Source organism: Hydrogenophaga sp. H7 (genome assembly GCF_002025745.1).
Lineage (GTDB): Bacteria > Pseudomonadota > Gammaproteobacteria > Burkholderiales > Burkholderiaceae_C > Hydrogenophaga > Hydrogenophaga pseudoflava.
In genome coordinates this window covers 726,452-783,317 of sequence record NZ_MCIC01000001.1, presented here as the reverse complement: position 1 = coordinate 783,317, position 56,866 = coordinate 726,452, and the positions used below count along the sequence as shown (strand labels likewise).

General features: G+C 67.7%; 51 protein-coding genes and 1 riboswitch (2 of these 52 cut by a window edge). Of the genes, 9 read left to right on the top strand and 42 right to left on the bottom strand.

The genetic code is table 11. The features are described 5' to 3' along the window. The 18 genes from BC358_RS03780 to BC358_RS03695 all read right to left on the bottom strand — a co-directional run. A protein-coding gene (locus BC358_RS03780) for a glutathione S-transferase family protein (protein ID WP_079364709.1) crosses the window boundary here: on the bottom strand, window positions 1-420 show its 5' portion. The gene continues 516 nt to the left of window position 1, outside the view; 420 of the gene's 936 nt are visible here — the first part of the coding sequence; its start codon is at window positions 418-420; the stop codon falls past the left edge of the window. Window positions 421-445: 25 nt separating this feature from the next. Then, complete coding sequence (locus BC358_RS03775; RefSeq protein WP_079364708.1) at window positions 446-2,098, bottom strand: isovaleryl-CoA dehydrogenase; 1,653 nt, start codon at window positions 2,096-2,098, stop codon at window positions 446-448. Window positions 2,099-2,209: 111 nt separating this feature from the next. Continuing rightward, window positions 2,210-3,226 (bottom strand): NADP-dependent oxidoreductase, encoded by a 1,017-nt coding sequence (locus BC358_RS03770; protein WP_079364707.1) that lies wholly within the window; start codon window positions 3,224-3,226, stop codon window positions 2,210-2,212. Window positions 3,227-3,245: 19 nt separating this feature from the next. Further along, window positions 3,246-4,043: an SDR family NAD(P)-dependent oxidoreductase gene (locus BC358_RS03765; protein ID WP_066156501.1), complete on the bottom strand. Its 798-nt coding sequence runs from the start codon at window positions 4,041-4,043 to the stop codon at window positions 3,246-3,248. Further along, on the bottom strand, window positions 4,043-4,468 hold the full coding sequence (locus tag BC358_RS03760) for a PaaI family thioesterase (RefSeq protein ID WP_079364706.1): 426 nt from the start codon (window positions 4,466-4,468) through the stop codon (window positions 4,043-4,045). Before BC358_RS03760 ends, BC358_RS03765 begins: the two co-directional genes overlap by 1 nt. After that, a complete protein-coding gene (locus tag BC358_RS03755; RefSeq protein WP_079364705.1) occupies window positions 4,469-5,260 on the bottom strand; it encodes an SDR family oxidoreductase in 792 nt (263 codons plus the stop codon). 25 nt (window positions 5,261-5,285) lie between these two features. Further along, on the bottom strand, window positions 5,286-7,109 hold the full coding sequence (locus BC358_RS03750; protein ID WP_079364704.1) for an acyl-CoA dehydrogenase: 1,824 nt from the start codon (window positions 7,107-7,109) through the stop codon (window positions 5,286-5,288). Between the two features lie 25 nt (window positions 7,110-7,134). Beyond that, complete coding sequence (locus tag BC358_RS03745; RefSeq protein WP_079364703.1) at window positions 7,135-8,100, bottom strand: tripartite tricarboxylate transporter substrate binding protein; 966 nt, start codon at window positions 8,098-8,100, stop codon at window positions 7,135-7,137. A gap of 31 nt (window positions 8,101-8,131) precedes the next feature. After that, window positions 8,132-8,455, bottom strand: a complete 324-nt coding sequence (locus tag BC358_RS03740; protein ID WP_079364702.1) for a hypothetical protein — start codon at window positions 8,453-8,455, stop codon at window positions 8,132-8,134. Continuing rightward, window positions 8,452-9,807: an acyclic terpene utilization AtuA family protein gene (locus tag BC358_RS03735; RefSeq protein WP_079364701.1), complete on the bottom strand. Its 1,356-nt coding sequence runs from the start codon at window positions 9,805-9,807 to the stop codon at window positions 8,452-8,454. Before BC358_RS03735 ends, BC358_RS03740 begins: the two co-directional genes overlap by 4 nt. A 35-nt stretch (window positions 9,808-9,842) precedes the next feature. Continuing rightward, window positions 9,843-11,018 (bottom strand): acetyl-CoA C-acyltransferase, encoded by a 1,176-nt coding sequence (locus tag BC358_RS03730; protein WP_079364700.1) that lies wholly within the window; start codon window positions 11,016-11,018, stop codon window positions 9,843-9,845. 33 nt (window positions 11,019-11,051) lie between these two features. Next, window positions 11,052-13,160, bottom strand: a complete 2,109-nt coding sequence (locus tag BC358_RS03725) for a 3-hydroxyacyl-CoA dehydrogenase NAD-binding domain-containing protein (RefSeq protein ID WP_079364699.1) — start codon at window positions 13,158-13,160, stop codon at window positions 11,052-11,054. Window positions 13,161-13,263: 103 nt separating this feature from the next. Next, a complete protein-coding gene (locus tag BC358_RS03720; RefSeq protein WP_079364698.1) occupies window positions 13,264-13,959 on the bottom strand; it encodes an ABC transporter ATP-binding protein in 696 nt (231 codons plus the stop codon). 12 nt (window positions 13,960-13,971) lie between these two features. Continuing rightward, window positions 13,972-14,766 (bottom strand): ABC transporter ATP-binding protein, encoded by a 795-nt coding sequence (locus tag BC358_RS03715; RefSeq protein ID WP_066156655.1) that lies wholly within the window; start codon window positions 14,764-14,766, stop codon window positions 13,972-13,974. Between the two features lie 41 nt (window positions 14,767-14,807). Further along, window positions 14,808-16,100 (bottom strand): branched-chain amino acid ABC transporter permease, encoded by a 1,293-nt coding sequence (locus BC358_RS03710; RefSeq protein WP_079364697.1) that lies wholly within the window; start codon window positions 16,098-16,100, stop codon window positions 14,808-14,810. A gap of 6 nt (window positions 16,101-16,106) precedes the next feature. Further along, entirely contained in the window at window positions 16,107-17,129 is a 1,023-nt protein-coding gene (locus tag BC358_RS03705) for a branched-chain amino acid ABC transporter permease (protein ID WP_079364696.1), read from the bottom strand. A 210-nt stretch (window positions 17,130-17,339) separates the two neighbouring features. Continuing rightward, window positions 17,340-18,572, bottom strand: coding sequence for a branched-chain amino acid ABC transporter substrate-binding protein (locus tag BC358_RS03700; RefSeq protein WP_066156464.1), 1,233 nt, complete (start codon window positions 18,570-18,572; stop codon window positions 17,340-17,342). Window positions 18,573-18,710: 138 nt separating this feature from the next. Beyond that, on the bottom strand, window positions 18,711-20,354 hold the full coding sequence (locus BC358_RS03695; RefSeq protein ID WP_066156462.1) for a 3-(methylthio)propionyl-CoA ligase: 1,644 nt from the start codon (window positions 20,352-20,354) through the stop codon (window positions 18,711-18,713). Window positions 20,355-20,564: 210 nt separating this feature from the next. Here BC358_RS03695 and BC358_RS03690 point away from each other — a divergent pair, with 210 nt between their 5' ends. The 4 genes from BC358_RS03690 to BC358_RS03675 all read left to right on the top strand — a co-directional run bounded on the left by BC358_RS03690 (window position 20,565) and on the right by BC358_RS03675 (window position 23,779). Beyond that, complete coding sequence (locus tag BC358_RS03690) at window positions 20,565-22,163, top strand: MFS transporter (RefSeq protein ID WP_066156459.1); 1,599 nt, start codon at window positions 20,565-20,567, stop codon at window positions 22,161-22,163. Window positions 22,164-22,233: 70 nt separating this feature from the next. Then, on the top strand, window positions 22,234-22,653 hold the full coding sequence (msrB, locus tag BC358_RS03685; RefSeq protein ID WP_079364695.1) for a peptide-methionine (R)-S-oxide reductase MsrB: 420 nt from the start codon (window positions 22,234-22,236) through the stop codon (window positions 22,651-22,653). Next, window positions 22,650-23,570, top strand: coding sequence for a cysteine synthase A (cysK, locus tag BC358_RS03680; protein WP_079364694.1), 921 nt, complete (start codon window positions 22,650-22,652; stop codon window positions 23,568-23,570). The genes msrB and cysK overlap by 4 nt, the downstream gene beginning before the upstream one ends. After that, on the top strand, window positions 23,567-23,779 hold the full coding sequence (locus BC358_RS03675; protein ID WP_066156450.1) for a SlyX family protein: 213 nt from the start codon (window positions 23,567-23,569) through the stop codon (window positions 23,777-23,779). Before cysK ends, BC358_RS03675 begins: the two co-directional genes overlap by 4 nt. Before the next feature lie 155 nt (window positions 23,780-23,934). Here the strand turns inward: BC358_RS03675 and BC358_RS03670 are convergent, their stop codons facing one another. The 4 genes from BC358_RS03670 to BC358_RS03655 all read right to left on the bottom strand — a co-directional run bounded on the left by BC358_RS03670 (window position 23,935) and on the right by BC358_RS03655 (window position 27,196). Next, window positions 23,935-24,684: an ABC transporter ATP-binding protein gene (locus tag BC358_RS03670; protein ID WP_066156447.1), complete on the bottom strand. Its 750-nt coding sequence runs from the start codon at window positions 24,682-24,684 to the stop codon at window positions 23,935-23,937. A 3-nt stretch (window positions 24,685-24,687) separates the two neighbouring features. After that, window positions 24,688-25,491 (bottom strand): ABC transporter permease, encoded by an 804-nt coding sequence (locus BC358_RS03665; protein ID WP_079364693.1) that lies wholly within the window; start codon window positions 25,489-25,491, stop codon window positions 24,688-24,690. Window positions 25,492-25,584: 93 nt separating this feature from the next. Next, complete coding sequence (locus BC358_RS03660; RefSeq protein ID WP_079364692.1) at window positions 25,585-26,163, bottom strand: TMEM165/GDT1 family protein; 579 nt, start codon at window positions 26,161-26,163, stop codon at window positions 25,585-25,587. 13 nt (window positions 26,164-26,176) lie between these two features. Then, a riboswitch (yybP-ykoY riboswitch) is annotated at window positions 26,177-26,349 on the bottom strand. A gap of 25 nt (window positions 26,350-26,374) precedes the next feature. Then, window positions 26,375-27,196, bottom strand: a complete 822-nt coding sequence (locus tag BC358_RS03655; RefSeq protein WP_079364691.1) for a hypothetical protein — start codon at window positions 27,194-27,196, stop codon at window positions 26,375-26,377. Between the two features lie 67 nt (window positions 27,197-27,263). Between BC358_RS03655 and BC358_RS03650 the strand changes: the two genes are divergently transcribed. Further along, entirely contained in the window at window positions 27,264-29,564 is a 2,301-nt protein-coding gene (locus BC358_RS03650) for an ATP-dependent DNA helicase (RefSeq protein WP_079364690.1), read from the top strand. Between the two features lie 28 nt (window positions 29,565-29,592). On the opposite strand, the gene BC358_RS03645 is transcribed toward BC358_RS03650, so the two are convergent. Continuing rightward, entirely contained in the window at window positions 29,593-30,012 is a 420-nt protein-coding gene (locus BC358_RS03645) for an Lrp/AsnC family transcriptional regulator (RefSeq protein WP_066156652.1), read from the bottom strand. A 128-nt stretch (window positions 30,013-30,140) separates the two neighbouring features. Between BC358_RS03645 and BC358_RS03640 the strand changes: the two genes are divergently transcribed. Next, window positions 30,141-31,220 (top strand): ornithine cyclodeaminase, encoded by a 1,080-nt coding sequence (locus BC358_RS03640; protein WP_079364689.1) that lies wholly within the window; start codon window positions 30,141-30,143, stop codon window positions 31,218-31,220. Between the two features lie 10 nt (window positions 31,221-31,230). Here the strand turns inward: BC358_RS03640 and BC358_RS03635 are convergent, their stop codons facing one another. Genes BC358_RS03635 through BC358_RS03620 form a run of 4 tightly spaced genes read right to left on the bottom strand, consistent with a single transcriptional unit; the run spans window position 31,231 to window position 36,229 of the window. Further along, complete coding sequence (locus tag BC358_RS03635; RefSeq protein WP_079364688.1) at window positions 31,231-33,588, bottom strand: nitric oxide reductase activation protein NorD; 2,358 nt, start codon at window positions 33,586-33,588, stop codon at window positions 31,231-31,233. A 16-nt stretch (window positions 33,589-33,604) separates the two neighbouring features. After that, window positions 33,605-34,408, bottom strand: coding sequence for a CbbQ/NirQ/NorQ/GpvN family protein (locus BC358_RS03630; RefSeq protein ID WP_066156425.1), 804 nt, complete (start codon window positions 34,406-34,408; stop codon window positions 33,605-33,607). A gap of 13 nt (window positions 34,409-34,421) precedes the next feature. Further along, a complete protein-coding gene (locus BC358_RS03625) occupies window positions 34,422-34,769 on the bottom strand; it encodes a ribulose bisphosphate carboxylase small subunit (protein WP_347232073.1) in 348 nt (115 codons plus the stop codon). 38 nt (window positions 34,770-34,807) lie between these two features. Next, the gene (locus BC358_RS03620; RefSeq protein WP_079364687.1) at window positions 34,808-36,229 is read right to left on the bottom strand and encodes a form I ribulose bisphosphate carboxylase large subunit; all 1,422 of its coding nucleotides are present in this window, start codon (window positions 36,227-36,229) and stop codon (window positions 34,808-34,810) included. Between the two features lie 116 nt (window positions 36,230-36,345). Between BC358_RS03620 and BC358_RS03615 the strand changes: the two genes are divergently transcribed. Then, window positions 36,346-37,239, top strand: a complete 894-nt coding sequence (locus tag BC358_RS03615; RefSeq protein WP_079364686.1) for a LysR family transcriptional regulator — start codon at window positions 36,346-36,348, stop codon at window positions 37,237-37,239. Here the strand turns inward: BC358_RS03615 and BC358_RS03610 are convergent. Beyond that, entirely contained in the window at window positions 37,226-38,524 is a 1,299-nt protein-coding gene (locus tag BC358_RS03610; protein ID WP_079364685.1) for a hemolysin family protein, read from the bottom strand. The genes BC358_RS03615 and BC358_RS03610 overlap by 14 nt on opposite strands. Before the next feature lie 9 nt (window positions 38,525-38,533). On the opposite strand from BC358_RS03610, the gene BC358_RS03605 reads away from it, so the two are divergent. Next, window positions 38,534-39,364 carry a symmetrical bis(5'-nucleosyl)-tetraphosphatase gene (locus tag BC358_RS03605; RefSeq protein WP_079364684.1) on the top strand — a complete coding sequence of 277 codons (831 nt, stop codon included), beginning with the start codon at window positions 38,534-38,536 and terminating at the stop codon, window positions 39,362-39,364. An 11-nt stretch (window positions 39,365-39,375) separates the two neighbouring features. On the opposite strand, the gene BC358_RS03600 is transcribed toward BC358_RS03605, so the two are convergent. From BC358_RS03600 to BC358_RS03535, 14 genes are all read right to left on the bottom strand, one after another. Continuing rightward, window positions 39,376-40,842, bottom strand: a complete 1,467-nt coding sequence (locus BC358_RS03600; protein ID WP_079364683.1) for a DEAD/DEAH box helicase — start codon at window positions 40,840-40,842, stop codon at window positions 39,376-39,378. A 68-nt stretch (window positions 40,843-40,910) separates the two neighbouring features. Continuing rightward, on the bottom strand, window positions 40,911-41,810 hold the full coding sequence (locus tag BC358_RS03595) for a neutral zinc metallopeptidase (RefSeq protein ID WP_079364682.1): 900 nt from the start codon (window positions 41,808-41,810) through the stop codon (window positions 40,911-40,913). Window positions 41,811-41,922: 112 nt separating this feature from the next. Continuing rightward, entirely contained in the window at window positions 41,923-43,026 is a 1,104-nt protein-coding gene (locus tag BC358_RS03590) for a fatty acid desaturase (protein ID WP_079364681.1), read from the bottom strand. A gap of 170 nt (window positions 43,027-43,196) precedes the next feature. Next, window positions 43,197-43,766, bottom strand: coding sequence for a dCTP deaminase (gene dcd / locus BC358_RS03585; protein ID WP_066156404.1), 570 nt, complete (start codon window positions 43,764-43,766; stop codon window positions 43,197-43,199). A gap of 37 nt (window positions 43,767-43,803) precedes the next feature. Next, a complete protein-coding gene (guaD, locus tag BC358_RS03580) occupies window positions 43,804-45,078 on the bottom strand; it encodes a guanine deaminase (RefSeq protein ID WP_079364680.1) in 1,275 nt (424 codons plus the stop codon). A gap of 74 nt (window positions 45,079-45,152) precedes the next feature. Then, window positions 45,153-46,226 (bottom strand): BMP family ABC transporter substrate-binding protein, encoded by a 1,074-nt coding sequence (locus BC358_RS03575; protein WP_079364679.1) that lies wholly within the window; start codon window positions 46,224-46,226, stop codon window positions 45,153-45,155. A gap of 73 nt (window positions 46,227-46,299) precedes the next feature. Continuing rightward, window positions 46,300-47,844: a glycosyltransferase family 39 protein gene (locus tag BC358_RS03570; RefSeq protein ID WP_143434146.1), complete on the bottom strand. Its 1,545-nt coding sequence runs from the start codon at window positions 47,842-47,844 to the stop codon at window positions 46,300-46,302. 71 nt (window positions 47,845-47,915) lie between these two features. Beyond that, window positions 47,916-48,923 (bottom strand): adenosine deaminase, encoded by a 1,008-nt coding sequence (locus BC358_RS03565; RefSeq protein WP_079364677.1) that lies wholly within the window; start codon window positions 48,921-48,923, stop codon window positions 47,916-47,918. A 14-nt stretch (window positions 48,924-48,937) separates the two neighbouring features. Further along, the gene (locus BC358_RS03560) at window positions 48,938-50,005 is read right to left on the bottom strand and encodes an aromatic ring-hydroxylating dioxygenase subunit alpha (RefSeq protein ID WP_079364676.1); all 1,068 of its coding nucleotides are present in this window, start codon (window positions 50,003-50,005) and stop codon (window positions 48,938-48,940) included. 69 nt (window positions 50,006-50,074) lie between these two features. Next, window positions 50,075-51,229 (bottom strand): BMP family ABC transporter substrate-binding protein, encoded by a 1,155-nt coding sequence (locus BC358_RS03555; RefSeq protein ID WP_066156384.1) that lies wholly within the window; start codon window positions 51,227-51,229, stop codon window positions 50,075-50,077. Window positions 51,230-51,295: 66 nt separating this feature from the next. After that, window positions 51,296-52,216: an ABC transporter permease gene (locus BC358_RS03550; RefSeq protein ID WP_066156381.1), complete on the bottom strand. Its 921-nt coding sequence runs from the start codon at window positions 52,214-52,216 to the stop codon at window positions 51,296-51,298. Between the two features lie 12 nt (window positions 52,217-52,228). After that, window positions 52,229-53,284: an ABC transporter permease gene (locus tag BC358_RS03545; RefSeq protein ID WP_079364675.1), complete on the bottom strand. Its 1,056-nt coding sequence runs from the start codon at window positions 53,282-53,284 to the stop codon at window positions 52,229-52,231. Further along, on the bottom strand, window positions 53,271-54,851 hold the full coding sequence (locus BC358_RS03540; protein WP_079364773.1) for an ABC transporter ATP-binding protein: 1,581 nt from the start codon (window positions 54,849-54,851) through the stop codon (window positions 53,271-53,273). The genes BC358_RS03545 and BC358_RS03540 overlap by 14 nt, the downstream gene beginning before the upstream one ends. Continuing rightward, window positions 54,848-55,801 (bottom strand): LysR family transcriptional regulator, encoded by a 954-nt coding sequence (locus tag BC358_RS03535; RefSeq protein WP_079364674.1) that lies wholly within the window; start codon window positions 55,799-55,801, stop codon window positions 54,848-54,850. Before BC358_RS03535 ends, BC358_RS03540 begins: the two co-directional genes overlap by 4 nt. Window positions 55,802-55,896: 95 nt before the next feature. Here BC358_RS03535 and xdhA point away from each other — a divergent pair, with 95 nt between their 5' ends. Continuing rightward, window positions 55,897-56,866: the 5' portion of a xanthine dehydrogenase small subunit gene (gene xdhA / locus BC358_RS03530; RefSeq protein WP_143434145.1), read on the top strand. Its footprint extends 533 nt past the window's final position; only the first 970 of its 1,503 coding nucleotides appear in the window; the start codon lies at window positions 55,897-55,899; its stop codon lies beyond the right edge, outside the window.

The window sequence follows — 56,866 nt, the reverse complement described above, 5'->3', positions numbered from 1 at the left end:
CGCGCTCATCGCACCGCGGTCGGCCGCAAAGGCCTGTGCGGCTTCGGGCGGCTGGTTGGCGAACATCGCGGCCGCGCCCTTGGGGCTGAGCGTGTAGCCCATGGCTGGCCAGAACAGGTCCGTGTCGGCCCACTGCGCGACGATGCGCGCCAGACCCTTGAGGTGCTCGGGGAACAGAGAAGGCCCGGGTTGCAGATGTTCGAGCACCGTGGCGATCAACGACGTGTCGCACCAGATGTCGGCGCCGATCTGCAGCAGCGGCGTGCGGCGGTAGCCGCCGGTCAGCGCCACCACGTCGGGCTTGGGCATGACGCTGGGGATGTACACGCTCTGCCAGGCCAGGCCCTTGAAGCCGAGCATGAGCCGCGCCTTCTCGGCGAAGGGCGACATCGGGTAGTGGTGGAGGATGGGCGTGGTCATGCGGGGCTCCGTCGGTGATGGGGTTTCAGCGCGGCTGCGCGCGGGCGATGATGGTGGCGAAGTCCGTGCCGGCGCCCAGCGAGCCGAAGCTGTGGCCCCAGTGCCCGTCCAGGCGCGAGTCGCAGAAGGCGGCGAACACCGCGGGCGGCGCGGTCTGTGCGAGCAGCGCGGCCTGCACGGCCAGGGCCACGTCCTGCGCGAGCCGGCGGGCTTCGATCTCGGTGGCCATCAGCTCCACGCGCGTGGGCAGGCTGGCGGCGAGCTGGTCGAGTGCGGGGTGCATGCCTTTGGCGGGGGCGAGTTCGTGCGCCAGTGCGGCAGCCGCGTCGGCCTTGCGCAGGGCGCGCAGCAGATCCAGCGCCATGATGTTGCCGGCGCCTTCCCAGATCGAGTTCACCGGCATCTCGCGGTAGATGCGGGCCATGACGCCTTCGCCGCCCTCTTCCACATAACCGTTGCCGCCCAGGCATTCCATGGCTTCCTGCGCAAAGTAGCTGCCGCGCTTGCAGATCCAGAACTTGGCCACGGGGGTGAGCAGGCGCTGCATGACGCGCTCGTGCTCGTCGCTGGCGGCGCGGTCGAAGCTGCGCGCCAGTCGCAGGGCCAGCGCGGTCGCGGCTTCGGACTCCAGCGCCAGGTCGGCCAGCACGTTCTGCATCAGCGGCTGATCGATCAGCGCCTTGCCGAAGGCCTGGCGCTGCGAAGTGTGGTTGAGCGCGAGGGACAGGGCCTGGCGCATCAGCGCGCTGGTGCCGAGCGCGCAATCGAGCCGCGTCATGGTGCCCATGGCCAGGATCTGCGGCACACCCCTGCCCTCCTCGCCCACCAGCCAGGCGGTGGCGCCCGCGAACTCCACCTCGGCACTCGCGTTGGCCTTGTTGCCCAGCTTGTCCTTCAGGCGCTGGATGAACAGCTGGTTCAGCGTTCCGTCCGGCAGCACGCGCGGCAGGAACAGGCAGGACAGGCCGCTGGGCGTCTGCGCCAGGATCAGAAAGGCGTCGCACATCGGCGCCGAGAAGAACCACTTGTGGCCCGTCACCTTGAAGCGCAGGCCCCAGTGGTCCGAGCCATCGGGCACGGCCTGCGTGGTGTTGGCCCGCACATCGGAGCCGCCCTGCTTCTCGGTCATGCCCATGCCCATGGTCACGCCGGGCTTGTCCTTCCAGAGCCTGAGCGCCGGGTCGTAGGCGCGGCTGGTGAGCTGCGGCGACCAGTCGGCGTAGATGGCCGGGTTGCCCTGCAGCGCGGGCGTGACCGCATAGGTCATGGAGATCGGGCACAGGACGGACGGCTCCAGCTCGGTGAAGAGCATGAAGGCTGCCGCCCGGTTCACGTGTGCGGTGCCCGAGGCCTGCTCGGCGTCGGAGAACGGTGTGCCGTGCAGGCCCGAGGCCGTGGCCGCCGTCATCAGCGCGTGGTAGCTCGGGTGGAACTCCACCTGGTCGATGCGGTGGCCGAAGCGGCTGTGGCTCTTGAGCTGCGGCGTGAACACATTGGCCAGCCGCGCGTGCTGCTGCATCTCGGCGCTGCCCACCTGCTGGCCCAGGGCGCTCAGGTGGGTGGTGACCAGCGCCGGCGCGTTGAACTTCAGCGCGTCCTGCATCGGCCGGTTGCCGTCGAACAGGTTGACGTCGACCAGCGGCTCGGGCTGGTTGAAGACTTCGTGGGTCGTGTTCATGAAGACACCTCCAACAAGAGCGATGACTTCGGTCGAGGCCACCGCGGAACCGGCTTTGCCGGGCCGCCAGTGGCGCCCCCTGGGGGGTGACGCCGCAGGCGGCGCGGGGGGTTACACAAGTTTCACGAGTTGCTTGCCGAAGTTCTTGCCCTTGAGCAGGCCCATGAACGCCTCGGGCGCGTTCTCCAGGCCCTGCGCGATCGTCTCGCGCGGGCGCAGCTTGCCCTGCGCCACCAGCGTGCCCAGTTCGGTCAGCGCCTCGGGCCAGACCTCCATGTGCTCGCTGACGATGAAGCCTTCGACCTTCAGGCGGTTGATCAGGATCAGCGCCGGGTTGGCCAGGGGCAGGGGCTGGCCGTCGTAGCCCGCGATCATTCCGCAGACGGCGATGCGGCCGAAGGCGTTCATGCGCAGCAGCACGGCGTCGAGGACCATGCCGCCGACGTTCTCGAAGTAGCCGTCGATGCCGTTGGGGCACTCCTGCTTGAGCGCCTTGGCCAGGCTGTACATGTCCTTGTGCGCACGATAGTCGATGCAGGCGTCGAAGCCCAGTTCGTTCACGGCGTAGGCGCACTTCTCCGGCCCGCCCGCGATGCCGACCACGCGGCAGCCGCGCGCCTTGGCCAGCGCACCGAAGGCGCTGCCCACCGCGCCGGTGGCGGCGCTTATGACCATGGTCTCGCCGGCCTTGGGGTTGATGATCTTCACCAGGCCGTACCAGGCCGTCACGCCCGGCATGCCGACCGCGCCGAGGTAGTAGGACAGCGGCACATGCGTGGTGTCGACCTTGCGCAGCGCGCCGGGCTGCAGCGCGTCGACCACGCTGTACTCCTGCCAGCCGCCCATGCCGACCACGCGGTCGCCGGTGAGGAACTTCGGATGGCGCGACTCGACCACCTCGCCGACCGTGCCGCCGATCATCACTTCGCCCAGAGGCTGCGAGGCGGCGTAGCTCTTGCTGTCGTTCATGCGCCCGCGCATGTAGGGGTCCAGGCTCAGGAAATGGTGGCGCACCAGCACCTGCCCGTCCTTGAGCGGCGGGGTTTCGGTGGTGACCAGCTTGAAGTTGTTGACGGTGGCTTCGCCCTCGGGGCGGTTGTCCAGCAGGATCTGTCGGTTGGTGGCCATGGAAGTCTCCTTGGAATGTTCAGGGGGCGGGGCGGCGCAGCGTGGGCAGGCCGACACCGGCGGCGTCGAAGCCGCCGTCGACCGCCAGCACCTGGCCATTGACGTAGCTGGCCTGCGGGCTGCACAGGAAGCCGACCGCGTTGGCGATCTCTTCCAGGCTGCCGTAGCGGGCCAGCGGGATGGTGTCGTGGTAGTCGGCGCGGATGGCGGGCGTGTGCACCTTCTTCGCCATTTCGGTTTCCACCGGGCCGGGCGCGATGGCGTTGACGCGGATGCCGGCGTTGCCGTACTCCACCGCCTGCTGGCGCGTGAGGTGGATCAGCGCGGCCTTGGAGGTGCCGTAGGCCACGCGCAGCGTGCTGGCGCGCAGGCCCGAGATGGACGCGATGTTGACCACCGCGCCACCACCGTTCTTCAGCATCAGCGGCGCACAGGCCTGCACGCAGAGGAAGGGGCCGTCGAGGTTGGTCGCCATCACCCAGCGCCATTCGTCGAAGCTGGTCTCGCCAATCGGCTTGAAGGTGGCGACGCCCGCGTTGTTCACCAGGGCGTCGAGCCGGCCGAAGGTCTGTTCGATGCGCTGCACCGCGGCCGCCACCTGCGCCGGGTCGGACACGTCGCCGTGGATCACCAGCAGGTCGCTGGCGCGGGCGCCGAGTTCGGTACGCAGGGTGGCTTCCGTTGCCGTCAGCGTCGGCGCGTCGTTGTCGATCACCGCGACGCGGTAACCCTGGTGGAAGAACCAGCGCGCGATGGCCAGGCCGATGCCGCGGGCGGCACCGGTGACGAAGGCGACGGGTGTGGCGGAATTGCTCATCAGTCGGTCTTGAGGGGGTTCAGTTCGTTGGTGGACTTGCCCACCGGCAGGCGCGGCACGAACTTGAAGGTGCCGGTGGCGTGGGCGCAGAGCTTGCCCGCTGCGTCCACGATGCGCCCCTCGGTGAAGGCCATGGTCGGGGTGCGGTGCAGCAGCGTGCCGTGCGCGGTCAGCGCGCCTTTGGCGGGGCGCATGAAGCTGGTCTTCATCTCCACCGTCACGCAGCCCATGGCCGGCTCCACCGAACGGGCGGCGTGCGCCATCACCACGTCCAGCAGCGTCATGCTGGCGCCGCCGTGCACCACGTTGAACGAGTTCTGGTGTTCGGGCTTGGGGTCGAAGCAGATCGTGGCCTCGCCGCCCTCGAACTTCTGCAGTTCGAAGCCGAGCAGTTCGACGAAGGGGATGTGGACCGAGAACTTCACTCAGCCTCCCGTGATGACCGAGACGCCGCCGTCGACCGCCAGCCACTGGCCGGTGATGTGCTTGCCAGCGTCGGAGGCATACAGCACGGTCAGGCCCTTGAGGTCTTCGTCGTCGCCCAGGCGGCCCAGCGGCGCGTGCGCGGCCAGCTGCTCCTCGCCCATGGCCTTGAGCGTGCCCTGCGTCATCTTGCTGGGGAAGAAGCCCGGGCAGATGGCGTTGACGCGGATGCCGTGCGGACCCCACTCGGCGGCCAGCGCGCGGGTGAAGTTGATGACCGCGCCCTTGGAGGTGTTGTAGGCGATGGTGTTCATGCCACGCGGATTGCCGCCCAGGCCGGCGATGGACGCGGTGTTGATGATGCTGCCGCGCTTGCGCGGGATCATGCTGCCCTTGGCAATCAGCTGGCTCAGCAGGAAGTAGCTGCGCACGTTGAGGTTCATCACCTTGTCCCAGGCTTCCAGCGGGTGGTCTTCGGCCGGTGCGCCCCAGGCCGCGCCGGCGTTGTTGACCAGGATGTCCACGTCGCCCACGCGCTGCAGGGTTTCGCTGGTCAGGCGGCGGATGTCTTCCTCGTGCTGGCAGTCGGCGGCGATCCAGCGCGCGTCGATGCCGGCGGCCTGCAGTTCGGCCGTGGCCTCTTCGAGATCGGTCGCCTTGCGCGAGCTGATCACCACGCGCGCGCCGGCTTCGCCCAGGGCGTGGGCCATCTGCAGGCCCAGGCCGCGCGAGCCGCCGGTAATGAGCGCGGTCTGGCCCTTGAGGTCGAACAGCTGGGTGATGGTGCGGGTCATGAATGTCTCCTTGGAATGGGAAGGTTCAGAAAGCGTCTTCGGCCAGATCGGCGCAGGTCAGGTCGCGCGTGCGCACCACCTGCAGCCAGGCGCCGATCTTGGGCAGTTCGTAGTGGAAGAAGAAGCGCGCCGCGGCCAGGCGGCCGGTGCGGGCGCTGCTGTCGGGGGCGGCGTGCGCGGCCAGGGCGACGTCGAGCCAGATCCAGGCCAGCACCGTGTGGCCGAAGGCCTGCAGATACGGCACGGCGTTGGCCAGGGCTTCGGTCGGGTTGGCGGTGGCCCAGGCGGCCTTGGTGGTGGCGCCCACGTCCTGCAAGGCCTGGCCCAGCGCGTTGGCGTGCGCAGCCAGTTCGGGCACCTGGATCGCGCGTTCGATGGTGGCGTTGATCCGCCCGGCCAGCAGCGCCAGCCCCTTGCCGTTTTCCATCAGCACCTTGCGGCCCAGCAGGTCCATGCCCTGGATGCCGTGCGTGCCCTCGTGGATCATGTTCAGCCGGTTGTCGCGCCAGTACTGTTCCACCGGAAAGTCGCGCGTGTAGCCGTAGCCGCCGTGCACCTGGATGGCCAGCGAGTTCGCCTCCAGGCACCACTCGCTGGGCCAGCTCTTGGCGATCGGCGTCAGCACCTCCAGCAGCAGTCGCGCATCATCGGCCGCCTCGGGCGCGCCGGTGTGCTGTTCGTCCACCAGACGGGCGCAATAGAGTTCCAGCGCGAGCGCGCCTTCGGCGTAGCTCTTCTGCGCCAGCAGCATGCGCTTGACATCGGCGTGCTCGATGATGCGCACCTGGGGGGCGGCGGCGTCTTTTCCGCCCGATGTCACCGGCCGTCCCTGTGGTCGGTTCTTCGCGTAGTCCAGGCTCGCGTGGTAGCCCGCCATGCCCAGCATGGTGGCCGCCATGCCCACACCGATGCGGGCCTCGTTCATCATGTGGAACATGCACTGCAGGCCCTTGCCGGGCTGGCCGACGAGGTAGCCCACGGCGCCGGATTCACCCCGCACCGGGTACCTGCCTTCGCCGAAGTTCAGCAGCGTGTTGGTGGTGCCGCGCCAACCGCACTTGTGGTTGAGCCCGGCCAGCGCCACGTCGTTGCGCTCGCCGGTCAGGTTGCCGTCGGCGTCCACCAGCTTCTTGGGCACGATGAACAGCGAGATGCCGCGGGTGCCCGGCACCAGCTTGCCTTCGGCATCGGGGATCTTGGCCAGCACCAGGTGGATGATGTTCTCGGTCAGCTCGTGTTCACCGGCCGAGATCCACATCTTGTTGCCCTTGAGGCGGTAGCGCGGGCCGAGCGGATCGCTCTCAAAACCAGCCCCATCGGACACGGCGCGCGTCGCCACATCGCTCAGCGACGAACCAGCCTGCGGCTCGGACAGGCACATGGTGCCCGACCAGCGGCCCGAGAACTCGTTGAGCGCGAACACCCGCTTCTGCGCCTCGCTGCCGTGGGCCATCAGCAGGTTGGCATTGCCCACGGTGAGCAGGCCGCTGCCGATGGAGACCGAGGCCATCGCGAAGAAGGCGTTGGCCGCGGCTTCCACCGTGTAGGGCAGCTGCATGCCGCCGATGTCGTAGTCCTGCGCCGCGCTCAGCATGCCGCTCTCGGCGTAGGCCTTCTGCGCATCGTGCGTGGCCTGCGGCAGGATGACCTTCTCGCCGTCGAAGTGCGGCTCCTGCGTGTCCACCAGCCGGTTGAAGGGCGCGTACTTCTCGCGCGCAATGCGCTCGCAGGTGTCGAGCACCGCGTCGAAGGTCTCGCGGCTGTGGTCGGCAAAGCGCTCGCGCTGGTTCAGGCGCTCGACCGACAGCCAGTCGTTGAGCAGAAAGTCGATGGTGGGGCGCAGGCTCATGGTCGGAGAGAACGGTAGGGTTGGCTTATTGCGGTTCGATCTTGGCGTCCTTGATGGCCTTGGCCCACTTGGCGGTTTCGGTCGCGCCGCGTTTGGCCAGGTCCTCGGGCGTGCCGGGTTCGACCGCAAAGCCGATGCCGGCGAACTTCTCCTGCACCTCCTTGCTGCTGGCCGCGGCGTTCGCTGCCTTGTTGAGCTTGGCGATCACATCGGCCGGCGTGCCGGCGGGCACATACATGGCGAAGTAGGCGATCAGCTCGTAGTCCTTGAGGCCCAGGGCCTCGTTGACCGTGGGCAGCTCGGGCACGGCCGGCGAGCGCTTGGTGGAGGTGACGGCCAGGCCACGCACCTTGCCGGCCTTGACCTGCGGCAGCATCACCGCGAAGTCGGCGCTGAACATCTGCACCACGCCGCCAATCAGGTCGGTCATCGCGGCGGGGCCGCTCTTGTAGGGCACGTTGGTCAGCTCGATGCCCGCCATGCCGGCCAGCATCTCGGTGGAGACGAGTTGCGAGGTGCTGGCGCTGGCGAAGTTGATGCTCTTGGGCTTGGCCTTGGCCATGTCGACCAGTTCCTTGAGCGTCTTGGCCGGCACGTCCGGGTTCACCGCAATGATCAGCGGCACCGAGCCCATGTAGGCCACGGGCGCGAAGGCCTTGTCCTGGTCGTAGGGCAGCTGCTTCATCAGGCTCTTGAGCGCCGCGTTGGTGCTGTTGGTGCCGATGAGGATGGTGTAGCCGTCGGGCGCGGCCTTGGCCACCGCGTCGGCGCCCAGCATGCCGTTCACGCCGGGCTTGTTGTCGATCACGATAGGCTGGCCCAGGGCCTCCTGCATCTTCTGCGCGAAGGCGCGGCCGATCTGGTCGGTGGCGCTGCCGGCGGCAAACGGCACCACGGCCTTGATGGGTTTGTCCGGGTAGGTCTGCGCGAGGGCGGCGGTGCAGGCCAGTGTGGCCGCGGCGGCGGCGATGACTCGGGTCAGGGTTCGCATCGTCTTGTCTCCTTGTGGTGTGAATCGGAACTCAGTCGTCCAGCGGCAGATCCAGGATCGCCGCGCTCAGGGTCTTGCCGTGGGCGTCCAGCGCCAGCGAACGGGTGACGCCCCCGGCGAGGGCATCATGCATCACGAAGTGCACGGCGTGCAGCTGTGGCAGCACGAAGCGCTGCACCTCGCCGCCCACCACGCCCGCGAAAAACGCCTGCACGCGTTCCGCCGTCAGCAGGCGTTCGAGCAACGGAAAGTCTGCCGGGTCCAGCGCGATCACGCTGAGCGTGGCGCGGTTGCCCTTGTCGCCGGAGCGGGCCAGGGCGATGTCCCTCAGGATGCGGCGAGGGGGGTTGCTCATGCGGCCCACTCCAGCACCTCCACCCGGGTCTGCACCGCCTCGCGCGGGATCAGCGTGGAAGCCACCGCCACCACCTCGCGCACCGACTGTGTGACACCGCCACCGGCCGCCGGCCCGTTGAGGTAGAGCGCCTCCACCTCCTGGCCCACGCGCTCGGCCTGGGCGCGCGTGGCGCAGCGCACCGCCAGCCGCACCCGCACTTCATACGGCTCTCGGTCGGCACCCAGCCCAGCGCCGTGCATGGCGTTGACGCCGATCAGTTCGGCGCGGTGTTCGCACCCGGCGAGCGAGGGCAGCAGCCCCGTGTCGGCCAGGCGGTGGCGCAGGATGTCCAGCGCCAGCTCGCCGCGCGCGCGGGCGCCCGGCCCGGCATAGGAGATCTGGCCTTCGCCGATGAAGCCGTCGCTGTAGCCCAGGCTGACCTTCAGCTGGTCGGGCCTCGCTCGACCGCTGGCGCCGTCGACCCGCACGCGGTCCCCGCCCAGGTCGGTCAACCGCACCTGTGAGAAGTCGCCCGTCACATCGGCCTGCAGGTAGGCCGCCGGGTCTTCCACCTCGTACAGCAGCTGGGCGGTGCAGCTGAGCCGGTCCACCCGGCCACCGGTGTCCGGCAGCTTGGTGATGACCACACCGCCGTCGGCATCCACCTCGGCGAGCGGAAAGCCCACGCGGTGCAGCTCGGGCACATCCACCCGGCCTGGGTCGGCCAGGTATCCGCCGCTGACCTGGGCCGCGCATTCGAGCAGGTGGCCCACAGCCAGGCCTTTGCCGAGCAGCGGCCAGTCGTCGGCCGCCCAGCCGAAGTGCTGCATCAGCGGCGCGAGAAACAGCGAGGGGTCGGCCACACGGCCGGTGACGACCAAGTCAGCCTTCGCTGCCAGCGCCGGCAGCAGCGCGTCGGCGCCCAGGTAGGCATTGGCCGAGATCAGCCGCCCGTCCAGCGAGCGCACCGTGTCGGCGCTGTCGAGCAGCGGCGCATCGTTCTTCCGGACCCAGTCGAGCACGTCGTCGCCCAGCACCACGGCCACGCGCAGCTTCGACAGCTTCAGTTCGCGCGCCACCGCCAGCGCGGCGTGTCCGGCGGCCAGCGGGTTCGCCGCGCCCATGTTGGTGATGATGGTGGTGCCCTGCTGCAGGCAGGCCGGCAGCACCGCGCGCAGGCGTGCGGCCAGCAGCGGGTCGTAACCCTGCGCGGGGTCGGCACGGCGGCGCAGCTGCGCCAGCGCGATGGTGCGTTCGGCCAGACACTCGAACACCAGGGCATCGAGCCGCCCGCGTTCGGCGAGGTCGAGGGCCGGATCGATCCGGTCCCCGGCGTAGCCTGCGCCTGCGCCGATCCGGTAGGGCCTCATCTGCTGAGTCTCCTGATCGGACCGGCGGCGGGCGTTTACAGGACTTCGAAGATGCCGGCCGCGCCCATGCCGCCGCCGATGCACATGGTCACGCAGACGCGCTTGGCGCCGCGGCGCTTGCCTTCGATCAGCGCGTGGCCGGTCAGGCGCTGGCCCGACACGCCGTAGGGGTGGCCGACGGCGATGGCGCCGCCGTTGACGTTCAGGCGGTCGGCCGGGATGCCCAGCTTGTCGCGGCAGTAAATCACCTGCACCGCGAAGGCCTCGTTCAGTTCCCAGAGGTCGATGTCGCTGACCTTCAGGCCCAGGCGCGAAAGCACCTTGGGGATGGCGAACACCGGGCCGATGCCCATTTCGTCGGGCTCGCAACCAGCCACCGCGAGGCCCAGGAAACGGCCCAGCGGCTTCAGGCCTTTCTTCTCGGCCAGGGTTTCGTCCATCACCACGCAGGCGCCCGCGCCGTCGCTGAACTGGCTGGCGTTGCCCGCCGACACGAGGCCACCCGGCAGCGCCGAGCGCAGGCCGTGGATGCTGTCGAAGGTGGTGCCGGGGCGGATGCCCTCGTCGTTCTCGACCGTGACCTGCTTGGTCATCAGGCCCATGACCTTGTCGGCCACGCCGGCGGTCACGGTGATGGGCGCGATCTCGGCCTTGAACAACCCAGCCTCCAGCGCAGCCGCGGCCTTCTGCTGGCTGGCGGCGCCGTACTCGTCCATGGCGTCGCGGCCGATGCCGTAGCGCTTGGCCACCTGTTCGGCGGTCTGCAGCATGTTCCAGTAGATCTCGGGCTTCTGCTTCTCCAGCGCCAGGTCCTTGAGCATGTGCTGGTTCATTTCCTGCTGCACGCAGGAAATGCTTTCCACACCGCCGGCCACATACACCGAGCCTTCGCCCGCGATGATGCGCTGGGCGGCCAGGGCGATGGTCTGCAGGCCCGAGGAGCAGAAGCGGTTGACGGTCATGCCCGAGACGGTGATGGGCAGGCCGGCCTTCAGCGCGATCTGGCGCGCGATGTTGGCGCCGGTCGCGCCTTCGGGGTTGGCGCAGCCCATGATCACGTCTTCGACTTCGGCGGCGTCGATGCCGGCGCGCGCAACAGCGTGCTGCACCGCGTGGCCACCGAGCGTGGCACCGTGGGTCATGTTGAAGGCGCCCTTCCAGCTCTTGGTCAGGGGCGTGCGGGCGGTGGAAACGATGACGGCGTTGGTCATGATGGGTTCCTCAATTCAATGGTCGTGCGGTCATCAGAACGGTTTGCCTTCGGCCGCCAGCTTGGCGAGCAGGGGTGCGGGCGTCCAGAACTTCGCGTCGTCCAGCGGGTTCTTGGCGAAGCGCTTCATGGCCTGGACCACGTTGAACAGGCCCACCTCGTTGGCGTAGTTCAGCGGGCCGCCGCGGTGCACCGGGAAGCCATAGCCGAAGATGTAGACCACGTCGATGTCGCTGGCCTTGTTGGCGATGCCTTCTTCCAGGATGTGCGCGGCTTCGTTCACCAGCGAGAACACCAGGCGCTGCACGATCTCTTCGTCAGAGATCTTGCGCGGCGTGATGCCCAGCGCCTTGCGGTGCTCTTCGATCATCTGCACCACCTCGGCGTTCGGGATGGCGTCGCGCTTGCCTTCGACGTAGTCGTACCAGCCCTTGCCCACCTTCTGGCCGAAGCGGCCCTTCTCGCACAGCAGGTCGGCGGTCTTGCTGTACTTCATGTCCGGCTTTTCCAGGTAGCGGCGCTTGCGGATCGCCCAGCCGATGTCGTTGCCGGCCAGATCGCCCATGCGGAACGGACCCATGGCGAAGCCGAACTTCTCGATCGCCTTGTCCACCTGCTCGGGGGTGCAGCCTTCGTCCAGCAGGAAGCCGCCCTGGCGCCCGTACTGCTCGATCATGCGGTTGCCGATGAAGCCGTCGCAGACGCCGGACACCACGGCGGTCTTCTTGATCTTCTTGGAGATGGCCATCACGGTGGCCAGCACGTCCTTGGCGGTCGCGTCACCGCGCACCACTTCCAGCAGCTTCATCACGTTGGCCGGGCTGAAGAAGTGCATGCCCACCACGTCCTGCGGGCGCTTGGTGAAGTTGGCGATCTTGTTGACGTCCAGCGTCGAGGTGTTGGAGGCCAGGATGGCACCGGGCTTCATCACACGGTCGAGTTCCTTGAACACGGCTTCCTTGACACCGATCTCCTCGAACACGGCCTCGATCACCAGGTCGGCCGAACCGATCTCGTCGTAGCTCAGCGTGGTGCTCAGCAGGCTCATGCGCTGCTCGTACTTGTCCTGCTTGAGCTTGCCCTTCTTGACCTGGGCTTCGTAGTTTTTGCGGATGGTGGCGATGCCGCGGTCCAGCGCGTCCTGCTTCATCTCCAGGATCTTCACCTGGATGCCGGCGTTGAGGAAGTTCATGGAGATGCCGCCACCCATGGTGCCGGCGCCGATGACGGCCACCGACTGGATCTCGCGCTTGGGCGTGTCTTCCGGCACGTCGGGGATCTTGCTGGCGGCGCGCTCGGCGGTGAACAGGTGGCGCAGCGACTTGCACTCGGGCGTCCACATCAGGTTGATGAAGATCTCGCGCTCGAACACCATGCCGTCGTTGAACTTCTTCTTGGTCGCGGCCTCCACCGCGTCCACGCACTTGGCAGGCGCGGGGAAGTTCTTGGCCATGCCCTTGACCATGTTGCGCGCGAACTGGAAGTAGGCGTCGCCGTCCTTGTGCTTGCAGGGCAGGTTGCGCACCAGCGGGAAGGCGGAGCCGTCGGCGTGTTTGGCGGCCATTTCGCGGGCGAAAGCCAGTGCTTCTTCGGCCAGCGACTCGGGCGAAGCGGCCAGCTTGTCGAACAGCTTCTGGCCGGGCAGCTGGGCCAGCATCTCGCTCTTGACGGGCTCGCCGCTGACGATCATGTTCAGCGCGGCTTCCACGCCCAGCACGCGCGGCAGGCGCTGCGTGCCACCCGCGCCGGGGATCAGGCCCAGCTTCACTTCGGGCAGGGCCACGTTGCAGCCGGGGGCGGCGATGCGGTAGTGCGCGCCGAGCGCGAGTTCCAGGCCGCCGCCCATGCACACGCTGTGCACCGCCGCAACCACCGGCTTGGTGGTGTTTTCCACGCGCAGGATGACGGAGAGCAGGTTGGGTTCCTGGATCGCCTTGGGCGAGCCGAACTCGCGGATGTCGGCACCGCCCGAGAAAGCCTTGCCGGCACCGGTCAGCACGATGGCCTTGACCGCTGCGTCGTTCTCGGCCTTCTCCAGCCCTTCGACGATGGCCTGGCGGGTGGACAGGCCCAGGCCGTTGACCGGCGGGTTGTTCAGCGTGATGACGGCGACGTCGCCGTGGACCTGGTACTCAGCGGTCATGGGGTCTCCTCTGGGGTGAAACGGGAAAACAGTTCAAAAACGAACGGTCGTGCGATTTTAGGAAAATTGTGCAGCGCGACAAGCGCCACTTGTCGCTTGCGGGTCAGACCTCAAGCCATTCCTTGCGGGTGTAGGGATCGGCACGGAGCGAATCCGGCGTGCCCTCGAACACGATGCTGCCGTGGCCCATCACCAGCGCCCGGTCCGAGATCGCCATCGCGATGGTCAGCTTCTGTTCGATCAGCAGCACCGAGATGCCGCGCGCCTTGAGCTTCTGCAGGTACTCACCCACCAGTTCCACGATCTTGGGCGCCAGGCCCTCGGTGGGCTCGTCGATGATGATCAGGTCGGGGTCGCCCATCAGCGTGCGGCACAGGGTCAGCATCTGCTGCTCGCCGCCAGAGAGCACGCCGGCCTCGGTGTGCTGCCGCTCCTTCAGGCGCGGGAACATGGCGTACATGTCGTCGAAGCCCCAGCGCGAGCCCTTGCCGCTGCCCTTCTGGCCCAGCAGCAGGTTCTGGTGCACCGTGAGCTTGGGGAAGATGTCTCGGTTCTCGGGCACGTAGCCGATGCCGCGGTGCGCGATCTCGAAGGGCTTGTGGCCGCGGATGGCCTGGCCTTTCCAGTCGATCGTGCCTTCGCAGTCGACCAGGCCCATGATGGCCTTGGCGGTGGTGGAACGGCCCGAGCCGTTGCGGCCCAGCAGCGCGACGATCTCGCCCTGCCCCACTTCAAAGCCCACGCCGTGCAGCACATGGCTCTTGCCGTAGTAGGCGTGGAGGTTCTGGATCTTCAGCATGGCATCCCTCCTTCAGTGACCGGCCGAGGCGGCCTGCTCGTCGGCCAGCACCGAGCCCAGGTAGGCCTCCTGCACCCTGGGGTTGGCGCGCACCGCCTCGGGCGTGTCGAAGGCAATCACCTCGCCATAGACCACCACCGCGATCTTGTCGGCAAGGCCGAACACCACGCCCATGTCGTGCTCCACCGTCAGCAGGGTCTTGCCCACCGTCACCTCGCGGATCAGCTCGATGAAGCGGCTGGTCTCGCTCTTGCTCATGCCGGCCGTGGGTTCGTCCAGCAGGATCACGTTGGCGCCGCCGGCGATGGTGATGCCGATTTCCAGCGCGCGCTGCTCGGCGTAGGTCAGGTTCATCGCCAGGGTGTCGCGCTTCCTGTCCAGCCGGATCATCTTCATCAGCTCTTCGGCCCGGTCGTTGGCGTCGGTCAGGTCGGCCAGGAAGCGAAACAGCGTGTAGCGGTAGCCCAGGCTCCAGAGCACGCTGCAGCGCAGGTTCTCGAACACGCTGAGCTTGGGGAAGATGTTGGTGATCTGGAAACTGCGTGAGAGGCCCAGGCGGTTGATCTCGAAGGGCTTCTTGCCGTCGATGCGGGTGCCGTTTAGGACCACCTCGCCGCTGCTGGGCGCGAAGCGGCCCGAGATCAGGTTGAACAGCGTGGACTTGCCCGCGCCGTTGGGGCCGATGATGGCCACGCGCTCGCCGGCGCGCACGGCCAGGTTGGCGCCGCGGATGATCTCGGTCTTGCCGAAGCTCTTGCGCAGATCGCGCAGCTCCAGCGCATAGCCACCCGAATGCACATGGCTCATGGCCTGCTCGTGCGGCCGCACGGGGGTGTTGGTCGCGGTGCTCATTCCGTCTCCCGGCGCTTGATCTCTTTTTCGATGTCGGTCTGGATGGCCGACCACTGCACGGCGAACTGGCGCCGGGCGATCTCGAACACGCCCAGGCAGGTCAGCGTGACGAACACCGCACCGAACCAGGTCGTGCCGGCGCGCGTGTCCAGCTCCACGCCAAGGTACTTCACCGTGTCGCCCAGGGCCGCGTTCAGCTGCAGGTGGTAGATCATCTCGACCATCGAGCCGGCCCCCAGCAGCACCAGCACCGCCGCCACGCCCAGCACCACATAGGACACCCAGATCTCGCGCAGCCGGCCAAAGGACGCCACGCGCAGGTTCATCATGATCAGGCTGGCGATGCCGCCCGGCGCGTACATCACCATGAACAGGAAGATCAGGCCCAGGTAGAGCAGCCAGGCCTTGGTCAGCTCGGACAGCAGCACCGCCGCCAGCACCATCAGCACGCCACCGATGATGGGGCCGAAGAAGAAGGTGGCGCCGCCCAGGAAGGTGAACAGCAGGTAGCCGCCGGAGCGCGCCGCGCCCACCACCTCGGCCGTGACGATCTCGAAGTTGATGGCGCCCAGGCCGCCTGCGATGCCGGCGAAGAAGCCCGCGATCATGAAGGCCAGGTAGCGCACCTTCTGCGTGTTGTAGCCGATGAACTCGACCCGTTCCGGGTTGTCGCGCACGGCGTTCAGGATACGGCCCAGCGGCGTGCGCGTGAACGCGAACATGAGCGCCACACAGACGAAGGTGTAGACCGCGATCAGGTAGTACACCTGCACCGGCGGGCCGAACGTGATGCCCATGAAGGGTTCACCCACCACACGGTTGCCCGAGACCCCGGCCTCGCCGCCGAAGAAGTCGGAAAACATCAGCGACATCGCGAACACCAGTTCGGCCATGCCCAGCGTGATCATGGCGAACGGCGTGCCGGCCTTCTTGGTCGTCACGTAGCCGAACAGGACGGCAAAGAACAGGCCGGCGAAACCGCCCACCACCGGGATCAGGCTGACCGGGATCGGCCACTGCCCGTCCGACACCACGTTGAGCGCATGGATCGCGACATAGCTGCCCAGGCCGGTGTAGACGGCATGGCCGAAGCTGAGCATGCCGCCCTGCCCGAGCAGGATGTTGTAGGACAGGCAGGCGATGATGGCGATGCCCATCTGCGTGAGCATGGTGACCGACAGGTTGCTGGTGAACAGCATCGGTGCCACGGCCAGCACGATGGCGAACAGCGACCAGACGATCCAGCGGCCGACGTTCCAGGGTTTGAATTCGTAGTGCGTCTTGCTCATGGTCGTTCAACCCTCCCGGGTGCCCAGAAGACCCTTGGGCCGGAAGATCAGGATCAGCACCAGGAACAGGTAGGGCAGGATCGGCGCCACCTGCGACAGCGTGAGCTTGAGCACCGCGTTGTTCAACGCTGCGTCGGACAGCTGCATGCCCAGCTGCTGCGCCACGCTCACGAAGGAATGGTCCATGCCCACCGCGAAAGTCTGGATGACGCCGATCAGCAGCGAAGCCAGGAACGCGCCCGACAGCGAGCCCATGCCGCCCACCACCACCACCACGAAGATCACCGAGCCCACCGAGGCAGCCATGGCCGGCTCGGTCACGAAGGTGCTGCCACCGATCACGCCCGCGAGACCGGCCAGCCCCGTTCCGGCGCCGAACACCAGCATGAACACCCGCGGCACGTTGTGGCCCAGGGATTCGACCATTTCGGGGTGCGTCAGCGCCGCCTGGATCACCAGGCCGATGCGTGTGCGCGTGAGCAGCAGCCACAGCGACACCAGCATCAGCACCGCGATGCCCATCATGAGCGCCCGTGTGGCCGGGAACGGCGTGCAGATCACGCCCTCTGCGCTGCAGACCGCCTGACCGGCGGCGCCGAGCATCATGCCCAGACTGTCATCGGCGTGGTGCACCAGCGTGAACGCCGGCCCACGCAGCACATCGGGCGGCACGAACTCGACCGCCGTGCGGCCCCAGACCAGCTGCACCAGCTCCAGGACGATGTAGGACAGGCCGAAGGTGACCAGCAGTTCGGGCACATGACCGAACTTGTGCACCTTGCGCAGCGACAAGCGCTCGAACAGCGCCCCCAGCAGGCCCACCGCCAGCGGCGCGACCACCAGCGCCGGCCAGAAGCCGATCAGCCCCGAGAACGTGTAGCCGATGTAGGCACCGACCATGTAGAAGCTGGCGTGCGCAAAGTTGAGCACGCCCATCATGCTGAAGATGAGCGTCAGCCCCGAGCTCAACATGAACAGCAGCAAGCCGTAGCTCACGCCGTTGAGCATGGAGATGATGAAGAACTCCATGAAACAGGCCTTTCGAGGGCGAAGCGGTTGGGAGAGGGGAAACGGAAGCGGACCGAGTATGGCCGCTCAGGCCACCGGTTTCACGCCGTCCACACGACACTCGACGGCGGAGCGAGGTGCCTGCTTCCAGAACGCGGCGGAGCCGGCTCCGCCGGGCCGCTCGCGTTGCCCCCTGGAGGGGGTGACGCGAAGCGGCGCGGGGGTGTCAGCTCAACCCGGCCGCTTCATCTGGCAGCTGGTCGGCGTGCTGGACACGTAGGACGGGAACTCCTTGACCGGGGCCAGCGTCATGCCCGTGTTTTCCGGGCTGTAGGGGTACTTTTTGTCGGCTTTCTGCCAGACCGTCAGGTACAGCGGCTGCTGCAGCTGGTGGTCAACCTTGCGCATCTCGACTTCACCGTTGTAGTTGGCGACCTTCAGGCCTTCCATCACGGGCGCGACCTTCACCGGATCGGTGGACTTGGCCTTGGCGATCGCCTGACTCAGCACGTTCAGCGCGCTCGGGATCGCGCCAGTGAACATGTCGTCGTTGTACTTGGCCTTGAAGTCGGCCATCCACTGGCCCATCTGCCCGCCCATGTTGTAGTGCGAGTAGGCCACTTGGAACACCCGGCCCTCGCCACCCTGGCCGAGCGCCGTGGGCGTGCCGGTCACACCGGTGTAGTAGGTGTAGAACTTGCCGGTGTAGCCGCCTTCGTTGGCCGCCTTGACCAGCAGTGCGAGATCGGAACCCCAGTTGCCCGTGATCACCGTGTCCGCGCCCGAGGCCTTGATCTTGGCGATGTAGGGCGCGAAATCGCGCACTTGGGCCAGCGGGTGAAGGTCCTCGCCGACGACCTTCACATCCGGGCGCTTGCGTGCCAGGTTTTCCTTGGCGAACTTGGCGACCTGCTGGCCGTGCGAGTAGTTCTGGTTGAGCAGGTAGACATTCTTGACGTCCTTCTGGTCCTTCATGAAGGTCGTCATGGCCTCCATCTTCATGGAGGTGTCGGCGTCGAAACGGAAATGCCAGTAGCTGCACTTGCTGTTGGTGAAGTCCGGATCGACCGCGGCGTAGTTGAGGAGGATCACCTCTTTGCCGGGGTTGCGCTCGTTGTGCTTGTTGATCGCATCGATCAGCGCGCCGGCCACCGAGGAACCGTTGCCCTGGGTGATGTAGCGCACGCCCTGGTCCAGCGCGGCCTTGAGAGCGTTCAGGCTCTCGGCCGGGCTGAGCTTGTTGTCGAAGGCCACAATCTCGTACTTCACGCCGGCCGGGTTGTTGGCGCTGAACTTCTCAGCAAAGAACTGCCAGCTGCGCATCTGGTTCAGGCCCAGCGGGCCCATCAGGCCCGTCTGAGGATCGATCAGCGCGATCTTGACCGTCTCGCCCTTCTGGGCGTGGGCGGCTCCGAGTGCCAGAAGGAGGACGGCGGCGGCGACGGTCTGCTGTGCGAACTTCACGTGAGGTCTCCTTGAGATGGTGAAAACCGCAGCGTAGCGCCGTACCTCTGCACGCCGCTCAGGGAATGCCCTATGCGCTATCGCACAGGCGACTCTGCTTGCACTTCCGTAGCGCAGCAGGTCGCCTGCGCGACGTTTTCAGAGGCCCGGCAACTTGTAACCGGCGAGCTGCTGGCGCAGCGTCATCTTCTGCATCTTGCCGGTCGCACCCAGCGGGATCGCGTCGACAAAGACCACGTCGTCGGGCACCTGCCACTTGGCGATCTTGCCTTCGTAGAAGGCCAGCAGCTCGTCGCGCGTGACCTCGGTGCCGGGCTTCTTCACCACCACCACGATGGGCCGCTCGTCCCACTTGGGGTGCTTCATGCCGATGCATGCGGCCATGGCCACGGCGGGGTGCGCCATGGCGATGTTCTCGACGTCGATGGAGCTGATCCACTCTCCGCCGGACTTGATCACGTCTTTGCTGCGGTCGGTGATCTGCATGAAACCGTCGGCATCGATGGTGGCCACGTCGCCGGTGGGGAACCAGCCCCGGCCGGCCGCGTCGTACTGCAGCGGGTCGCCGCCCTCGCCCTTGAAGTAGCTGGCGATGATCCAGGGGCCGCGCACCAGCAGGTCGCCGTAGGCCTTGCCGTCCCAGGGCTGCTCTTCGCCCAGCTCGTTGACGATCTTCATGTCCACGCCGAAGACGCTGCGGCCCTGCTTGAGGCGCACCTTCATCTTCTCGTCGGCCGGCAGCGCGACCTGCGCGTTCTTGAGCGTGCAGACCGTGCCCAGCGGGCTCATCTCGGTCATGCCCCAGGCGTGCAGCACCTCGACACCGTACTGGTCGTTGAAGGCCGCGATCATGGCCGGCGGGCAGGCCGATCCACCGATGACGGTGCGCTTGAGCGTGCTGAACTTGACGCCGTTCTGCTGCATGTGGCCCAGCAGCATCTGCCACACCGTGGGCACGCCCGCAGCCATGGTGACCTGCTCGCCTTCGATCAGTTCGTAGACCGACTTGCCGTCCAGCGCGGGGCCGGGGAAGACCAGCTTGCAGCCCACGGCCGCGGCCGAATACGGCAGGCCCCAGGCGTTGACGTGGAACATGGGCACCACGGGCAGGATGGCATCGCGCGCCGAGCAGCCCAGCGCATCGGGCAGCGCAGCGCCGTAGGCGTGCAGCAGCGTGGAGCGGTGCGAGTACACGGCGCCCTTGGGGTTGCCGGTGGTGCCGCTGGTGTAGCACATGCTCGATGCGCAGTTCTCGTCGAACTCGGGCCAGGTGTAGGTGTCGGCTGCCCCGCCGATCCAGGCCTCGTAGCTGAGCAGGCCGGGGATACCGGTGTCGGCCGGCAGCTTGTCGGCGTCGCACAGTGCAATCCAGTGCTTGACGCCCGGGCACTTGGCGTGCACGGCCTGCACCAGGGGCATGAAGCTCATGTCGAAGCACAGGGCGCGGTCATCGGCGTGGTTGACGATCCAGACCAGCTGCTCGGGGTGCAGGCGCGGGTTGAGCGTGTGCAGCACACGGCCCGAGCCGCTGACGCCAAAGTACAGCTCCAGATGGCGGTAGCCGTTCCAGGCCAGGGTGCCCACGCGGTCACCGAACGACAGGTGCAAGCTGTCCAGCGCGTTGGCCACGCGGCGGGCTCGGGCAGCGACCTGGCCCCAGGTGGTGCGGTGGATGTCGCCCTCGACCCGCCGCGAGACGATTTCGGTGCTGTGGTGGTGGCGGTCCGCATGGACGATGAGGTTGGAAATCAGCAGCGGTTGGCTTTGCATCTGGCCCAGCATGGGGTATCTCCTGTGTGTGCCGCCCAAAAAAGAACGGTCGTTCGTTTTGAAACCCCACATCATGCCCGAAACCGGGCGGGCTTCCCAGCATGGACGGGCGGTCTGTGCGTCTTCCGCGGGACTCCGCGAGGGCGCTTCTGCGTACTTCCACGTAGGCCTGGCGCCGCGTCCTGTGACAGAGTCGAAGCCTGCCACTCTTTCCTCCTGCGCATGCCCGACTCCCCTCCCGACACCTCGCCGGTGGCACCGCTGAAGCATCTGGACTTCCGCATGCTGTGGTTCGCCTGGCTGTTTGCCAACGTCTGCATGTGGATGAACGATGTGGCGGCGGCCTGGATGATGACGTCCCTGACCGAAAAGCCCATCTGGGTGGCCCTGGTCCAGACCGCGTCGACCCTGCCGGTCTTCCTGCTGGGTCTGCCCAGCGGCGCACTGGCCGACGGACTGGACCGCAAGCGTTACTTCCTCGTCACACAGCTCTGGGTCGCGACCGTCGCTTCGGTGCTGAGCGTGCTCGTGTTCCTGGACATGGTCACGCCCGTGGTGCTGCTGGCCCTGACCTTCGCCAACGGCGTCGGTCTGGCCATGCGCTGGCCGGTGTTCGCCGCCATCGTTCCCGAACTTGTACCGCGCCAGCAGCTGCCGGCGGCCCTGGCCCTGAACGGGGTGTCGATGAACGCGTCCCGCATCCTCGGACCGCTGCTGGCCGGCGCCCTGATCGCCAGCGCCGGCAGCGCCTGGGTTTTCCTGCTGAACGCCGTGCTGTCCCTCGGGGCCGCGGTGATCATCAGCCGCTGGCAGCGCGAGCATGTGCCCAACCCGCTTGGCCGCGAGCGCCTCCTGTCCGCCATGCGGGTGGGCCTGCAGCATGTGCTGCAGTCTGAAACACTCAAGGGCGCGCTGCTGCGCATCGCCATCTTCTTCTTCCATTCCACCGCGCTGATGGCCCTTCTGCCCCTGCTGGCCAGGGGCATGGACGGCGGTGGCGCGGGCATGTTCACCCTGCTGCTGGCCTCCATGGGCGCCGGCGCCATCGCCTCCACCGCGTTTCTGCCGCGGCTGCGCAAGCGCTACAGCCGCGACGGCCTGGTCTTCCGCGGCGCCGCGCTGCAGGCCGCCTCGATGGCGGTGATGGCGGTGGTCACCTCGCCCTGGCTCGCGGTGCCGGCCATGTTCCTGGGCGGCGCGGCCTGGATCACCACCGCCAACACCCTGAGCGTGACCATGCAGATGAACCTGCCGGACTGGGTCCGCGCGCGGGGCATGTCCATCTACCAGATGGCCATCATGGGCGCCAGCGCCGCGGGCGCCGCGCTGTGGGGCCAGATCGCCACCGCCACGGACGTGCGCACCTGCCTGGCCATCGCCGCGGTGTCGGGCCTGCTGGTCATGTGGGGGGTCAACCGCTTCCGGCCGGACACCAGCCAGCCCGCGGACCTCACACCCAGAAGGGTTTTTTCGCTGCCGACCAACGACGCGCCGCCCTCGGACGGGCGGGTGCTGATCACCATCGAGTACCAGATCGATCCGGCCAGGATCGCCGAATTCCGGGAGCTCATGCTCACCGAAGGCCGCAGCGGCCGGCTGCGCCATGGCGCCCTGTCCTGGGAACTGCTGCACGACCTCAACGACCCGGGGCGCTTTGTCGAAATGATCGTGGACGAATCCTGGACCGACCACCTGCGGCGTTTCGAACGCGTCACCGCCGCGGACGAGGCGCTGCGGCTGCGCAAGCTGGCCTTCCACATCGGCGAGGCGCCGCCGCTGGTGCGCCGCAGCCTGATGGAAACCACGGTGGATCAGGGCTGAAGCCTGCACGCTCGCAGCCCTGCAGGCACAATGCCCGCTCCACCCCATCCAGTGGTTCCGGAGCACCGCCATGAGCAACTTCCCGATCCAGAAAACCGAGGCCGAGTGGCGCGAGCTGCTCGCCGAGAAAGGCGCCGAACCCGCGGCCTTCCAGGTCACGCGGCACGCCTACACCGAGCGCCCGTTCACGGGCAAGTACGAGCAGGTCTGGGCCGACGGCAGCTACCACTGCATCTGTTGCGGCAACCACCTGTTCGACTCGGGCACCAAATTCGACGCCGGCTGCGGCTGGCCCAGCTTCTGGAAGGCCATTCCCGGCGCCATCACCGAGATCACCGACCGCAGCCACGGCATGGTGCGCACCGAAACCGTCTGCAGCCAGTGCGGCGCGCACCTCGGTCACGTGTTCGAGGACGGCCCCGCACCCACCGGCCTGCGCTACTGCATGAACTCCGCCTCCATCGACCTGCAACCCAAGGACCCGACATGAAAGCCCAGAACATCCTCCAGACCATCGGCGGCACGCCGCACATCCGCATCAACCGCCTGTTCGCCGGCGCCAGCCAGAGCGTGTGGATCAAGTCCGAGCGCAGCAACCCCGGCGGCTCGATCAAGGACCGCATCGCGCTGTCGATGGTCGAAGACGCCGAGGCCTCGGGCGCGCTCAAGCCGGGCGGCACCATCGTCGAACCCACCTCGGGCAACACCGGCATCGGCCTGGCCATGGTGGCCGCGGTCAAGGGCTACAAGCTCATCCTGGTGATGCCCGACAGCATGAGCATCGAGCGCCGCCGCCTGATGCTGGCCTACGGCGCCAGCTTCGACCTGACGCCGCGCGAAAAGGGCATGAAGGGCTCGATCGCCCGAGCACAGGAAATCGTGGCCAGCACGCCCGGCGCCTGGATGCCGATGCAGTTCGACAACCCGGCCAACATCGAGGTGCACGCCAAGACCACGGCGCAGGAAATCCTGGCCGACTTCCCCGAAGGCCTGGACGTGCTGATCACCGGCGTCGGCACCGGCGGGCACCTCAGCGGCTGCGCCCAGGTGCTCAAGGCGCAATGGCCCCAGCTCAAGGTGTATGCGGTCGAGCCGGTGGCCTCGCCCGTGATCTCCGGCGGCAGCCCGGCGCCCCACCCGATCCAGGGCATCGGCGCCGGGTTCATTCCCGGCAACCTCAAGACCGAGCTGCTGGACGGCGTGATCCAGGTCGACGCCGAACCGGCGCGCGAGATGGCCCGCCGCTGCGCCCGCGAGGAAGGCATGCTGGTCGGCATCTCCTCGGGCGCCACGCTGCAGGCCATCGCGCAGAAGCTGCCCGAGCTGCCGGCCGGTGCCAAGGTGCTGGGTTTCAACTACGACACCGGCGAGCGCTACCTCTCGGTCGACGGTTTCCTGCCGGCATGAACACGGCCGACAGCGAGCGGCTGACGCAGCTGGAAATCAAGATCAGCTACCTGGACGATCTGGTCGAGACGCTCAACACCATGGTGGCCCGGCAGCACGACCAGATCGCGATGCTGATCCACGAGGTCGCCCAGCTGCGGCAGCGCAACGACGAGTCGCAGCCTGCGGGGTTCCGCAGCCTGCGCGACGAGCTGCCACCGCATTACTGAGGCCCCCACGCTCCGCCGCCGCGCGGGTCGCTGCCCCCCGCGGGGGCGGATCCGGCTTGGGGCGGCCCGGCGCCGGATACTGAGGCCCCCACGCTCCGCCGCCGCGCGGGGGCGGATCCGGCTTGGGGCGGCCCGGCGCCGGATCGTCTGAGCGCTCAGCGTCCGGTGGCCGCGAAGTGGGCGGCCAGTGCCTCGTCGCGTGTCATCTCGCGCACGTTGCCGTGCTCCAGACGGAAGAAGCGGTTGCAGTAGCGCTCGATCAGCTCGTCGTTGTGGGTGGCGAAGACGAAGATGCCGACCTTCTCGATCAGGCTCTCCATGCGCCGCTTGGCGTTGACCTGGAACTCCGCATCGCCCATGCCGAAAATCTCGTCGACCAGCAGGATGTCGGGCTGCACGGTGGTGGCCACCGCGAACATCAGGCGGGTCGACATGCCCGACGAGTAGGTGCGCACCGGCAGGCGCAGGAAGTCACCGAGCTGGCAGAACTGCTCGATATCCGGCACATGGGCCTCAATCTCCTTGAGGCTCATGCCCAGCAGCACGCCCATGCGCGTGATGTTCTCGTAGCCAGAGAGTTCGCCGTCGATGCCGGCGCCGAGTTCCAGCATGGTCGAGACCCGGCCTTCGCGCACGATCTGGCCCGAGATCGGGGTGTAGACCCCCGCCAGGGTGCGCAGCATGGTGCTCTTGCCGGCACCGTTGTGGCCCATCAGCGCCACCGCATCGCCGTCGCGCAGGTCGAAAGACACGTCCTTGAGCGCGGTCACCACGCTCACCTGCCCGGCCTCGCTCTCGATGCGTCCGCCAGTGCTCACACGCATGATCTGGTTGCGCAGCGAGAAGCTGCGGCTGTTGTAGATCGGGTACTGGACCGTCACGTTCTTCAGGGTCAGCCGTGCCATGGTTCAGATCCAGAACGCGATGCGGTCGCGCTTGTTGTTGAACAGCCAGAACGCCAGGCACAGTCCGACGGCCAGGCCGCCCAGGTTGGACCAGATCACGAAGTCCGGCGGCGCGTGCCCCAGCAGCGGCGAGCGCACCAGCTCGATGGCGTGCGACAGCGGGTTGAACCAGAGGATCGCCTCGCTGAACGGCAGGTAGTTGGGCCGGTAGAACACCGGACTGATGAACATCAGCAGGGGCAGGACTGCACCGATGATGTATTCCAGGTCGCGGAAGCGGGCGCCCAGGATGCTGACCACCACACACACCCAGTAGAGGTTGAGGGTCAGCAGCAGCATGGCCGGCACGACCAGCAGCGTGTGCCAGCTCACGGGCACGCCGTACACCAGCGCCACGATCAGGAAGATGGGCAGGTTGTGCACCAGGTTCACCAGATGGCGCAGCACCAGCTGCGGCGGGTAGATCGACAGCGGCAGGCTGAGGTTGCGGATCACCGAGGCCTGGCGCGCGTAGACCGTGCTCGATTCGCTCAGCACGCCGGCGATGAACTGCCACAGGATGAGGCCCGCGGTGAGCGTCGGCACGAACTGCGACGCCGGCACCTTCATCAGCTCGCTCCAGAGCAGGCCCAGCCCCATGGAGCCGATGGCGGTTCCCAGCGTCAGCCAGAGCGGCCCGAGCACGCTGCGCTTGTAGCGCGCGCGCACGTCGCTCAGCGCCATGAAGCTGACGATGGGCCAGCTTTTGAGCCCCGCGGCAATATCCCGCACCGCTGGCGCCTGGCGCCAGTCCCCGACTGAACCCATGGTGTCCTGATTCCTGCGCGGTATACCCACGCTCTGCCTTGAAATGCCGGGCGCGAGGCTACCATGGGCGCCCCACAACCCGGCTGGCGCTCATCAGAAACCGAGACTGGAACCCGCGCCCAGCAGGGTGGCCACCCCCAGCACGGCGAAGATGCCGGCGGCGATCGAGTGCACCAGCTTCATCGGGATCCTGTTGGCCAGGCGGTCGCCGACAAACACCGCCGGCACGTCGGCGATCAGCATGCCCAGGGTGGTGCCGATCACCACCAGCAGCGGCGTCGCATAGTGCGCCGCCATCGCCACCGTGGCGATCTGTGTCTTGTCGCCCATCTCGGCCAGGAAGAAGGTGATCAGCGTGGCGCCGAACACGCCCAGCTTCTGCGCCACCTGGGTTTCCTCTTCCTCGATCTTGTCGGGGATCAGTGTCCAGACCGCCATGCCGATGAACGAGGCACCCAGCACCCAGCGCAGGACTTCTGGACTCACCTGCGCCGTGATCCAGGCGCCCAGCGCACCGGCCAGGCCGTGGTTGACGATGGTCGCCAGCAGGATGCCGGCGATGATGGGCAGCGGCTTCTTGAAGCGCGCGGCGAGGATGAAGGCCAGCAGTTGCGTCTTGTCGCCGATTTCGGCGAGCGCGACAACTCCGGTGGAGACGAGCAGGGATTCCATGTGGGGAAAACTTTCACGGGCCGGCACAGAACGCGTTTGACCACGACGCACCCCGGCCTCATGCGGAGCATCGTGGTCAAAGGTCTTGCCAGGTGCGGGACTGCCTGCGCCATGTCCGGGAACGGACAAGTGTGTTGACGCGGGCCTCTTCAAGGTGAAGAGCGGCTACTCCCCAATGACCGGGCGATTGTAGCCGGCGCCGCGCGCGCCCTCAGAGCGCCTGTTGCGACGGGTCGTCCTCGCGCCAGGCCGGCCCGGCCTTGGCCAGCGCCATCCACACGTGGAACGGCAGCCGCTCCACCGCACGCCGGGGCGCCTCGCGCGCCACCCGCAGCGCACCGCGCTCGACCAGCATCACACCGCACTCGGCCGGTACTTCGTCGGGCGCGCCGATGGGTCGCCCCTTGGTGTCTTCCCCCAGCACGTACCAGCAGGCGCCGGCCATGCCCAGGTAGGCGGCGCGCTTGGCCGGCTTCTTGAGGTCGCCCAGCAGGTCCGAGCGGTGCACCTTGATCTCGTGCACCACCGGCTCCAGGTAGGCCTCCACCGAGGAGTTGCGGATCGAAAACACGTCGGGACAGGCCATGCACCAGCCGTGCGCCGGGGGTGGCTCGGGCGCGGCCAGCTCGGTCCAGAGCCCCTGCGCCGCCGGCTCGGCGGCCATCGGTTCGGGCAACTCTCCCGTCAGCAGTTCCATGGGCAGCGCGACCCGCAGCGCCAGCCCCCGCCAGGCCAGGCGCCCGGACCGCGCCATCGCCGTCGCCACCTGCTCCACCAGGGCCTCGTGGGCCGAGCGCGCCGCCTTGTTGCCGGCGAACACCCGCGCCAGCACCTGGATGCCCGCCTCGGTGACGCGCAGCGTCTCCCGCCCCTGGTCCAGCCGCCGCTCCAGCAGCCCCGCGGCCAGCAGCTCCACCTCGACCATGTCCTGGCAGGGCCAGCCGGCCGAGCGGTGGATCTCGCGCAGGCGCCGGTGGTGGATGCGCGTGAGCGCGGGGCCAGGATCGTGTGGGGAATCGGATGCGGCATCCATGATGGACTGACTATATATCCAGTACGATGACCAGCTCCCTCTGGTGTTTCCCTTGGTTCATCCGCCCATGTTTCCGGTCGTCGACATCGCCGTGTCGGTGCGCACGCTGTGCCACTTCACCGCGCGCAGCGGCGACCTCGACCTGCGTTTCACGCCCTCGCCGACCGGCGTCGAAGGCATCGCGGGGCACCAGACCGTGACCGCGCGGCGCGGCGCCGGCTACCAGCGCGAACTGGCGCTGAGCGCCCGCTTCGGCCCGCTGGTGGTGCAGGGCCGGGCCGATGGGTTCGACCCCGTGGCCCGGCGCGTCGAGGAGATCAAGACCCGCCGCGGCGACGCCGGTCGTGTGCCGGCCAACCACCAGGCCCTGCACTGGGCACAGGCCCGCGTCTACGGCTGGATGCTGTGCGAGCAGCTGTCACTGGCGCAGATCGAGGTGGCCCTGGTCTATTTCGACATCGACAGCGGGCAGGAAACGGTGCTGACCGAGACCTGCACCGCCGATGCGCTGCGGGCCTTCTTCGAGGACCTGTGCGAGCGGTACTTCGCCTGGGCCTGGGCCGATCAGCTGCACCGGCATGCAAGGGACGAGGCCCTGACGGCGCTTGCGTTTCCCTTTCCCTCGTTCCGCACCGGGCAGCGCGAACTGGCGGCCGATGTGTACCGCGCCAACACCCGCGCGCGCCACCTGCTGGCCCAGGCCCCCACGGGCATCGGCAAGACCATGGCCACGGTGTTCGCCAGCCTGCGCGCCATGCCCGGCCAGGGCACCGACCGCCTGCTGTTCCTCACCGCGCGCACCACCGGCCGGCAGCTGGCGCTGGACGCGCTGGAGCGGCTGGGCGCTCCCACGCGCCTGCCGCTGCGGGTACTCGAACGCCTGGCGCGCGACAAGGCCTGCGAGCACCCGGACAAGGCCTGCCACGGCGAGTCCTGCCCGCTGGCGCGCGGCTTCTACGACCGGCTTCCGGCCGCGCGCGAGGCGGCGGCGCAGGCCGCCTGGCTGGACCGGGACCGCCTGCGCGCACTGGCGCTGGCACACGGCGTCTGCCCCTACTACCTCGGCCAGGAGATGCAGCGCTGGTGCGACGTGCTGGTGGGCGACTACAACCACTGGTTCGATATGGGCGCGCACTGGTTCGCACTGGCCGAAGACCAGGGCTGGCGCACCGCGCTGCTGGTGGACGAGGCGCACAACCTGATCGACCGCGCGCGCAGCATGTACAGCGCCACGCTCAACGCGCACGAGTTCCTGCGCCTGCGGCACGAGGCGACCCCGGACATCCGCAAAGCCATGGACGCCCTGCACCGGCGCTGGAGCGCCTTCGCCCGCGACCTCCCGCCGGCCGAGGGCACGCAGGCGCTGGCCGACGGCCTGCCGGACGACTGGGCCACCACCCTGCAGAACACCTGCAACACCCTGCTCGATCTGCTGGCCCCGCAACCCGGTCCCGCACCCGACCCCGCGCTGCAGAACTGGGTGTTCGAGGCGCTGCATTTCGTGCGCATCGCCGAAGGCTTCGGCGAGCACTCGCTGTGCGAAGCGGGGCCGTGGGCGGCACCACCGGGCGGGCGTGGCCGGCGGCTGCCGACGCTGCGCATCCGCAACGTGGTGCCCGCGCCCTGGCTCGAAGCGCGCTGGGCGGGGGCGCACAGCGCCACCCTGTTCTCCGCCACGCTGGCCCCTGTGGGGCATGTGGAGGAGATGCTCGGATTGCCGGCCGATGCCGCACACGTCGACCTGCCTTCGCCGTTCGCGGCCGAGCAGCTGCGGGTGCGGATCGCGCCCTGGATCTCGACCCGCTACGCCGACCGCTTGCGCTCGCTGGACGCGCTGGTGGACGTGATCGGCGCCCAGTTCCACGAGCGGCCCGGCAACTACCTGGCTTTCTTCAGCAGCTTCGAGTACCTGGACCTGGCCCGGCAGCGGCTGGCGCAGCGCCACCCGGACCTGCCGCACTGGGCGCAGACGCGCGGCATGGAAGAACCCGAGCGCGACGCCTTCGTGGCCCGCTTCGTCGAAGGCGGCCAGGGTGTGGGTTTCGCGGTGCTGGGGGGTGCTTTCGGCGAAGGCATCGACCTGCCCGGCGAGCGGCTCGTGGGCGCCTTCATCGCCACCCTGGGCCTGCCCCAGGTCAACGCCGAGAACGAGCGCATGCGCGAGCGGCTGCAGCAGCGCACCGGCCACGGCTACGACCACACCTACCTGTTCCCGGGCCTGATGCGGGTGGTGCAGGCGGCCGGCCGGGTGATCCGCTCCGAACAGGATCGGGGCTGCGTCTGGCTGCTGGACGACCGCTTCGCCCGCGCCGAGGTGCGGCGCCTGCTGCCGTCCTGGTGGCGGGTCGAGGTGGCGCCCCGGCCCTGACGGCGGCCTCGACCGTGGCGGCGCAGGGTCAGCGGTACGAAGTCAGCAGGATGCTGGTTTCCGTGCCGCGGATGCCGCTGAGCAGGCGGATGCGCTCCAGCGCCTGCGACAGCTCGGCCATCGAGCCCACCGCCAGCTCGGCCAGCAGGTCCCAGCGGCCGTTGGTGTCGTGCAGGGCCGCCACAGACGGCTCGCCCAGCAGGCTGGCGATCACCTCGCGCGTGCGGTTGCCTTCCACCTGAACACCCATCCAGGCGCGGATGCGCTCGGGCTGCGCCTCGGGTTTGAGGCGCACGGTGTAACCCACGATCACCTGGGTGTCTTCGAGCTTGCGCAACCGGTTGGTGACCGTGCCGCGCGAGACCTGCAGCTTGTGGGCCAGGTCGGCCACCGAGAGGCGCGCGTCCTGGCGCAGCAGGGCGATGAGGCGTTGGTCGAGGTCGTCCATGATCAAAACGTCAGCGAAATCTGTCGATGTGACCGATTTTCTGCCGTTTCAGTACAAGTTTGGCGGTTTTCATTGCCTCTGCCCTCCGCCACACTGCCAGCTCCCCCTGTGCTGCCCGGAGACAAGCCATGAAAACCACCGTCCAGAACCCCGATCTCGCCCGCTTCGTGGAAGCCGGCACGCTCTACCTGGGCGCCCCCGAAGCCGCCGAGCTGGTGCGCCGCCACGGCGTGGCCGCCTGCATCGAGGCCATCGCCGCGAACATCCGCGCCGACTTCCTGCGCTGGGCCGATTTCGACAAGACGGCCCGCGTGGCGGCGCATTCCGACGTCGGCGTGATCGAGTTGATGCCCGTGGCCGACGCGCAGCGCTACAGCTTCAAGTACGTCAACGGCCACCCCGGCAACACCCGCCTGGGTCTGTCGACCGTGATGGCGTTCGGCGTGCTGGCCGACGTGGCCACCGGCGCACCGCTGTTCCTGAGCGAACTGACCCTGACCACCGCACTGCGCACAGCCGCCATGTCGGCCCTGGCCGCGAAGGTGCTGGCGCGCCCCGACAGCCGCGTGATGGCGCTGATCGGCAACGGCGCGCAGAGCGAGTTCCAGGCCCTGGCCTTCCAGCACCTGCTGGGCATCACCGAGCTGCGCGTGCACGACGTGGACCCGGCCGCCAGCGCCAAGCTGGTGGGCAACCTGCAGGGCAGCGGCCTGCGCGTCACCGTCTGCGCCAGCACGGCCGAGGCGGTGCGTGGCGCAGACATCGTCACCACCGTCACCGCCGACAAGCGCAACGCGCTCATCCTCACGCCCGAGATGATTCAACCCGGCATGCACCTGAACGCCGTGGGCGGCGACTGCCCGGGCAAGACCGAACTGCACGGCGACATCCTTCATGCGTCCAAGGTGTTCGTGGAGTACGAGCCGCAGTCGCGCATCGAGGGCGAGATCCAGCACCAGCCGGCGGACTTCGCCGTCACCGAGTTCTGGCAGGTGCTGCGCGGCGAACGCAGCGGTCGCGACAGCACCGATCAGGTCACCGTGTTCGACTCGGTCGGCTTCGCGCTGGAAGACTTCTCGGCCCTGCGCTTCATGCAGCAAACCGCCGAGCATCTGGGCCTGGGCGAGCGCATCGCCCTGGTGCCGCCGCTGGCCGATCCCAAGAACCTGTTCGGCTCGCTGCGGGCCACGGCCGCTGTAGCGGCCTGAGTCCCGCCGCTCAGCGCGTCAGCCCCGCATACAGCACCGGCAGCTTCTCGGGCAAGCGCTCCACCTTGTCCACCACCAGGTAATTGCGCGCGCCGAAGATGCGGCTGACGTACTGGTCGGCGCGCGGGTCCAGGCTCATGCAGTAGGTCGTCACGCCGTTCCGGCTGGCCTCCTCCACCGCCTTCTTGGTGTCGTGCCGCAGGTACTGCGGGTCGCGCACGTCCACGTCGGCCGGTTCGCCGTCGGTGATGACCAGCAGCAGCTTCTTGCTGCTGCGCTGCGCCTTCAGTGCGGCAGTGGCGTGGCGGATGGCCGCGCCCATGCGGGTGGACAGCTGCCCTTCCATACCGGCCAGACGCGCCTTGGCTAGGTCGTCGTAGGGCTGGTCGAAGTCCTTGAAGCGCCAGTAGTTCACGTCGTGCCGGCCGTCGGAGCAGAAGCCGTGGATTGCGAAGGGGTCGCCCACCTTCTGGATCGCGTCGGCCAGCAGCGCGCAGGCCGAGCGCGTCAGTTCCAGCACCGTGTGTTCCTGGCCGGCCACCTTGTCGTTGGTGGACTGCGAGAGGTCCAGCAGCACCAGCACCGAGATGTCGCGCGTCTTGCGTACGCTGCGCATCATGATGCGCGGGTCGGGCTGGCGACCCATGCGCATCTCGATCACCGACGCGAGCGCCGCGTTGAGGTCGATCTCGTCGCCGTCTTCGAGCTTGCGGATGCGCTGAACGCCCTGCGGCTGCATCGCGTCCAGGATGTATTTCATGCGGCCGATCAGGCGCCGGTGTTCGGCCAGGATGCCGTCGATCATCGCCGCGTCGCCGGCTTTGGGTCGGCGCTCCTGCACCGTGGCCCAGGCCGGGCGTTCGAGCTGGATCAGGTGGTCCCACTCGCCGTAGTGCACCGGCGGCAGCACCGGCTCGCGGCCTTCGCTTTCGTTGAAGGACACGCCCAGGTCTTCGTAGGGAAACAGCTCGGTGCCGAGCACCCAGATCTCCTGCGCGTCGTCGCCCGCGCCCTCCACCTCGAGTTCGTTGACGAACTCCATCAGGTTGACCTGCTTGCGCAATTGCTGCGGCGGCTCGTAGCCGGCGGCGATGGAACGCTCGAAGTCGAATCCGTCGAAGGCCCAGAAGTAGCGGTTGTCGTCGCGGTAGGCCGCGGTCTGCACGTCGGTGCGCGGCTGGAACGCCGGCCCCTGCGTGAGTTCACGGTAGCTGTGCGCCAGCTGCACGCCGATGTCCCACGACACGGTGTTGTCGTGCGGATCGGCCTGGAGGCGCTGCGTCGCCTCGGCGAACAATGTTCGGCCCTGGGCGATCCAGGGGTTGGCGTCCTCATACGCCGGATCGAGCAGCGCACGCGCCAGGCGGCCCAGCCAGTCGCCGGCGGTCTTGTCTTGGGTGGCCTGCGCGGTGTGCAGGCTGGCCCACAGCGGGCGCAGGCCCGGGAACCGCGCCAGCGTCAGCGCCTCGATGCGCGCGTCCTCCACCACACCGATCAGCGCCATCTGCCAGGGACTGAGCGATTCGGCCGAGATCGGCCGGCGCGTGAACACCACGTGGGCCGCGGCGTGCGCGGCGGCGGCGCGGTAGAGCTCGGTCGCATCCACCGTGCCGCTGTGGCCGTCCACCGCGTCATACGCGTCGGGCAGGTGGATGAAATAGTCCTCGATGAAAGGGCGGTAACCATCACGGGATTCAAAATCCCCCGCCGTCGGGCGCATGAAGAAGTCGCGGCCCCAGAGCGCGCGCAAATACATGTTGATGCGCCGCTGCACGTCCACCAGCAGCGTGCCCTTGCGCTCCTTCTGCAGCATGGCCAGCGACTCTTTGGACTGCAGGCCGAAGTAGGCGATCTGCTCCTCGTAGTTGGTGCGGTGGGCCTGCGCGCCCCAGGTGGCCCAGCGCCGCAGGCCGCCCAACGTGAGCTGGCCGAACAGCGCGTCGAGCTGCCCCAGCATGGGCCGCAGGCCGCGCGGCGCCTGCGCCACCAGCGTGTTGAGGAACTGCAGGTACTGCAGAAACAGCGCACCGTCGGCCAGGCGGCGTGCGGCGGTGGGCGCGGTGGCCAGCACCAGCTCGATCACCGCGCCCGAGGTCTTGGACGCGAGCAGCAGCGCGGTGGTCGCGAGTTCGCCCACCACGTCCTCGCCGATCTCTTTGGCCACCTGCGGCGCGCCATCGATCCAGGCGTTGACCAGTTCGTGGCCACGGCCGAGGCCGCGCAACGCGGCGGCGCCCTTGACATAGTTGTCGAGCCCGCGCGCCGAGAACACTTTGGTCGCATCCGGCCAGCAACGCTCCAGCAGCTCCAGCGAGCCCGGGTCCAACTGGTCGGTCCACTCGGCGTGGTCGTGCAGGTGGACGCTCATGGCCGACCTTCTCAGATCAGAAGAACGTGGCGACCGCCGCGTCGAGCGCGTCGCGCATGTCCGGGTCGTCCGTGATCGGACGCACCAAGGCCACACGGCACGCGGCCTGCGCGGCCACGCCCTGCGCGATCAGACTGCCTGCGTAGATCAGCATGCGGGTGGAGATGCCTTCGTCCAGGCCGTGGCCCTTGAGGTTGCGCGCGCGCTCGGCGATGCCGACCAGCTTGCCGGCCACGTCGGCGCTCACGCCAGTCTCGTGCGCCACGATCTCGGCCTCGACCGCGTGTTCGGGGTAGTTGAAGTCAAGACCACCGAAGCGCTGCTTGGTGGACTGCTTCAGGTCTTTCATCAGGCTCTGGTAGCCCGGGTTGTAGGAGATGACGATCTGGAAATCCGGGTGGGCCTTGACCAGCTCGCCCTTCTTTTCCAGCGGCAGCACGCGGCGGTTGTCGGTCAGCGGGTGGATGACCACGGTGGTGTCCTGGCGCGCCTCGACCACCTCGTCGAGGTAGCAGATGGCGCCGTGGCGCGCGGCGGTGGCCAGCGGGCCGTCCTGCCAGCGGGTGCCGTTGGCGTCGAGCAGGAAGCGGCCGACCAGGTCGCTGGCCGTCATGTCTTCGTTGCAGGCCACGGTGATCAGGGGCTTGTTCAGCTTCCAGGCCATGTGCTCGACGAAGCGCGTCTTGCCGCAGCCGGTGGGACCCTTGAGCATCATGGGCATGCGCACCGAGTACGCGGCTTCGAACAGCTCGACCTCGTCGGCGACGGGTCGGTAGTAGGGTTGCTGCGAGACTCTGTAGGCATCCAATGTTTCGCTCATGGGCCCTCCCCGTTCAGACGGTCTTTCCGCGGTAGATCACCATCGACGCACCCTGCGACTGCGAAAAGTTGTCGTAGCCGATCAGGCGCACGTGGTTGTCCGGGTTGGCCTTGTGGCAGGCCTCGGCCTCGGCCAGGATGCGGTCGATGTCGGTCTCGCCGAACATCGGCAGCTTCCACATGTACCAGTACGAGTCCATCAGGTACTGCGGCTCGGTGTGTTCGATGGCCGGATTCCAGCCCTTGCCGACGATGTACGCCACCTGCTTGCGGATCTCGTCGTTGCTCATCGCTGGCAGGTAGGAGAAGGTCTCGAATTTGCGGCTGGCGGGGTCGGAGAGGCGGCTGTGGTAGTCCTGCATGCTCATGGTGGTGTCCTTTGCGTTGATGGGGTGCGGGTTCACTTGTGGGCGATGTCGAGCTTGTCCACGGTGTCGAACTCGAACTTGATTTCTTTCCAGGTCTCCATGGCGATGCGCAGTTCGGGCGAGTGCTCGGCGGCTTCGAGCAGCACGGCCTTGCCCTCCTTCTCAACCGCCACGCCTTCGTTGCGCGCCTTGACGCAGGCCTCCAGCGCCACGCGGTTGGCGGCTGCGCCAGCGGCGTTGCCCCAGGGGTGGCCCAGGGTGCCGCCGCCGAACTGCAGCACCGAGTCGTCGCCGAAGATGTTGACCAGCGCCGGCATGTGCCAGACGTGGATGCCGCCCGAGGCCACCGGCATCACGCCGGGCATGGAGCCGAAGTCCTGGTCGAAGAAGATGCCGCGGCTGCGGTCTTCCTTGATGAAGCTGTCGCGCATCAGGTCGATCCAGCCCAGGGTGGAGGCGCGGTCGCCTTCGAGCTTGCCCACCACGGTGCCCGAGTGCAGGTGGTCACCGCCCGAGAGGCGCAGCACCTTGGTCAATACGCGGAAGTGGATGCCGTGGTGCGGGTTGCGGTCGAGCACGGCGTGCATGGCGCGGTGGATGTGCAGCAGCATGCCGTTGTCGCGGCACCAGTTGGCCAGACCCGTGTTGGCGCACAAGCCGCCGGTCAGGTAGTCGTGCATGATGATCGGCGCGCCCAGTTCCTTGGCGTATTCGGCGCGCTTGTACATCTCTTCCGGCGTGGGCGCGGTCACGTTCAGGTAGTGGCCCTTGCGCTCGCCGGTCTCGCGCTGCGCCTTCTCGATCGCCTCCTGCACGAAGTCGAAGCGCTGGCGCCAGCGCATGAAGGGCTGGCTGTTGACGTTCTCGTCGTCCTTGGTGAAGTCCAGGCCACCGCGCAGGCATTCGTACACGGCGCGGCCATAGTTCTTGCCCGACAGGCCCAGCTTGGGCTTGATGGTGCAGCCCAGCAGCGGGCGGCCGTACTTGTTCATGATGTCGCGCTCGACCTGGATGCCGTGGGGCGGTCCGCCGCAGGTCTTCACGTAGGCGATCGGGAAGCGCACGTCTTCCAGGCGAAGGGCTCGCAGGGCCTTGAAGCCGAACACGTTGCCCACCAGCGAGGTCAGCACGTTGACCACCGAGCCTTCTTCGAACAGGTCGATGGGATAGGCCACGAAGGCGTAGAAGCAGGTGTCGTCGCCGGGCACGTCCTCGATGCGGTAGGCGCGGCCCTTGTAGTAGTCGAGGTCGGTCAGCAGGTCGGTCCAGACCGTGGTCCAGGTGCCGGTGGACGACTCGGCCGCGACCGCCGCGGCCACTTCCTCGCGGTCCACGCCCGACTGAGGGGTGATCTTGAAGCACGCAAGGATGTCGGTGTCCTTGGGGGTGTAGTGGGGCTCCCAGTACGTGCTGCGGTACTCCTTGACGCCCGCGTTGTAGGTCTTCGTCGCCATCTGCTGTGCTCCTGGTTGGGTGTTGATGGAGCGGATTCTTGGCCTTCAGAACAATAAATAAAAGTAAAATGTCCTGACGATTACGTTTTGATTTTCAAAACATACTGAACACCCCCGTGAGTCTGCGGCACGCCACCCTGCACCAGTTGCGCATCTTTCACGCCGTCGCGCAGAACGGCAGCTTCGCGCGCGCCGCCGAGGCGCTGCACCTCTCGCCGCCCACGCTGTCGCTGCAGGTCAAGCAGCTGTCGGAATCGGTGGGCCAGCCGCTGTTCGAGCAGTTGGGCAAGAAGATCTACCTGACCGCTGCCGGCCGCACGCTGGCTGCGGCCTGCGAGGACATCGAGGCGCGCATGGAACGGCTGGGCGAAGACCTCGCCGCGCTTCAGGGGGTCGAGCGCGGCAGCGTCAAGCTGGCCATCCTGACCACGGTGAAGTACACCGTGCCCAAGTTGCTCGGCGGCTTCTGCGCGGCGCACCCGGGCATCGACGTGGCGATGGTGGTGGGCAACCGCGAGAAGCTGCTGCAGCGCCTGGCGGGCAACGAGGACGACCTCTACATCATGGGCCAGCCGCCCGATCAGATGGACGTGGTCAGCGAGGCCTTTGCCGACAACCCGCTGGTGCTGGTGGCGCCGCCCGACCACCCCCTGGTGGGCAAGAAGCGCATCGCCCCCGAACGGCTGAGAAGCGAACCGTTCATCCTGCGCGAACCCGGTTCGGGCACGCGCCTGACATCGGAGAAGTTCTTTGCCGACCACGGCATCACGATGAAGAACCGGCTGGAGGTGGGCAGCAACGAGGCGATCAAGCAGACCGTGGCCGGCGGCCTGGGCCTGGCCGTGCTGTCGGCCCACACGGTGACGGCGGAGCTTGCGCTGGCCGAGCTGGTTCAGCTGGACGTGAGAGGCTTCCCGCTCATCCGCCGCTGGCACGTGGTGGTGCCGCGCGGCAAGCGCCTGTCAGCAGCGGCACAGGCTTTCAAGGACTGGCTGTTCACCCATCGGTGAGGGGCTGGGCCAAGGGGCTGATGCGCACCTGGTCGATGCGCCGGCCTTCGAGCTTGATCACCTCGAAGTGCCAGCCCGCGCAGTCGACGCCCTCGCCCTGCGCGAGCAACTGGCCGGCCTCGGCCTGCATCAGGCCGGCCACGGTGTTGTAGCGGCCCTTGTCCTCATCCGGCAGCTCATCAATGTCCAGGCGGGCCTTGAGCTCGGCCACAGGCATGGCACCGTCCACGCGCCAGGAGCCGTCGGCCTGGGGCGTGGCCCAGGCGTCCACCGGCCGCTCGGGCGACAGCTCGCCGGTGATCGCCTCCAGCAGGTCCATGGGCGTCATCAGCCCCTGCACCACACCGTACTCGTCCACCACGAAGGCCATACGCGTGGCGCGCTCGCGGAACTGCTCCAGCAGCTCCATGCCGGTCAGGGTCTCGGGCACGAAGGTGGCGGGCTGGGCATGCTCGCCGATGGTTCCGGCCGTGCCCGCCTCGCGCAAGGCCAGCAGGCGGGGCAGGTGGATCACGCCCACCACATCGTCCAGCCCGCCGCGGCATACCGGGTACCACGAGTGCCCCACCGACCAGGCCTGCGCCGCGGCGCCCTCAATGCTGTCGGCGGCGTCCAGCCAGTGGATATCGGCGCGCGGCACCATGATGGAGATCAGCTGCCGGTCGTCCAGCAGGAACACGTTGCGCACCATCTGGTGCTCGTGCGCCTCGATGATGCCGGCGTCCACCCCCTCTTCCAGGCTGGCGTTGATTTCCTCTTCGGTCACGATCTGCTGCGCGCTGGTGTCGATGCGCAGCAGCTTGAGCACCCACTGCGTGGTGTGCGTGAGCAGCCAGACGAAGGGCTTGGCCCCCTTGGCGACGTAGGCCATCGGGCGCGAGACCCAGCGGGCCACGGTTTCGGGGTACAGCTGGCCGATGCGTTTGGGCACCAGTTCCCCGAACACGATGGTCACGAAGGTGATGACCGCCACCACGATGCCGGTGGCCACGCCCTGGGCGGTGCCGTCGGCCACGCCGAAAGTGCGGATCCAGGCCGACAGATCGTCGCTGAACGCCGCCTCGCCGACGATGCCGTTGAGCATGCCGATGGAAGTGATGCCCACCTGCACCGACGACAGGAACTGCGTGGGGTGTTCCAGCAGATGCAGCGCTGTCTGTGCGCCCTTGTCGCCCACCTCTGCCATCGCCGCCAGGCGCGCCTTGCGGCTGGCCGCCAGGGACATCTCGGACATTGCGAACGCGCCGTTGAGCAGCGTGAGAAAAATGATCAGCAGGGTATCCATAATCGGGCGATGGCACTTTACCTGATCGGCGATGTGCAGGGCTGCGACGACGCCCTGGCCCGCCTGCTCGACGAGATCGCGTTTTCTCCCAGCCGCGACACCCTGGTGCTGCTGGGCGACCTGGTCAACCGCGGACCGCAGTCGCTGGCAGTGCTGCGGCGCATGGTGGCGCTGGAGGCCAGCGCCCACTGCCTGCTGGGCAACCACGACCTGCACCTGCTGGCGGTCGCGCACGGCGTGCGCAAGCCGCATCGCAGCGACACGCTGGACGACATCCTGCAGGCCCCCGACCGGGCTGCCCTGCTCGACTGGTTGCGCGCACGCCCCCTGGCGCTGCAGAGGCAGGGCTGGCTCATGGTGCATGCGGGTGTGTTGCCACAGTGGGACGCGGCGCAGACGCTGGCCCTGGCGGCCGAGCTCGAGGGCGAGCTGCGCGGTCCGGACTGGGGCGTGTTCCTGCACAACATGTACGGCAACCGGCCTGACCGGTGGAGCGAGCAGCTCCACGGGCTCGACCGGCTGCGCGTGATCGTGAACGCGCTCACGCGGCTGCGCTTCTGCAGCGCCGACGGTGTGATGGAGTTCGAGACCAAGGACAGCGCGGCATCAGCGCCTGCGGGCTTCATGCCGTGGTTCGATGTACCGCAGCGGCGCGCCGAGGGCACCCGCATCGCCTTTGGGCACTGGTCCACCCTGGGCGAGGTGCCGCGCCACGATCTGCTGGCGCTGGACACCGGGTGCGTGTGGGGCGGCTGCCTGACCGCGGCCCGGATCGGGTCCGACGGCGATGCCGAACGCATCAGCGTGCGCTGCGCGCAGGCCCAGAAGCCGGGCGCCTGAGCCCCGCGGGCTCAGGTGTTTTCCGCCGGAGCCGAAGCCTTGAACAGCGCCGGCACCTTCTTGCGGGACTTGATGTTGGGGGACAGGCGGCTGGTGGCCGCCGGTTTTGCCGCGGCCTCCCAGGACGGCTTGGCGTCTGCCGCCAGGGCGGGCTCATAGGGCTTGTCGAACAGCGGGTCAGCAGGCGCACGCGCCGGACGCGATGCACGGCGTTCTTCGCGCGGTTCACGGGGCTCGCGCGCTTCGCGGGCCTGGCGGATCTCGCGGCGACCTTCGTCGTCGCCTTCGCGCCAGGCGCGCTGGCCGTCGTTGAAACGGCCAGCGGGCTTGCGGTCGGCCTCCAACTCCAGCGCTTCGAGCTCAAGCTTCTTGCCGATCAGCTTCTCGATGTCGGCCATCAGGCGCGTGTCCTTGCCGCTGACAAAGGACACGGCCAGTCCCGAGGCGCCGGCGCGGCCCGTGCGGCCGATGCGGTGCACGTAGTCCTCGGCGTTGAACGGAATGTCGAAGTTGAACACCGCCGGCACGTCCTTGATGTCCAGACCGCGCGCGGCCACATCGGTGCAGACCAGCAGGTCGACTTCACCCTTCTTGAAGGCATCCAGCGCCTTCAGGCGCTCGTCCTGGCTCTTGTCGCCGTGCAGGGCCGTGGTCTTGAGACCCTCACGCTCCAGCGAACGGGCCAGGCGCGCGCAGCCGAGCTTGCTGTTGACGAAGACGAAGGCCTGCGTCACACCGCGCTCCTTGACGATCTGCTTGAGCGTCTGGCGCTTGTCGTCGTCGTCCACGCGGTAGAAATGCTGCTCCACCGTGGAGGCCGTGGCGTTGGAGCGGGCCACCTCGATGGTGATCGGGTCCTGCAGGTAGCTGCTGGCCAGGCGCTTGATCTCGGGCGAGAAGGTGGCCGAGAACAGCAGCGTGGTGCGGGTCTTGGGCAGGTAGCTCAGGATGCGCTGCAGGTCGGGCAGGAAGCCGATGTCCAGCATGCGGTCGGCTTCGTCGAGCACCACGTACTCGACTTGGTTGAGCACGCAGTTCTTGGCCTCGATGTGGTCCAGCAGACGGCCCGGCGTGGCCACCAGCACCTCGACACCCTTCTTGAGCTCCAGCGTCTGCGGCTTCATGTCCATGCCGCCGAACACCACCGTGCTGCGCAGCTGGGTGTGTTTCGCGTACTGCTTGATCTGGTCGGCCACCTGGTCGGCCAGTTCGCGCGTCGGCAGCAGCACCAGGGCGCGCACCGGGTGGCGTGCGGGCGAGGTGGAGGCGTTCTCGTGCTTGAGCATGCGCTGCAGCAGGGGCAGCGAGAAGGCCGCCGTCTTGCCGGTGCCGGTCTGCGCGGCACCCATCACGTCGCGCCCTTGCAGCACGACCGGAATGGCCTGCGCCTGGATGGGTGTCATGCTCTCGTAGCCCATTTCCGCGATGGCACGGGCGAGGTTGGGCGAGAGCTGGAGTTCGGAAAAGGATTGGGTCATGGACTTTCAGGTTAGCCGTCTATTGTCTCACTTTGACCCTTGATTGCCCAAATGTTGGGCAGCGGCACTCAGAGGGCCCGCGTGTTGAAGGTGTCGCAGGCCTGCACGCTGCCGGTTTCCAGCCCCTTGTGGAACCAGCGCTGGCGCTGTTCGCTGGTGCCGTGGGTGAAGCTGTCCGGGACCACCTGCCCCTGGCTCTTGCGCTGCAGGGCATCGTCGCCGATGGCGGCCGCCGCATTCAGCGCTTCCTCGACATCGCCGGGTTCCAGGATCGCCTTGCTCTTGTGGTTGTGATGCGCCCATATGCCGGCAAAACAGTCGGCCTGCAGTTCCAGCCGCACCGACAGCGCGTTGTATTCGCGCTCGCTGACACGGCGCCGGGCCTGCTCCATCTTTTCCGTCAGGCCCATCTGGTTCTGCACGTGGTGCCCCACCTCGTGCGCGATCACATAGGCTTGGGCAAAGTCGCCCGGCGCACCGAGCTGGCGTCGCAGAGTGTCGTAGAAGCTCAGGTCGATGTAGACCTTCTGGTCGCCCGGGCAGTAGAACGGGCCCATGGCGGACTGCCCCGTCCCGCAGGCCGTGGGTGTCGCGCCCCGGAACAGCACCAGCCGGGGCTGCTGGTACTGGGCACCACCCTGCTGGAACATGGCGGTCCAGACATCCTCGGTGCCAGCCAGCACGGAGGAGACGAAGCGCCCCATCTCATCGTCCGGCCTGTCGGTGCTCCCCGCCGGTACCGTCTGAGCAGGGCCGGACACCAGCTCACCCCCGTCGCCCAGCGCCCCCAGGATGGTCAGCGGGTTGATACCGAAGATCCAGCCCGCGATCAGCGCGATCACGATGGTGCCGAAGCCGATGCCACGTCCGCCCACACGGCGCGGGGCACCGCCGCCAAACATGCCGCCTCCCGGCTGGTTGCGGCGGTCCTCGATGTTGTCCGACTGGCGGTTGTTTTCCCATTTCATGCACTGCTCCTCGGGCCGCCTGCGGCGGGGCCATCGCCACATTATGCAAACGAAAGCAGCAATAAAAAGCGCTGCCGAGGCAGCGCTTGAGAAAGTACCGGGGCTGAGGATTTCAGGCCACAGCCGGCTTGAAATCGCTGGTCGGGCGGCCCTGGAAATCGGTCCAGCAGCGGCGCGTGAAGTCGTAGAGCTTGCACTTGCGCGCGGTCTCGAAGTACCAGCGCCAGGAGAAGCGCTGGATGATGATGCGGCCGGGCAGCGTGTACTCCAGCAGCTTCTGGGCGTTCTTGAGCTTGTACAGCGGCACGCTCATGTCCACATGGTGCGCCGTGTGTTCCATGATGTGGTGCATCAGCGCGCCGATCTTCATCGGGAAGGTCAGATGCACGGTGGTGGACACAAAGGGCGCGGCCTTGGCCCAGGCGTGCTTGTCGTCGTGCCACTGCACCGCCGTGTGGGTGTGGTGCACGTAGACCACGAAGCCGATCATCGCGTTCCAGAACAGGAACGGGATGACAAAACCGTAGCCCACCAGGGCCCAGGCGGACTGTTCGGTGGCGTAGGCGGCACCGATCAGTGCGGCGATCCACAGCGCGGCGTAGACGGTCACGAACACGCCGTCGCGCGTGAATTCGGGGCGGCTGGTGCCCATGTAGGTCTTGCGCGGGAAATACATGCGGTTCCACCACATCTCGACCAGGTAGTACAGCGCCGGACCCCAGCCGCTGCGGTAGATGCGCTCCATGAAGCGGCGGCCCGGCGTCAGGCCTTCAAACTCTTCCTTGGTCAGCGGGGCCCAGACAAAGTCGACGCCCTTGAGGTTGGTGTAGCCGTGGTGCACCACGTTGTGGCCGACTTCCCACAGGCTGTAGGGGGTGAGCGAGGGCACCATGGCAATGCGGCCCAGGATGCGGTTCAGGCCCCGGTGCGGCGTGTAGCTCTGGTGACAGGCGTCGTGGCCGATGATGAACAGGCGACCGATCACGAAACCCGCGGCCAGGCCGCACAGCAGCTTGGCCCACCAGGCGTCCAGCAGCACCGTGCCGACGATGAGCGCCAGGAAAACCGCCCAGTCGACGGCCAGCAGAACGATGCCCATGGCCGTGCGCTGCTCGGCGATCGGCGTCAGCCAGCCCCGGATCACCTTGCGGTGAGGCAGGGGCTGCCCGAGGGGAATCGGTTCAGGCGAAGAAGCGGCGGAGGTGGATTCGGACATGCTGGTCGAGAAAAGCGGGCGCCCGGCGGACGGGCATCATTTGGAAGGGCAATTTCGCACCGGATTGGGGTGAAATCGGGCAAACCTCTTGATTTTATCGGGCAGCGATGAAACCTGCCTGACAAAAGTCAAGCCAAAAATATGGGTTTTTCCGTCTAGAGAACGCCGTCTCAGGTTTTGGGCAAGGTCACGCCCACCTGCCCCTGGTACTTGCCGCCCCGGTCCTTGTAGCTGGTCTCGCAGACCTCATCGCTCTCGAAGAACAGCACCTGGGCACAGCCTTCACCCGCGTAGATCTTGGCGGGCAGGGGCGTGGTGTTGGAGAACTCCAGCGTCACATAGCCTTCCCACTCGGGCTCGAAGGGCGTGACGTTGACGATGATCCCGCACCGGGCATAGGTGCTCTTGCCCAGACAGATGGTCAGCACGCTGCGCGGAATGCGGAAGTACTCCACGGTGCGCGCCAGAGCGAAGCTGTTGGGCGGGATGATGCAGACATCGGAGTTGATGTCGACGAAGCTCTTCTCGTCGAAGTTCTTCGGGTCCACCACCGTGCTGTGGATGTTGGTGAAGACCTTGAATTCGGGTGCGCAGCGGATGTCGTAGCCGTAGCTGCTGGTGCCATAGCTGACGATCTTCTGGCCCGCGGCGTTCTGCCGGATCTGGCCCGGCTCGAAAGGCTCGATCATGCCGTGCTGCTCGGCCATGCGGCGGATCCATTTGTCGCTCTTGATGCTCATGCTGCGTGCTCCGGAGGTAAGCCGCAGATTGTAAGGATCACGCCGTCACGGTCTTTGCGACAAGGCGGTCGTCGCCCAGCACGATCAGCGCAAACAGCAGCTCATCCAGTGAATCGGCCTGTGCCGTCTTGCGCTCCAGCAGCGGCGTGGCCTTCGGATCCAGAACCACGAAATCGGCTTCATGACCCGGGGTGAGGTTGCCCACCACCCCCTCCAGGCCCAGTGCGCGCGCAGCGCCGGCCGTGTGCTGCCACCAGAGCTGGCCGGGCGTCAGGCTCAGGCCCGGCTTGGTGTGCCCCTCCCGCCCGATGTAGTAGGCGGCGAGCATGGTGTGGAAGGGCGAGAAGCTGGTGCCACCACCGACATCGCTGGCAAGGCCGTAGCGCATGCCGGCCGCGTCGGCGGCGGCGTAGTCGAAGAAGCCGCTGCCCAGGAACAGGTTGCTGGTGGGGCTGACGGCCGCCGCCGCACCGGTCTCGCGCATGAGGATGCGGTCGTGAGCGTCCAGGTGGATGCAGTGGGCATAGACCGCACGATCGCGCAGCAGGCCGAAGTCGCCGTACACCCCCAGGTAGCTGCGGGCCTGCGGATACAGCTCGGCCACCCATTTCACTTCGTCGCGGTTCTCCGCCACATGCGACTGGATCCACACATCGCTGTATGTCGCCGCCAGCTCGCCGGCACCGCGCAGCTGCGCGTCGCTGCTGGTGGGGGCGAAGCGCGGGGTGATGGCGTAGCCCAGGCGGTCGACACCGTGCCAGCGCCGGATCAGTGCCTCGGTGTCGACCAGGCTCTGCCCGGTCTGGTCGCGCACACCGTCGGGGCTGTGGCGGTCTTGCAGCACCTTGCCAGTGATGAAGCGCAGACCGCGCGCCTGGGCGGCTTCGAAGGCGGCGTCCACCGAGACCGGGTGCGAAGTGGCAAACGTCAGCGCGGTGGTCACACCATGGCGCGCCAGTTCGTCGAAGAAAAACTCCGCCACGCCACGGGCATAGGCCTTGTCGGCAAAACGGCTCTCGTGCGGGAAGGTGTAGTTTTCGAGCCAGGGCAACAGGCCGGCGGCCGGTGCACCGATCACGTCGGTCTGCGGGTAGTGCACGTGCAGGTCGATGAAGCCGGGCGCGATCAGGTGGCCGCGCAGGTCTTCAACTGCGACACCGGCCAAGCGGTCGATGAGTGCGTCGTGGCTGCCCGCGGCGCGCACCACCTTGCGACCGGTGGCATCGGGGCCGACGACCAGCAGGCCGTCGCTGTCGTAGAGCGGCAGGCCTTGGTCATCGAATCTCAGGAGGGCGGCACGGTAGGCTTTCATCGCCCCCGGAGCTTAGCGGCTCCAGGGACCGGCAGCATAGCGCCTGCCACATAGTCACCATTTGGCGGCGCGGGTCATCGCGGCAGCTTCGTGGCCACACCCTCGACCAGCCAGTTCATGCCCAGGATGGCGCCATCGTCCAGCGACTGGCCGGCGGCGATCATGGTCTTGCCCTCGTTGTCCTTCACACCCGTCTTGCCCCCAGCGAATACCGTCAGCCGGCCGTTGGCCATGTCTTTCTGACGCGCCAGCACCTCGGCCTGCACGGCGGCCGGCACCTTGCTGCCGAAGCTGTCGACGCGGATCATGCCCTCGCGCACACCGCCCCAGACCTGTGCGCTCTTCCAGCTGCCGTCCAGCACGGCCTTGACGCGGCGGGTGTAGTAGTCGCCCCACTGGTGGGTGACGGCAGCGACCTGCGCGTCCGGCGCGACCTTGCGCATGTCGGAGTGGTAGGCCACAGCCAGCTTGCCGCGCTCCTGCGCGGCCACCATCACCGCATTGGAGCCGGTGTGGAAGGCCAGTACCTCGGTGCCCTGGTTCATCAGGCTCATGGCCGCGTCGCGCTCGCGCGGCGGGTTGAACCACTCACCGAGGAACACGACGCGCACGGTGGCCTGGGGATTCACCGAACGCATGCCCAGGGTGAAGGCGTTGATGCCCTGCAGCACCTCGGGAATCGGGAAACCCGCCACGTAGCCGGCCTGCGTGGCCATCCGGCCGGCGGCGATGCCGGCGAGGTAGCGGCCTTCGTAGTAGCGCGCATTGGACGCCGCCACGTTGGGCGCAGTCTTGTAGCCGGTGACCGATTCGAACTTCACGTTCGGGAACTCCCGCGCGACCTTCAGCGTGGGCTCCATGTAGCCGAAGCTGGGTGTGAAGATGATCTGGTGGCCCTGCATGGCCAGGTCGCGGATCACGCGCTCGGCGTCCGGGCCCTCGGCCACGTTCTCGACGTAGCTGGTCTTGACCTGGCCAGGCAGCGCGGCCTCCACGGCCAGGCGGCCCTGGTCGTGCTGGCGCACCCAGCCGGCGTCGGTGAGTGGCGCGACGTAGACGAACGCGGCCTTGACCGGCGCCGTGGATTGGGGAAAAGCGGGGGAGAAAAAACAGGCGGCCGCGAGCGCGGCAGCGAGGTTTTTGTACATGGTGGTCCTCTACATGGCTTCCGGAAGACAAAAAAAGCGAGCCGGGGAAGCACCGGCTCGCTGGGACGTGATTTTACCGGTGTGCTGCCAGCCCCGGGTCGGACCGTGGCGGTCCGAGGTCGTACAGGTAGGCCGTGGTGCCGGGGCCGTCCAGTTGTTCGATCAGCGCTCCCCGGCGGTCCGCGTGGTCGAGGATGAAACGCTGCTCGTTGACCCTGACGCGCGGCCGGCAGTGGTTGCAGTTGTGGCTGAAAACGAACCAGGTCCGGCCCGCGCCCAGCACACGATCGATCTCGCTCAGGTAGAGCGCCGGCTCCCAGCGGTGAAAAGTCCCTTCAACAAACTCGCCGGTTTCGAACCCGTACCGCGCTGCGTAGAAGGAGAACGCGGGCACCGCGCCGTAGTACACATAGATCTGGTCCCCAACGCGCCGGTGGTCAGCCACCTCCTTCATCAGCTGCTTGATCTCCTCCATCACCGGGTGGTCCCGCAGATGCTGCCTGTCAAGGTCAACGGCATGGAACAGCAGCAGGCTGGCCAGTCCGAGGTACACGCTGCCTGACAGCCCCGGGTGCCGGTCGCGCAGCCATTGACGGCAGCGCTCCACCCCTTCGGCCAGCGCCAGGGCAGCGGCGGGCATCATGAACAGCAGGAACCGCCCGTGGAACGGGTAGCGCGACAGCGCCGAGGCGACCAGCGTGGCCACCAGCGTGAGCACCATGGCCAGGGCCAGGGGCCGTCGGCGCACCCAGAGCGACGCGGTCCCAACCAGCAGCAACAGCGACGGCACCGCGCCCGCGTGAAAAGAGAACAGATGGTTCAGAACGCCCGACAGGCTCGCGCGGTACCAGCCCCAGTGCGACCAGGGCGGCAGCGGCGCGAAGCTGCGGCGCCAGAAGTCGATGAGGGACGGGTTGGCCGCCACATGGCGAAGGTGCAGCAGGTACAGCACCGCGAAGCTGATCGCCCAGGCGGCGGCCACGCCGCCCCAGGAGCGGAGAAACGACGGGGCGCGCAGCTCGCGCCAGTGCGGCAACACCACCGCGCCGCCCAGCCCGGCCAGCACGAACACCGACGGATGGGAAAACCACACCGACAGTGCACCGGACAAGGCCAGTCGTGTGCGCGCCCGCGACTCGGCTGGCTGCTTCAGTGCCTCGCCGAAACACCACATCAGATAGGCCGCCACCAGCGCATCCAGCGAGTACTGCTTGAGTTCGCTGCTGTAGCGCACATGCTCCGGCGCCAGCGCCACCAGCGCCAGGGCCAACCAGGCGAAGGGCCTGCTGCCGTCCTGGCGCGCCAGCAGGAACACCATCGGCAGCAGGGCCAGACCGGCCAGGAGAGGGACCACCCGCAACAGGTCGTCGGAGCCACCCAGCAGGTGGTGGATCAGCCACTGGAGCAGGAGGAATCCCAGTGGTGCGGCCTGGTCGTACAGCAGCGGCTGCACCAGACCGGACAGGCTCTGGCGCTGGATGTTCACCCCCAGCATCGCCTCGTCGAGCCAGAGGGAACGCCCGGGCGCAAAGTAGTCCAGCCTGAGGAACAGGGCCCAGGCCAGCACGGCCAGCACAGGCAACCATTGCCACGGCAGCCCCGTCTTGCGCATCGTCACCGCCCCACTCCTTCGCCAAACGAATGGGCGAAATTGTGGGTTGCGACACTTTGGAAACGCTTAAGGCGGCCTCAGCCCACGGCGCACGCGGCGATGCGGTCGAACATCTCGCGCCGGCGCTGCTCGGAGACAAAGCTGGCCTCCACGCTGTTTCGCGCCAGCTGGACCACGTCCTCGCGGCTGAGGTCCAGGGCCTGCACCGTCTGTTCGAAGTTGGCGTTCATGTAGCCGCCGAAATAGGCTGGATCGTCCGAATTGACCGTCGCGCACAGGCCAGCGTCCAGCATCTTCTTCAGCGGGTGGTCGCGCAGGTCGTCCACCACGCAGAGCTTGAGGTTGGAGAGCGGGCACACGGTCAGCGGCATCCGGGTGTGGGCCAGCTCGGCCATCAGCAGCGGGTCCTGCAGCGCGGCCACGCCGTGGTCGATGCGCTGTACTTTCAGCAGGTCGATGGCCTGCCACATGTACTCGGGTGGTCCCTCCTCGCCCGCGTGGGCCACGAGCTTCAGACCCAGCTCGCGGCAGCGCGCGAACACTCGCTCGAATTTCTCGGGCGGGTGCCCGACTTCGCTCGAATCCAGCCCGACGCCGATGAAGTGCCCGCGGTACGGCAGCGCCGCCTCCAGCGTGGCGAACGCGTCTTCCTCGCTGAGGTGGCGCAGGAAGCACAGGATCAGCGCCGAGCTGATGCCCAGCTCGAACTCAGCCCGCTTGCACGCGCCGGACAGCCCCTCGATCACCGTCGCCATGGGCACGCCGCGCGCGGTGTGGGTCTGCGGGTCGAAGAACAGCTCGGTATGGATGACGTTGTCGGCCTTGGCGCGCAGGAAGTAGGCCCAGGCCATGTCGTGGAAGTCCTGCGGCTTCAGCAGCACGCTGGCACCCGCGTAGTAGATGTCCAGGAAGCTCTGCAGGTCGGTGAAGGCGTAGGCCGCGCGCAGCGCCTCCACGCTGGGGTAGGCCAGCGGCACGCCGTTGCGCTGCGCGAGGGCAAAGATCAGTTCGGGTTCGAGCGAACCTTCGATGTGGATGTGCAGTTCGGCCTTGGGGATGGCACGGGCGAGTTCGATGGCGTTCATGGGGTCCTTTCGGTTCAGCACACACCCAGCGAGACGCCGGTGCGGGCCAGGTAACGGCGGTAGGCGCTGGACATGCGGTCGGCGGGGCCATGCACTTCGGGGATGGCGCCGTCCTTGCCGATGGGCAGGCGCCGGGGCTGCTGCGATTCGACGATGGGCTTGTCCTGCGCGAACACCGCGTCCTGGAAGGCGCGCAGCTCTTCGTCGTCGCTCAGGTCGCCCAGCGTGGCCATGGCGAACCAGGCGGTGCAGGCTTCCGGTCCGTCGGGGCGGATGAACAGTGCGATGGCATTGCTGACCGGGTCGCCCTCGGCCGCGTCCTTGCGCAGGATGGCCGCGAAGGGGTGTGGCACCTCGTAGCGGTAGGCCACCCAGCCGCCCTCTTCCGCGCCTGCGTAGCCCCTGGGCTGCCAGGCCTTGCATTCGCGCGCATGCACACCGTCGGCGTCCTCGTCCACCCGGCCAGTGTCCACCTGCGCGTGGCTGCGCGCACCCAGCCAGCCTTCGTGCACGAAGCCGAAGTGGCTCAGGTCCAGGAAGTTCTCCACCAGCCGCGGCGCGCTGGTCTCCACCGCGTAGGGTCCGCAGACCACCTGCCGCCACAGGGGATCGTCCCAGGGCTCGAACGCGGGCGGCTGCGCCAGCGAGGCGGGCAGCTGCGAGAGGTCGGGCCGCTCCAGCCGCACCCACACCAGGCCATGGCGCTCCTGCGCCTCGAACGCCTGGGCGCAGTGCGCGGCGGGGGGCTCGAAGGCGGGGGCTGCCGGCACGTGCACGCAGCGCCCCACGGACACCGGCGCACCGTGGTGGCCTTGCGCCGCGGCGCCATCGCCCGCGAACTGCCAGCCGTGGTAGGGGCACTCCAGCCGCGCGCCGTGCAGGTGGGTGAGCACCCGCCCCAGCGACAGCTTCGCACCCCGGTGCGGGCAGCGGTCGGCCCAGGCGTGCACCACGCCGTGCTGTCCCTCGTGGCCGTGCTCGCGCCACAGGACGACGTCCTGCCCCAGCAGCGAGACCGACTGCGGTGCATCGCGCAGATGGATACCGGCGATGACCGGGTGCCAGAGTTGTCTTTCGATCATGTGGTTCCTTGAAACAGAAAAGGCCGCCCGAAGGCGGCCTTTGTTCGGGCTGTCAGCAAAGTTCCGAACTCAGTTCGGGAGCTTCCCCTCGACGCCCTTGACGTAGAACTTGATGCCGCCGAGGAACTTGTCATCGGCCACAGCGTCCTTGGCCAGCACTTCCTTGCCGTCCTGACCCACGATCGGGCCCTTCCAGATGGAGAAGGAACCGTCCTTCAGGCCGGCCTTGATGGTGTCGATCTTGGCCTTGGTTTCGGCCGGCACGTCTTCGGCGATGGAGACCATGTCGATCGCGCCTTCCTTGTGGCCCCACCACACGCCACCGGTGGCCCAGGTGCCTTCCAGCGCGTCCTTGACGGACTTGATGTAGTACGGCCCCCAGTTGATGACAGCCGAACCCAGGTGGGCCTTGGGACCGTAGGCGGTCATGTCGGAGTCCCAGCCGAAGGCGCGCTTGCCCATCTTCTCGGCGGTCTGCAGCACGGCCGAGGAGTCGGTGTTCTGCATCAGCACGTCGGCGCCACCGTTGATCAGCGAGGTGGCTGCTTCGGTTTCCTTCGGCGGATCGAACCAGCCGTTCACCCAGACCACCTTGGTCTTGACCTTGGGGTTCACCGACTGCGCGCCCAGGGTGAAGCTGTTGATGTTGCGGATCACCTCGGGAATTGGGATCGAGGCCACGACGCCCAGGGTATTGGACTTGGTCATGGAACCGGCGATCACACCCGCCATGTAGGCGCCTTCGTAGGTGCGGCTGTCGTAGGTGCGCAGGTTCTCGGCCGTCTTGTAGCCGGTGGCGTGCTCGAACTTCACGTCCTTGAAGTCGGGTGCGACCTTGAGCATGGGCTCCATGTAGCCGAAAGTGGTGCCGAAGATCAGCTTGTTGCCCTGGCTGGCCAGGTCGCGGATCACGCGCTCGGCGTCGGCGCTCTCGGGCACGTTCTCGACGAAGCTGGTCACGATCTTGTCGCCGAACTCGGCTTCGAGGGCCTTGCGGCCGTTGTCGTGGGCGAAGGTCCAGCCGCCGTCACCGACGGGACCGACGTAGGCGAAGGCGACCTTCAGCGGCTCGGCCTTGGGTGCCTCCGCGGCGGCCGGGGCCGGTGCGGGCGCAGCCGCCGGCGCGGCCGCCTCTTCCTTCTTGCCGCAGCCGATCAGGGCCGCGCTGGCCACAGCCGTCAGGGCCGCCAGCTTGATCAGGGAACGCTTGTTCAGGTCGGTCATGGAAACCTCTTGGTGGGTTGGGAGTGAAATGAAACGAACAGTGAATGATTATGAACCGGCACCAGCTCAGGAGCCCGGGTAGAACGGCTTGCCGATCGAGGCCGGCATGTTGACGCGGATCCAGGTCGGGTTGCGCGAGATCAGGACCAGCACAACGATGGTGGCGAGGTAGGGCATCATGGTCAGGAACTGGCTCGGCACATTGACGCCCATGCCCTGCAGGTGGAACTGCAGCATGGTCACGCCACCGAACAGGTAGGCCCCAAGCAACACGCGTGCCGGGCGCCAGGTGGCAAAGGTGGTCAGGGCCAGCGCGATCCAGCCCTTGCCGGCGATCATGCCCTCCACCCACAGCGGGGTGTAGACGGTCGACACGTAGGCGCCGGCCAGACCGCACAGCGCGCCGCCGGCCATCACGGCCAGCAGGCGGATGCGGCGCACCGGGTAACCCAGCGCGTGCGCCGATTCGGGGCTCTCGCCCACGCTGCGCAGCACCAGACCGGCGCGCGTGCGGAACAGGAACCAGATCAGCCCGAAGACCAGGCCCACGCAGACGTAGACCATGGGGTGGTGCCGGAACAGCGCGCTGCCGATGAAGGGGATGTCGGCCAGCAGGGGGATCGCGAAGGTCGATTGCTCGGGCAGCTTTTCCTGCACGTAGGACGTGCCGGCGAAGGCCGAGAAGCCGGCCCCGAACAGCGACAGCGCGAGCCCGGTGGCGTACTGGTTGGTGTTGAGCCAGATCACCAGCCCGCCGAAGATGGCCGCCAGCAACGCGCCCGCCGCCATGCCGGCGGCGAAGCCGGCCACCGTGCTGCCGGTGTGCACCACGGTGGCAAAGCCGGCCAGGGCGGCGCAGAGCATCATGCCTTCGGCCCCCAGGTTGACGATGCCGGCCTTCTCGTTGATCAGCAGGCCCAGCGAGGCGATGGCCAGCACGGTGCCGGCATTGAGCGAGGCGGCGATGAGGAGTGCGGTGGATTCCATGTCAGCGACTCCTTATTTCTTCCACACGACGCGGTAGGCAATCAACGTGTCGCAGGCCAGCAGCGCGAACAGCAGCAGGCCCTGGAACACGCCGGTGATGGACTTGGGCAGGCCCAGGCGCGATTGCGCGAGCTCCCCGCCGATGTAGAACATGCTCATCAGGATGGCCGAGAACACGATGCCCACCGGGTGCAGGCGGCCGACGAAGGCCACGATGATGGCCGCGAAACCGTATCCCGCCGGCACATAGGGCGTGAGCTGTCCGATGGGACCGGCCACCTCCAGCGCCCCCGCCAGCCCGGCCATGCCACCGGAGGTGAGCAGCGCGATCCACAGTGCCTTGCGCGAGGAGAAGCCCGCGTAGCGCGCCGCCGCCGGCGCCAGACCGCCCACCTGCTGGGCAAAGCCCGAGTAGGTGCGGAACAGGAACACCCAGACCGCCGCCACTCCGGCGAGCGCCAGCAGCAGGCCCACGTTCACCCGCGAGCCCTGCATGAGCTTGGGGATCTGCGTGACCGACTCGAAGGTCTTGGTCTGCGGGAAGTTGTAGCCCATGGGGTCTTTCCAGGGGCCATAGACCAGGTAGTTGAGCACTTGTATGGCCACATAGACCAGCATCAGGCTGACCAGGATCTCGTTCGCGTTGAAGCGGTCGCGCAGCAGCGCCGTGATGCCGGCCCACAACATGCCGCCGACGATGCCCGCCACGATGATGGCCGGCACGATCCAGCCGCCGGTGGTCTTGTCGGCGGTCAGCGCCACGCCAGCCGCGAAGATGGCGCCGATCAGGTACTGGCCCTCGGCGCCGATGTTCCAGACGTTGGAGCGGAAACACACGGCCAGCCCGAGCGCGATGATCAGCAGCGGCGTGGCCTTGACCATCAGTTCGGACAGCGCGTAGGTGCTCTTGACCGGCTCCCAGAAGAACACCTGCAGGCCGCGCACCGGGTCCTTGCCCAGGGCGGCGAACAGGATCACGCCGATGGCCACGGTGATGGCCAGCGCCAGCAGCGGCGAGGCATAGCCCCAGCGCGCCGAGGGCTGGGGACGGACTTCAAGCCGCAGCATGGGCAGACTCCTCGTTCTTGTTGTGGTGGTGTGCGGCGTCGTCCCACAGGCCCGACATCCATTCGCCGATGCGCTCGACCGTCGCGTCGGCGCGGTCGATGCTGGGCGAGAGCCGCCCCTTGGCGATCACGTGCAGGCGGTCGCTGATCTCGAACAGCTCGTCCAGTTCCTCGCTGACCACCAGCACCGCGCAACCGGCGTCGCGCAGCCGGAGGATCTCGCCGCGGATCTGCGCCGAAGCGCCCACGTCCACGCCCCAGGTGGGCTGGCTGACGATGAGGAGCTTGGGTTTGGCCTCGATCTCGCGGCCGACGATGAACTTCTGCAGGTTGCCGCCCGAGAGCGACTTGGCCGCCGCGCCCGGCCCGTTGGCCTTGACCTTGTAGCGGGCGATGATGTCCTCGGCCTGCGCCTTGAGCGCGCCCAGCTTGAGCCAGCCGCCTGCGCCCACGGCGTCACGCCGCGAGAGCAGCAGGTTCTGCGCCAGCGACAGCGTGGGCACCGCGCCACGGCCCAGGCGCTCTTCGGGCACGAAGTGCAGACCCAGCGCCCGCCGACGGCCCGGCGGCAGGCGCGAGGCGTCCTGCCCCAGCACGCGGATGCTGCCGGCCGGCGCACGGCGGTCTTCGCCCGAGAGCGCGTAAAGCAGCTCGCCCTGGCCGTTGCCCGACACGCCCGCGATGCCCACCACTTCGCCGGCCCGCACCGTCAGCGCGATCTGGTGCAGGTGGGTGCCGAACGGGTCGTCGCTGGCCAGCGTCAGGTCGCGCACCTGCAGCACATCGGCACCGGCGTTGAGCGCACGGGCTTCCAGCGCCGGCGGCTCGGCGCCGATCATCAGGCGCGAGAGCGAGGCGTTGCTTTCGTTCTGCGGGTTGCACACTCCGGTGACCTGGCCGCCGCGCAGCACGGTGCAGGCGGTGCAGAGCTCGCGGATCTCGTGCAGCTTGTGGCTGATATAGAGGATGGAGCAGCCTTCGGACGCCAGCTTCCTGAGCACCACGAAGAGTTTTTCCACTGCTTGCGGCGTCAGCACCGAGGTCGGCTCGTCCAGGATGAGCAGCTGCGGGCTGGTCAGCAGCGCACGGATGATCTCCACCCGCTGCATCTCGCCCACTGACAGCGTGTGCACGGGGCGCTTGGGGTCGATGTCCAGCCCGTATTCGGCCGCGGTGGCGTCGATGCTGGCCGTCACCTCGTTGAGCGTGAGCGACTTGTCCAGGCCGAGCCAGACGTTCTCGGCCACGGTGATGGTGTCGAACAGGCTGAAGTGCTGGAACACCATGCTGATGCCCAGCGCCCGCGCTTCCTGCGGGTTGCGGATGTGCACCGGCTTGCCGTTGAACATCACCGATCCCTCGTCGGGCTTGACCGAGCCGTAGATGATCTTCATCAGCGTGGATTTGCCGGCACCGTTTTCGCCCAGCACGGCGTGCACCTCGCCGGGGGCGACAGAAAGCGACACATTGCTGTTGGCCACCACGCCGGGGTAGCGCTTGGTGATGCCGGTCAGCTGCAGTCGGGGGGTCGTCAAGGCGATCTCCTTCTCGTTTGTGGGTGGGGTCAGGCCGCGGCGGCCTCGGGGTCGGCGCGCCGCAGCGAGGCCGCCACGGTCTTGATCTGCTCGCGCAGCCAGCGGCCCGCGCTGGAGGCGTGGGTGCGCTCGTGCCAGAGCTGGTAATACATCATTCGCGGGAACTCCACCGGGCACGGCAGCACCTGGACCGGCAGCGCGCCAACGTAGCGCTCGGCGTACTGGCGGCCGGTGGTCAGCACCAGCAGGGTGCCCGCCACCATGGCCGGGATCAGGCCGAAGTGCGGGCAGCGCGCGGTGACGTTGCGCACCAGGCCCTGGCTGGCCAGGTGTTCGTCGATGAAGCCCCGGGCACCGGGGTGGGTGGGCGTGGGGGCGATGTGTTCGGCCGCCAGCCAGGCCTCGATGTCCCAGCCGCGGCGCACGGCCGGGTGGTGGTTGGCCACCAGGCAGACCACCTCGTCGCCGAACAGCCGGCCCAGGTGCAGCTCCTGCGGGGGTTTGGGCCAGTTGCCGATCACCACGTCGTAGTGGCCCTGGGCCAGGTGGGCGCGGTAATCGGCGTCGGCCGACAGCGGGTGGATGTCGATGCCGCAATTCGGCGCCGAGGTCTTGACCTGCGTCACCAGCTGGGGCAGGAACAGCGGGTCCAGGTAGTCGCTGGCGGCCAGGCTGAAGGTCTGGCGCGCGGTGGCCGGGTCGAAGGCGCGGGCGTCGGAGAACAGCATTTCCGCGCTGCGCAGGATCTCGGCCGCCGGTTCGATCATGCGCAGACCGGCCACCGTGGGCACCATGCTGGCGCCCGAACGCACCAGAAGAGGATCCCCCGCCAGTTCGCGCAGGCGCTTGAGCGCGGCGCTGACCGCCGGCTGGTACATGCCCAGCCGCAGGGCTGCCCGCGACACGCTGCGTTCCGTGAGGACGGTGTGCAGCACGCGGATCAGGTGCAGGTCAATCTTGTCGAACATGGAGACGTATTTCATACCCGGAGCTCATGCGCGCGGATGGAGGTTCCGGCATTCTCGCCATACGCCTGAGCATATGTTGTGCCACGGCCCCCGGCGCTATGCTGAGCCGCATGAATGCAAAAAAACCCGGGCAAACCCTGAGATTCCTGCGCTGCGGCGAAGCCGTGACGGTCCACGATGTGGCGCCCGACCGCACCCTGCTGGACCTGCTGCGCGAAGACCTGCACCTGTGCGCCACCAAAGAAGGCTGTGGCGAGGGCGACTGCGGCGCCTGCACCGTGGTGCTGGGCGAGGCCGTTGACGGCCGACTCACCTACAAGGCCATCAACAGCTGCATCCGTCTGGCGCACTCGGTGGACGGCATGGCGGTGTACACGGCCGAGGACATCGCATCGCCGTCGGGCGAGCTGCACCCCGCCCAGGAGGCGATGGTGCGCTGCCACGGCAGCCAGTGCGGCTTCTGCACGCCGGGCTTCGTGATGAGCCTGTTCGGCATGTACCAGAACACACGGGGTGGAAAGGGCATTGACCGTGAGCAGGCGCAGGCCAACCTATCGGGCAACCTCTGCCGCTGCACCGGCTACCGGCCCATCCTGGACGCGGCGCAGCAGATGGGCGCCCTGCCCCTGCCCGCCGGCTGCACGGTGGACGAGGCGGCCACGGTGGCCGCTCTGCGTGAACTGAAGAAAAAGAAGCCGGCGGCGGACACGCCCTACCTGCGCCCAGCCACGCTGTCCGGCCTGCTGCAGGCCCGCGCCGCGCACCCGCAGGCCCAGGTGGTGGCCGGCACCACCGACGTGGGGCTGTGGGTCACCAAGATGCACAAGCGCTTCCCGCAGGTGCTGGACGTGACCGCCGCGCGCGAGCTGCAGCGTGTGGAAACCTACCCGCACCACATCGCCATCGGCGCGGCCGTCACCCTGACCGACGCCTTTGCCGCGCTGGTCAAGGAGCGCCCGCACCTGCTGACATTCAGCCAGCGCTTCGCCGGCCTGCCGGTGCGCAACTCGGGCACCCTGGGCGGCAACGTGGCCAATGGCTCGCCCATCGGCGACTCCATGCCGCTGCTGATCGCGCTCG

Coding starts and splice junctions, on each gene's coding strand:
- BC358_RS03745 (WP_079364703.1), bottom strand. CDS start 8,100: ATGCGAACCCTGACCCGAGTCATCGCCGCCGCCGCGGCCACACTGGCC.
- BC358_RS03635 (WP_079364688.1), bottom strand. CDS start 33,588: ATGAGCGTCCACCTGCACGACCACGCCGAGTGGACCGACCAGTTGGAC.
- BC358_RS03740 (WP_079364702.1), bottom strand. CDS start 8,455: ATGAGCAACCCCCCTCGCCGCATCCTGAGGGACATCGCCCTGGCCCGC.
- BC358_RS03620 (WP_079364687.1), bottom strand. CDS start 36,229: ATGGCGACGAAGACCTACAACGCGGGCGTCAAGGAGTACCGCAGCACG.
- BC358_RS03565 (WP_079364677.1), bottom strand. CDS start 48,923: ATGAACGCCATCGAACTCGCCCGTGCCATCCCCAAGGCCGAACTGCAC.
- BC358_RS03545 (WP_079364675.1), bottom strand. CDS start 53,284: ATGCTGCGGCTTGAAGTCCGTCCCCAGCCCTCGGCGCGCTGGGGCTAT.
- BC358_RS03720 (WP_079364698.1), bottom strand. CDS start 13,959: ATGCTGAAGATCCAGAACCTCCACGCCTACTACGGCAAGAGCCATGTG.
- BC358_RS03695 (WP_066156462.1), bottom strand. CDS start 20,354: ATGCTGGGCCAGATGCAAAGCCAACCGCTGCTGATTTCCAACCTCATC.
- BC358_RS03715 (WP_066156655.1), bottom strand. CDS start 14,766: ATGAGCCATGTGCATTCGGGTGGCTATGCGCTGGAGCTGCGCGATCTG.
- BC358_RS03610 (WP_079364685.1), bottom strand. CDS start 38,524: ATGGATACCCTGCTGATCATTTTTCTCACGCTGCTCAACGGCGCGTTC.
- BC358_RS03650 (WP_079364690.1), top strand. CDS start 27,264: ATGTTTCCGGTCGTCGACATCGCCGTGTCGGTGCGCACGCTGTGCCAC.
- BC358_RS03605 (WP_079364684.1), top strand. CDS start 38,534: ATGGCACTTTACCTGATCGGCGATGTGCAGGGCTGCGACGACGCCCTG.
- BC358_RS03750 (WP_079364704.1), bottom strand. CDS start 7,109: ATGAGCCTGCGCCCCACCATCGACTTTCTGCTCAACGACTGGCTGTCG.
- cysK (WP_079364694.1), top strand. CDS start 22,650: ATGAAAGCCCAGAACATCCTCCAGACCATCGGCGGCACGCCGCACATC.
- BC358_RS03645 (WP_066156652.1), bottom strand. CDS start 30,012: ATGGACGACCTCGACCAACGCCTCATCGCCCTGCTGCGCCAGGACGCG.
- BC358_RS03595 (WP_079364682.1), bottom strand. CDS start 41,810: ATGAAATGGGAAAACAACCGCCAGTCGGACAACATCGAGGACCGCCGC.
- BC358_RS03730 (WP_079364700.1), bottom strand. CDS start 11,018: ATGACCAACGCCGTCATCGTTTCCACCGCCCGCACGCCCCTGACCAAG.
- BC358_RS03755 (WP_079364705.1), bottom strand. CDS start 5,260: ATGACCCGCACCATCACCCAGCTGTTCGACCTCAAGGGCCAGACCGCG.
- BC358_RS03690 (WP_066156459.1), top strand. CDS start 20,565: ATGCCCGACTCCCCTCCCGACACCTCGCCGGTGGCACCGCTGAAGCAT.
- msrB (WP_079364695.1), top strand. CDS start 22,234: ATGAGCAACTTCCCGATCCAGAAAACCGAGGCCGAGTGGCGCGAGCTG.
- BC358_RS03590 (WP_079364681.1), bottom strand. CDS start 43,026: ATGTCCGAATCCACCTCCGCCGCTTCTTCGCCTGAACCGATTCCCCTC.
- BC358_RS03560 (WP_079364676.1), bottom strand. CDS start 50,005: ATGATCGAAAGACAACTCTGGCACCCGGTCATCGCCGGTATCCATCTG.
- BC358_RS03555 (WP_066156384.1), bottom strand. CDS start 51,229: ATGACCGACCTGAACAAGCGTTCCCTGATCAAGCTGGCGGCCCTGACG.
- BC358_RS03550 (WP_066156381.1), bottom strand. CDS start 52,216: ATGGAATCCACCGCACTCCTCATCGCCGCCTCGCTCAATGCCGGCACC.
- BC358_RS03735 (WP_079364701.1), bottom strand. CDS start 9,807: ATGAGGCCCTACCGGATCGGCGCAGGCGCAGGCTACGCCGGGGACCGG.
- BC358_RS03670 (WP_066156447.1), bottom strand. CDS start 24,684: ATGGCACGGCTGACCCTGAAGAACGTGACGGTCCAGTACCCGATCTAC.
- BC358_RS03765 (WP_066156501.1), bottom strand. CDS start 4,043: ATGAGCAATTCCGCCACACCCGTCGCCTTCGTCACCGGTGCCGCCCGC.
- BC358_RS03665 (WP_079364693.1), bottom strand. CDS start 25,491: ATGGGTTCAGTCGGGGACTGGCGCCAGGCGCCAGCGGTGCGGGATATT.
- BC358_RS03535 (WP_079364674.1), bottom strand. CDS start 55,801: ATGAAATACGTCTCCATGTTCGACAAGATTGACCTGCACCTGATCCGC.
- BC358_RS03710 (WP_079364697.1), bottom strand. CDS start 16,100: ATGAGCAAGACGCACTACGAATTCAAACCCTGGAACGTCGGCCGCTGG.
- BC358_RS03770 (WP_079364707.1), bottom strand. CDS start 3,226: ATGGCCACCAACCGACAGATCCTGCTGGACAACCGCCCCGAGGGCGAA.
- BC358_RS03660 (WP_079364692.1), bottom strand. CDS start 26,163: ATGGAATCCCTGCTCGTCTCCACCGGAGTTGTCGCGCTCGCCGAAATC.
- BC358_RS03655 (WP_079364691.1), bottom strand. CDS start 27,196: ATGGATGCCGCATCCGATTCCCCACACGATCCTGGCCCCGCGCTCACG.
- BC358_RS03575 (WP_079364679.1), bottom strand. CDS start 46,226: ATGTACAAAAACCTCGCTGCCGCGCTCGCGGCCGCCTGTTTTTTCTCC.
- BC358_RS03630 (WP_066156425.1), bottom strand. CDS start 34,408: ATGAGCGAAACATTGGATGCCTACAGAGTCTCGCAGCAACCCTACTAC.
- BC358_RS03675 (WP_066156450.1), top strand. CDS start 23,567: ATGAACACGGCCGACAGCGAGCGGCTGACGCAGCTGGAAATCAAGATC.
- dcd (WP_066156404.1), bottom strand. CDS start 43,766: ATGAGCATCAAGAGCGACAAATGGATCCGCCGCATGGCCGAGCAGCAC.
- BC358_RS03625 (WP_347232073.1), bottom strand. CDS start 34,769: ATGCAGGACTACCACAGCCGCCTCTCCGACCCCGCCAGCCGCAAATTC.
- guaD (WP_079364680.1), bottom strand. CDS start 45,078: ATGAAAGCCTACCGTGCCGCCCTCCTGAGATTCGATGACCAAGGCCTG.
- BC358_RS03705 (WP_079364696.1), bottom strand. CDS start 17,129: ATGGAGTTCTTCATCATCTCCATGCTCAACGGCGTGAGCTACGGCTTG.
- BC358_RS03775 (WP_079364708.1), bottom strand. CDS start 2,098: ATGAACACGACCCACGAAGTCTTCAACCAGCCCGAGCCGCTGGTCGAC.
- BC358_RS03640 (WP_079364689.1), top strand. CDS start 30,141: ATGAAAACCACCGTCCAGAACCCCGATCTCGCCCGCTTCGTGGAAGCC.
- BC358_RS03725 (WP_079364699.1), bottom strand. CDS start 13,160: ATGACCGCTGAGTACCAGGTCCACGGCGACGTCGCCGTCATCACGCTG.
- BC358_RS03600 (WP_079364683.1), bottom strand. CDS start 40,842: ATGACCCAATCCTTTTCCGAACTCCAGCTCTCGCCCAACCTCGCCCGT.